Raw genomic sequence first — 47,311 nt, 5'->3', positions numbered from 1 at the left:
CGGGACGCGGGCGATACGCGACCGGGTCCGCCTCGATAGCCAGCCCCTAGCGGGCGCCGCCGGCGGACGCCTTGGCCAGCAGCTCGGCCTTGCGCAACTCCTCGGCTTCATCGCAGCCGGCGACGACCTCCTTCCGGTCTTCGACGAGCGTCCAGTCCGCGTCCATCGACGACTGCCTTTGCGCCGCCAGGTAATAGCGCCGGCAGGGCTCGATCTGGAGGATGAAGGACTTCAGCACCGTCTTCCTCGCGCTGCGGCTGGGCGCTGCTTCCAGCACCACGTGCCGAGGACCGGGAGACAGCTGCACCGGCTCGCTGGGGCCGTCGAAATGCATGCTGCCGTCCACCGCGACGATCCGGACGGGATAGAGGCTGGAGTCCGTCCGAGTCAAGGGCACGCCTTCGATGAAGGACAGCGGGCCCGATGCGCAACCTGCCAGCACCACCGCGGCTGCGGCGGCGATGCACCGCGCCAGAGTTGACCGGGAGCATTCATTGATGTCGAAGGGTGGGGGCATTTTGGTGGGGATGCTAACTAAGTTATCAGGCGTCATGATGGCGCATCGGGCGTGCTCGATGCCGGGAGTTTGCCCTGATGAATCTCGTCAGTGGATGTGGGTTATGGTCCCGGTGACGGTCCGTCAGCGGAGGTTTGGCTGGCCGATGTCTCCGTGTGCCTCACGCACAGCCTGGCTGCACGGGGGCTTTGCGATAGGGCTCAACGGTCGGCTGGGCCCGGGCGGCGCCTCGCGGCGGCCGCGCATCAAGCTGCAGTCGGTCCCGTCCGGCGCCGCACTGTCGTGAGGATGTATCGTTGCCAGCTCAACGGACCGAGCGCCCATGTCGAATCGCCTTGCCTCCTGCAGTTGCGGCCAGCTGATGGCCGCGGTCCGCGGCGAGCCGCTGCGCGTCTCCATCTGCCACTGCCTGGCGTGTCAGCGTCGCACCGGCAGCGTCTTTGGGGAGCAGGCGCGGTTTGCGCGAGAGCAGGTGGCCATCTCGGGCGTCTCGACCGAATACACCCGGGTGGGTGACGAAGGGTCCCGGATCAGCTTTCACTTCTGCCCCCGTTGCGGCGCGACGGTGTACTACGTGCCCGAGGGGCTGGAGGCCTTCGTGGCCATTCCCGTGGGCGCCTTCGCCGACCCCGGTTTCCCTGCGCCCGCGGTCTCCGTCTATGAGGACAGGAAGCACCGCTGGGTCATTCCGCCCGCGCAGGCCGAGCACATCCCTTGAGCGGACGGGACCGGTCCGCGGGGTCAGAGCACCCGCGGCAGGTCCCGCCTGACCGCCACGCGGTCGCCGAAGTCGAAGTGCCACCACTCGGTGGTGATGCTGTGGAAGCCGGCCTCGCGCATGGCCGCGCGCAGCCAGCCGCGCTCGACCAGGTGTTCGGGCTTGAGCGTGCCCAGTGCCAGGTGCTCGACTTCATGGTCGGGATGGGAGGCCAGCGTCATCTCGTCGAAGCCACTGCCCATGTCGACCTCGCGGTCCGTCGGGTCGAGCAGGGTCAGGTCCACGGCCATGCCGAAGCTGTGGATGGAGCCGCGCTCGGGGTGGGCCAGGTACATCGTCAGCGGCGTGCCCTGCAGCTCGTCCCACAAGCGCTGCTGGACGCGCTGGGGACGCAGCGCGTCAAGCACGAGCAGGCGATAGCCGGGACGGCGCTCATGCAGCCAGGCGGCGGCGCGCTCCAGTGCATCGGCGGCCTCGCGGCGCAGCCAGTCACAGGCGATGCCGTCATAGACGGCGTGGCCGACAAAGTTGTCGGCGCTCGCGTAGCGCAGGTCCACGGCAATGCCGTGCTGCAATGTGGCCAGGCGCCGGAAGTCCGGATGGCTGGCGATGTCTTCGATGCGCAGGCTGTTCAAGGCGGAGGTCACGGCAGGCGGGCCAGGTGCTCGTGGGCGGCGGCGGTGATGAATTTGACGAGGCGACGCGCGGCCTGGCCGAGCGGTGCGCTTGCTGCGCTGAGCAAGTAGAGCTGCACGGGCACGGCCGGCGACAGGGCGCGCACGCGGACTCGGGTGGGGTCAGCGCTGGCGGCAGTGAAGGGGTCCACCATGGTCATGCCGACGCCCGCCTCGACGAGAGCACGCGCGAGCTGGTAGGTCTGCACGCTGATGCGACTGGCTAGCGGCTGGCCCAGGGCTTCGCCAGCATGGTGGAGCAGGCCGGCCAGCGGGTCGTCGCTCTGTAGGCCGACGATCTCGGTGCGGATGTCGGCCAGGCCCAGGGGGCCTTCGCCCTTGGCCTCGGGGCTGTTCAGAGGGCACAGGGCCACCATGGTGCCGCCGGCAATGGCCTCGGCCTTGATGCCGGGGTGGCGCGGGTCCTGCAGCGACAGCGCCAAGTCGGCCTCGCCGAGCAGGAGCGCCGACACGATCTCGCGCGTGTGGTGCGTGGCCAGCGTGCAGTTGGCATTGGGGTAGGCCTTGCACCAGGGAGTCATCGCGGCGGGCACGATAGCCATCGCGAGGGCTGGCGTGGCAACGAGGCGCACCTGCTCGCTCTCGCCGCTCTTGAGGTTGGCCGCCAAGCGCCGGATGCCGACGAGGTCGCGGTTGAGCTTGTCGATCTCGACGAAGAGGCGCTGGGCTTCGGGCGTCGGATAGAGCTTGCCGCGCACGCGGTCGAAGAGGGCCATGCCGAGCTGCAATTCGCAGTGCTGCAGCACCTTTGTGACGGCCGGCTGCGAGATGTGCAGCAGCTGGGCGGCGCCGCTGATGGTGCCGGCCTGCATGATGGCGTGGAAGACCTCGATGTGTCTGAGTCGCATAGTGTCAGTGTTCAGGGCCGGGCGCCGGGCCGGCGGACTCGTTGGGCCGGGGGCTCACTTCCGGTACACCCCTTCGAAGTCCACCGAGCCGTTGGGCGCCATCTTGAAGCCCACCACGTCCTTGCGGATCGGGATGTAGACGGTGGAGTGCGCCATCGTGATCCACGGCCGCTCGCGCTTGAAGATCTCCTGGGCCTTCTCGTAGAGCGCGATGCGCTTGGCCTGGTCGGGCGTGGCGCGGGCTTCGTCGATCAGCTTCTCGAACGCGGCATTGCAGAACTTGATGCCGTTCTTGTTGGCCGCGCAACTCAGGTTCGGCGTCAGGAAGTCGTCGGCGTCGCCGGTCTCGCCGCTCCAGCCGCTCATGTAAACGTTGTGTTCGCCGTTGTTGGCGCGCTTGAGGTACTCGCCCCACTCGTAGGTCTTGATGTTGGCCTTGACGCCGATCTTGGCCCAGTCCTGCTGGATGAGCTGCGCCATCAATTGGCCGTTGGGGTTGGTGGGGCGCTGCACGGGCAGGGCCCAGAGGTCGATCTCCAGCCCCTTCGGGAAACCGGCCTTGGCCAGCAGGGCCTTGGCCTTGGCGGGGTCGAACTCGTTCTTCAGATTCCTGTTGTAGCCGGGCACGGAGGGCGGGAAGGCGCTGACGGCTTGCATCGCGTCGCCGCGCGGGAAGAGCGCCTTGAAGATGGCATTGCGGTCGATGGCGATGTCCAGCGCCTCGCGCACCTCGCGCTTGTCGGTGGGCGCCTTCTTCAGGTTGAAGCTCAGGTAGGAGATGTTGAGGGCCTGGATCTTCTCGATGCTGATGTTGGGGTTGTTGGCCAGCGACGCGAGGTCCACGTCGCGCAGCGCGGCCGTCACGTGGCACTCGCCGGCGGCGATCTTCTGCACCCGCACGTTGGGCTCGCGGCTGATGCTGAAGACGAGGTTGGTGGTGGGCTGCTTGCCGCCCCAGTAGTCCGGGTTGGCCGTCATGCGCAGCACGTCGTCCTTGGCGTAGCTTTTGAACTGGAAGGGCCCGGTTCCCACCGGCTGCACGTTGATCTGGCTGGCCTTGCCTGCCTTCAGCAACTGCGCCGCGTATTCAGCGGACTGGATGCCGGCCCAGGCGAAGGCGAAGTTGGCGACGAAGGTGACGTTGGGCTCCTTCAGGCGGAAGCGCACCGTGTGCTCGTCGAGCTTGTCGATACCGTCGATGAGCTTGGCCAGGCCCAGGTTCTGCGGGTAGATGAAGTTGGCCGGGAAGGCCTTGTTGAATGGATGGTTGGGGTCGATGAAGCGGCTGAACGTGAACACCACGTCGTCTGCGTTCAGGGTGCGCGTGGGCTTGAACCAAGCCGTGCTCTGGAACTTCACGCCGGTGCGCAGCCTGAAGGTGAAGCTCTTGGCGTCCGGTGAGATCTCGTAGCTGGTGGCCAGCTTGGGCTGCAGCTCCGTCGTCGGGCGCTTGAAGCCCAACAGGCCATCGAACATCTGCGCGCTGACGATGTTGGTGCTGGCGCTGTCCCACATGCCGGGATCGAAGCCCTCGGGGCTGGCATCGGCGCAGTAGACGAGCGGCTTGCCCTGAGCTTGGGCGGTCACAGTGCCCAGCAGGGAGAGGGTGGCGAACAGCAGCGGAGCGGCGAGCTTCATGGCGGTAGGCAGGGGAGATGGGCGATCGGTCATTGTTCGGAGCACCCGCGGCAGCGGCAAGCGAGGCCGAGATCATGAGGCATAACAAAAGCTCATGGGTGCGCGGGGCCGTAACAGTGTGCCCGCCTTCACAATCAGCACATGTGGAACGGCTTCCAACCGTTGACGGCGCAGCGCGATGGCGTCACGTTGTTTGCCCGCCAGGCAGGGGCGGCGGCCTTCGGCCGGCCGCCGCTGCTGCTGCTGCACGGTCACCCGCAAACCATGGCCATGTGGCACCGCGTGGCACCCGTGCTCGCACAGACCCGTCGTGTCGTGCTGATGGACCTGAGGGGTTACGGCGACAGCGACCGCCCGCCTGCCGGGGAAGACAGTGCCGCGTACGCCAAGCGCGAGATGGCGATGGATGCGGTCGCGCTGATGCGCTCGCTGGGCCATGAACGTTTCGCCGTGCTGGCCCATGACCGTGGCGCACGCGTCGCGCACCGGCTGGCGCTGGACCATCCTCGCGCCGTCACGCGACTCATGTTGCTGGACATTGCGCCCACACTGGCGATGTACGAGGGCACGACCGAGGCCTTCGCTCGCGCCTACTGGCACTGGTTCTTCCTGATCCAGCCGGCGCCGCTTCCCGAGCGCCTCATCGAGGCCGACCCCGTCGCCTACCTGCGTGACGGCATGGGTCGACGCGGCAGCGGGCTCTTCGATTCGCGTGCCTGGGCCGAGTACCAGCGCTGCATCGCCAGCCCGGGCAGCGCGGCGGCCATCTGCGCGGACTACCGCGCCGGTGCCGGCATCGACCTGGAGCACGACCGCGCGGACCGCGACGCGGGCCGTCGTGTCACCCAGCCGCTGCGCGTGCTGTGGGGCGCCAACGGAGTGGTCGGGCGCTGTTTCGAGCCGCTGAAGCTCTGGCAGGCCGTGGCCGTCGACGTGACGGGCCGCGCAGTGGACAGCGGGCACTACATCGCCGAGGAGGCGCCGGATGCGGTGCTGTCTGAGGCGGCGGACTTTTTCGACAAGGACGAGTGACGCAAAGTTCGCCGCAATCGCCTGCAATGGCATTGGCATTGGCCCCGAGGTCATGCCCGAGGGCATGCGCGTGCTGGTGCGGTGGCCGAGCGCTTCAGCCTGCCTTTGTGCTTCGACGAGTTCGACTTCGCACACTGTCGCAGCCACGAGCAGCGTGGCCAGATGATGCCGGCAACGAGAAGGATCGGTTTTGCGGGCCACGAAGCGATCGTCTTCGGTGCCGTCGGCTGGCCGGCCTCGGTGCCACGATGGCCATCGCGTCCGCGGCCAACCTGAACCCGGCGCGCCAATGGCCCAGCCTGTTGGAGCCCGTGCGCGGCCCGGCGCCGGGCATCGCTGGCAAGGGCATCGCCAACTTCATCGGGCCGACCTGGGCCGCGCGATGAAGCGGGACTTCCTGGACCACCACCGCCGAAGTCGCCCGACCTGGGCAGTTCGTCATGTGCCCAGCTGGGCGAGGCCATTGCCGAGGCTGCGAAAATGGTGGCATGAAGCCCATCGCCTACACCCGCGCCAAGGACCTGCCTGCCCTGCTGCAGCAACGCATTGCCGTGCTCGACGGCGCGATGGGAACCATGATCCAGCGCTACAAGCTGGGCGAGGCGGACTACCGCGGTGAGCGCTTCAAGGACCACGGCAAGGACTTGAAGGGGAACAACGAGCTGTTGCTCTTCACGCGGCCCGACGTCATCCGCGAGATCCACGAACAGTATCTCGCCGCTGGCGCCGACCTGATCGAGACCAACACCTTCGGCGCCACCTCGGTCGCGCAAGAGGACTACGACCTGCCCGAGCTGGCCTACGAGATGAACCTCGTCGCCGCGCGGATCGCCCGCGCCGCCTGCGACAAATACTCGACGCCCGGCAAGCCCCGCTACGTCGCCGGCGCCCTTGGCCCGACGCCGCGCACCGCGTCCATCAGCCCCGACGTCAACGACCCCGGCGCTCGCAACATCGACTTCGACGCGCTGCGCGCGGCCTACTACGAGCAGGCCAAAGGCTTGCTCGAAGGCGGCGCCGACGTCTTCCTCGTCGAGACCATCTTCGACACGCTGAATGCCAAGGCGGCCATCTTTGCGCTGGACGAACTGATGGAAGACACCGGCGAGCGCCTGCCCGTCATCATCTCGGGCACGGTGACCGATGCCTCCGGCCGCATTCTGTCGGGCCAGACTGTGACGGCCTTCTGGCACTCCGTGCGCCACGCGCGCCCCATCGCCATCGGTCTGAACTGCGCCTTGGGCGCCACGCTGATGCGGCCCTACATCGAGGAGTTGTCCAAGGTGGCGGGCGACGTGGCGGTGAGCTGCTATCCCAACGCCGGCCTTCCCAACCCGATGAGCGACACGGGCTTCGATGAGACGCCGGACGTCACGGCCCGCCTGGTCGGCGAGTTCGCGCAGGCCGGCTTCCTGAACATCGCAGGCGGCTGCTGCGGCACGACGCCCGACCACATCGCCGCCATCGCCAAGGCCGTGTCGGCCTACAAGCCGCGGGTCAGCGGCGAGAAGTTCTTCAGCCAGATGCTCGATGCAGCTTGAGTAGCATGCGTCCCGAGTCGGGGCCTCACCCGGCCCCAGGGGGAGCGCATGGATTGGCGTGGCGTGGTGGCGGACAGCGTCCGCGCACATGGTTTGAGGAGCGAGCAGCGTCTTGAGCTGCTGGCCCTGGCGGGCCTGGACCGGGAGCCTGCACCCTTGTTGGCGCGTCTGCCGCTGCTATTGGCGGGGCTTGCTGGCCTGCTCTGCGGCCTCGGCCTGATTTTTGCGATCGCAGCGAACTGGTCCGGGCTGTCGCGCACGATGCAGTTCGCCCTGCTGCAGGCCGCGATTGGCCTGGGCGCCCTGGGCATCATCGTCCGCCCCGGCTTGCGGCTGCCGCTGGGTGTGTGGTGCCTGTTGGCTACCGGCGGGCTGCTCGCCTTTTTCGGTCAGACCTACCAGACCGGCGCAGACACCTGGCAGCTCTTTGCGCTATGGGCCGTGCTGGCCCTGCCGCTGGCGCTGGGTCTGCGCTCGGATGCGCTATGGATGGGCTGGGCCCTGGTAGCCCTCACCGCCATCGCGTTGTGGGTGACGGCGCATGTCGGGCACCGCTGGCGTGCCGAGGCCGATGACGTCGTGGTTCACCTGATCGGCTGGCTCGCGGCGCTGGGCCTCGCGCTGGCACTGCATGGCCGGTGGGGCCGCCGCGCAGGCTGCGGCGTTTGGGCGCGGCGCACCGCAGCCAGCCTTTCGGCGGGGTTGGTCACCGCGACGGCGCTGGCTGCGCTGTTCGGCCAGGACCCGACGCTGCAGGCCCTGATGGCCCTGCTGGCTCTCGGCGTCGCAGCGTCAATGCTGGCCAGCCCCAAGGGCTTCGACCTCTTCAACCTGAGTGCAGTGGCGCTGGGCCTGAATGTCGTGCTGGTGGGCGGACTGGCCCGGTTGTTGTTCAGCGCGGCGTCAGGCGGTGACGCCATGGGTCGCTTCTTGCTGCTGGGGCTGGCCGCTGCCGGCATGCTGGCAGCCACGGTCAGCGGCGTGCTCAGGCTCGCTCGCGCGGCAGGGCGGCGCGAAGGCGGTGTCGCATGACGCGCGCCACCATCGAAGCCCTTTGGCGCGAGGCCCAGGCGCGCGGACTGCTGCCCGCCGATGCCAGCCCGCCCGTCGACGCCACCGCGGCGAGGCCCTGGCCGGTGGTACTGCTCACGGCGCTGGGCGCCTGGCTGGCGGCCGTGCCCCTGCTTGTGGCCGTGGCGCTGATGTTCGGGCCCCTGTTCAAGCATGGGGGAGCCTATCTGGCCGGCTCCGTGCTGTTGCTGACGTCCGTGGTGATGCTGCGCGCCAGCCTGCCGCTCTTCGTCGAGCAACTGGCCGTCCCCCTGTTGCTGGCGGGCGGCGCCAGCCTGGGCTTCGGGCTGTTCCGGAATCTGCACGAACCGGCGGCGCCCGCCGTGCTGGCGCTGCTCGCCTGGGGCGTCGGGCTGGCCGTACGCCCCCACTGGCTCAAGGCCTGCCTGGGGGCGGCTGCCGCCCTCTTCATGGCGATGGTGTTCTGGCCATGGGTCGACCCCTTCGGCGCCCCGGTTGGCACGACGGCGTACTGGCTGGGCTGGCATGTCTGCCTCGGCGCCTGGCTGCTCGTCGCCGTGCGGGAGTGGCGCATCGGCATGAATTCGGGGCTGGTGGCGCTGGCGGCTGGCTGGTTGCTCATGTGCCTGCTCGGCCTTGCCCTGATGGGGAACCTGGGCAGGGGGGTGGGTGGAGGACCGGAAGGCGGCATTGCCGGCAGCCATGCCGGGGCAAGCTGGCCCGGCTACGTGTCGTCGGGGCTGGCCCTGCTCGGTGCCGGCGGGCTGGGCCTGATCTGGCCGTCCCTGCGCCGGCCGGCCTACGGTGGCGTGGCCCTGGTGCTGGCCGGGCTCGCCGCCTTCATGCCGGCGCTCGGCGCGGCGCTGCTGGTTCTGGCGGGCTGCGCGGCGCAGGCGCGGTGGCGCCTGGCCGCCGCGGCAGTTCTGGCGGCCATCTGGATCGTCGGCAGCTTCTACTATCAGTTGGCCTGGCCCCTGGCCACCAAGGCCGCCCTGCTGGTGGGAGCCGGCGTGCTCCTGGGGCTGCTGATGTGGCCGCTGTGGCGCCACGGCCATGCGGCGGTGCCGGCCGGGGTCGCCGGGGGCAGGGGAGCGCGCCTCGGTGCCGCAGTCAGCCTGGCCGCGGTGCTGCTCGTGATCAACGCTGCCATCGCGCAAAAAGAGGCGCTGATTGCCGAGGGCCAGCCGGTCTTCATCCCGCTGGCGCCAGTGGACCCGCGCTCGCTGATGCAGGGCGACTTCATGCGGTTGAATTTCGCGCTGCCCGGCGAGGTGCCTTCGCAGGCCGGCGGGCTGCTGGCCGCGCGGCGACCTCACGTCGTCGCCAGCCTGGATGGCCGCCGCGTCGCGCGCCTTGTGCGGCTGCATGACGGATCTGCGCTGGCCCCCGGCGAGCTACTCATCGAGCTCTCGCCCCTGGGAGGCCGCTGGACCGTCGTGACCGATGCCTGGTTCTTCAGGGAGGGCGAGGCTGGTCGCTGGTCGGCGGCGCGGTTCGGCGAATTTCGGGTGAAGCCGGACGGCCAGGCCCTGCTCGTGGGCCTGCGTGGGGGGGCGCTGGAGAGACTCTGAGAATTCCTTGTTGACAAATGAATTCAAACGAATACATTCGTGTTCGTTGGAACTCATGAAGGCAGGTGCCCCATGGCGACACAGACCATCACGATGGAGCCGCTGTCGGCGCGCATTCCCAGCGACCTCTACCTGTGGCTGGCGCAGCTGCAGGTCGACGGCGCGACGACGAACAGCGACAAGTTGCGTGTGCTGCTGGGCCAGCTCAAGCGCCAGCACGACGGCGCCTTTGACTACGTGGCAGCCCACGCCTGGGCGCGCGAGCTGACGCACCGGCTGCGCGAGGCACTGGTGCGCATCGAGGGCAGCGAGGGCCGCCACTCCGAGGTGCTGGGCCAACTCGTCGAGCAGCTCACGACGCTGATGGCCCTGGTCATCAGTGCCGCGCCGGCCAACGCTGCCGACGCGGCCAGGCTGGAGGACGCCCTGGTGCGCCGTGCCGCGCTGCTCAGCGAGACCCTGCTGCGCCAGGCCACCACCGATGCCGCGCATGCATTCGATCCCGAGGTGGTGAAGCGCCACCTCAACCCCACCGTCGAGCTGGCCTCGACGCTCACCGCCGCGAAAGGAGCCTGATATGGCCGATTCCCTGAAGACCCGCGTGGGCCGCGTGATAGCCGGCAGCATGCACGCACTGCTCGACAAGATCGAGGACCGCAACCCACAGGCGGTCATGGAGCAGGCGATCCGCGAGGCCGAGGGCGTCATCGACGAGGTGCGCCACGAGCTGGGTGTCGTCAGCGCCAATCGGCATCTGGCCCAACAGCAGCACGCCAAGCTCAACCGCGGCCATGAAGAGCTTCGCGATCAGGTTTCGCAAGCCCTGGCCCAGCAACGCGAAGATCTGGCGCGCGCGGCCGTGTCGCGGCAGATCGACATCGAGGCCCAGATTCCCGTGTTGGAGACGACGCTGGCCGACCTGGCCCGCCAGGAGCAGGAGCTGCAGGGCTTCACCGCGGCGTTGCTGGCCAAGAAGCGCGAGATGCAGGAGGCGCTGGCCGAGTTCCGCAAGAGCCGCGCCGCGACCGAGTCCGCCGCGCAGCCGCTCGGGCAGGTGAACGTAGAGCAGCGACTGGGCCGCGTCACGGACGCTTTCGACAAGGTCTACCAGCGCCAGACGGGTCTGGACGGCACGCAGCGCGCCGGCAGCCTGAAGCAGGCAGCGCAGTTGCGTGAGCTGGACGACCTGGTGCGCGACCACAAGATTTCCGAACGCATGGCGCAGATCAAGGCAGGGCAGGCCTGACACTAACGTCCATTCCAAGGGAGGGCCGATGAACCTGTTTACTTCGCCCGAGACGCTGCCCTTCGGCGTCGCGGTCGCGCTGATCGTCGCCATTGCGTTGCTGGAAGGCCTGGGCATGCTGATCGCGCTCAGCCCAAGCAACCTCATCGACAGCTGGCTGCCGGAGCATGCGGCGGAGACGGGGCTGGACCGCGTGCTCGGTTGGCTGCACCTGGGCCGCGTGCCCGCGCTGGTGCTGCTGTTGCTGTTCCTGCTGGGCTATGCGCTGTTCGGCTACGCGCTGCAGAAGGTGGCATTCAACCTGTTCGGCAGCTTCATCCCGGCCTGGATCGCCGGGCTGCTGGCCGTGCCGCCCGGCCTGACCACCGTGCGGGGCCTGGGCAGCCTGATCGCGCACATCATCCCGCGCGACGAGAGCAGCGCCGTCAGCGAGCAGTCGCTGGTGGGGCGGGCGGGATCGGTCAGCGCCGGTACGGCGCGGCGCGGACTTGCCGCGCAGGCGCGGGTGCGTGACGCACATGGCCGCACGCACTATCTGATGGTCGAACCCGACCTGGACGAGGAAGTCTTCGAGGAGGGCGCGCAGATCCTGATCGTGCGCAAGCAGGGGGCGTTCTATCGCTGCATCGCCAACCCGCATCCCCATCTGATCTGACAACGAGGGAGCTAGAGAGCATGGAAAACGTCATTGAGATCGTCGGCATGGCCGGTATTGCCCTGGTCGGGCTGCTGACCATCGGATTCATCTTCGCCCGCCTGTACAAGCGCAGCACCAAGGAGACGGCCTTCGTGCGCACCGGCCTGGGCGGGCAGAAGGTCATCATGGACGGCGGTGCCATCGTGCTGCCGGTGTTCCACGAACGCGTGCTCGTCAACATGAACACGCTCAAGCTCGAGGTGCAGCGTCGCGAGCGCGAGAGCCTCATCACGCGCGATCGCATGCGCGTGGACGTGACGGCTGCCTTCTTCGTGCGCGTGAAGCAGACCGAAGAAGCCGTCAGCACTGCCGCGCAGACGCTGGGCGCCCGGACCATGAGCCCGAACGAGCTGAAGGCGCTGGTGGAAGACAAGTTCGTCGACAGCCTGCGTGCCACCGCGGCGACCATGACCATCCAGGAGCTGCAGGACAAGCGCCGCGACTTCGTGCAGGCGGTGCAGAACGCCGTGGCCGAGGACCTGGAGAAGAACGGCCTGGAGCTGGAGTCGGTTTCGCTGACGAGTCTTGACCAGACCGACAAGCAGTTCTTCAACCCCAACAATGCGTTTGACGCGGAAGGCCTGACTCGCCTGACCGAGCAGACCGAGGCGCGCCGCAAGCAGCGCAACGATGTCGAGCAGGACACCGAGGTGCAGGTGCGCACCAAGAACCTCGAAGCCTCCCGTCTGAAGCTGACCATTGAGAAGGACCAGGAGTTCGCCTCGCTGTCACAGCAGCGGGAAATCGAAACGGCGCGGGCCGAGCAGGTCGCGTTGATCGCCGCACAGCAGGCCGAGCGCGGCCGTGAAGCGGAGACGGTCAAGATCGAGGCGGAGCGCCAGGTGGGTCAGCGCCGCATCGAGGCCGAGCGCGAGATCAAGGCGGCCGAGATCGAGAAGAACCTCGTCATCCAGACGCGCGAGATCGAGCAGGAGCGCCAGACAGAGATGAAGCGCGCCGAGCAGCGCAAGCAGGTCGAGATCGCCCGCCAGGACACGCAGATCGCCATCGCGACCAAGTCGCGCGAGCAGTCCGAAGCCGATGCCGTCGCCAACCTGGCCCGTGCCGAAGCCGTCAAGGCCGAGGAAACCGTCAACACGGCGCGCCAAGTGGCGGTGGCCGAGCGCGAGAAGGCCATCCAGCTGATCGAGGCCAGCAAGGACGCCGAGCAGAGCGCCATCGCGGTGAAGGTGTCAGCCTCCGCCGAGAAGGACGCGGCCATCGACCGTGCCGAGGCGCTGACGATCGAGGCGAAGGCCAAGCAGGCCGCGGCGATCGCGGAAGCCGAAGGCCGCCGTGCGATCAACGAGGCACTGAACATGCTGTCGGCCGCGCAGATCGACCTGCAAGTGCGCACCCAGCTTCTGCAGCAACTGCCCACCATCCTGGCCGAGGCCGTGAAGCCGATGGAGAACATCGACTCCATCCGTATCGTTCAGGTGAACGGCATGCCGGGGCAGGGTGCAGGCGGTGGCGAGGGGGGCGGCGCTGCCGGCACCTTTCCCGAGCAGGTGATGAATTCGGCGTTGCAGTACCAGATCGCCAAGCCCATCGTCGACGCCGTCATGCAGGATGCCGGTCTTTCCAACAATGGCATCACCGGCATGGCACAGAACCTCGCCGCGATGCTCAAGCCGGTTGCGCCGGCGACGTCGGCGGAGTGAGGTTCAGGACGAGCGCGCTGGCGCGCTCGCGGCCGGCGTCGCGCTCCGGCGCGGGCCTTCGCTGTAGTCGGATGGTGGCTTCATCAGCGCCGGGTCGGGCTCGCCTCGCTTGATCTTCTCGAGCCGGTAGATCTGCTCGCCCTGACGCGGATCGGCGTCGCGGCTCATGACGGTCAGCATCAGGTCGGGGCTGCGCCAGACTTCGCGCGAGCTGACGATGGGCTTCTCGTTGCCGATCCGGCCGGCCTCTATGGTCCAGGTCGTGCGCTCGCCATTGACTTTGAGGCCGTCGATTTCCCGCGGCGGCAGTGCCGTCGTCGTGCCGCCCTCTCGCGGCAGCATCAGGCCCTGCAGCAGTGGCACGGGCGGCACCGGCGGCGTGGGTGCGGCGATAGGGGCCGGCGGCGCGGGCAGGGCCGGCAGCTCGCTGGCGCGAATGACGCGCAGCTCGCGGCGGCGCTCCACGACACCGGAGGCCGGCAACGCAGCCGGCGCCACCAACTCACGCTCGATGACGATGCCGGGTTCGCCCGCCTGCGCATGGCTGCGCAGGCGCTCGGCGTCCGCGCTGCGCGCCTGTTCGGCCACGCGGGCGCCCCATTCCTTCCAGCGCGCGGCTTGCTCCTTCATGCGCTCGCCCCAGTCTTGCATCGAGGCCTGCCAGGCCGCTTGCGTGGCCGCGTCGGTGCCCCGCGCCCAGTTCGCCGTGCCGCGCAGCCGCTGCATGCGTTTCTCGTCCGGGTACATGACCCAGCTTGTCTTGGCCACCGGGTCGTTCAGGTAGATGAGCCTGGGGCCGCCTTCGCGCTGCACCTCGCGGCGCGTGCGGCCCTCGCCGTCGCGGCAGAGCTGGCTCTGCTGCTTGCGCACGATGCGGTTGCCGTCGGCCAGTTGCTGCACGTTCTCGTGCACGGCCGTCGCGCAGTAGGGCGCACCGCGTACGACGCGCTCGCCCTCCAGCTCGCGGCTGGCAAAGATCAGGGCCTGGTCGCCCAGCGCGATGCGTACGGGCATGTCGGACAGTGCCAGCTGCACGTGGCGCGTGACATCCCGCTCGAGGTTGCGATCGGTGGCGCGGTCGGCTTCCAGCGGGCTGGCCGCGGCTGTCAGCGAGGCGCCGAGGGTGCACAGCGCCAGGCCGGTCAGGGGTTTCATCATGTCGTTCTCCGTCGTCAACTACTCAGTTCAGGATTCGCACGGCCAGCACCTGGCCGCCCGGCTCCAGCATCAGTTCGGCGTGTACCGTCTCGTCGGCGCGCGCAGCATCGAAGGGCAGGCCCAGCAGGGCCAGACGTTCGCGCGGCAGCTCCGCGGGTTGCAGCCAGACTGCGGCGCCACGGCCGACCGCCAGGGCCTGGCGCAGTTCGCCCTCCGGCACCAGCGGGATGAAGCCGCTGCCGGCGGGGGCGGCCTGGGCCGTCTGGGCGCCGGGCGGGTCCAGTAGCAGCATGGCGCTCAGCAATAGGGCGGCAGTGGCGCCAAGGGCACCACTGCCCCATGCCAATCGACGCAGCCAGCGCGGCTCATGCGCCTCGGCCGTTTCGGCGGTCAGGCGGCGGACGCGCAGCGTGCGCTGCTGGTCGGCCAGGCTGGCCAGCAGTGCGGCGTCCTGCCCGGCATCGGGCCGCAGCCGCGCGAACTCCGCGCGCGCCGGCCGCAGCCAGGCTGGGGTGTCGTCGTCGATCTTGCTCATGGTCGTTCTCCCACGCCGAGCAGGTCGGCCAGGCGCTGGCGGGCGCGATGCAGGCGGGTGCGCAGCACGTCGACTCCGACGCCGGCGATAGCGGCGGCATCCTCATAACTGCGCTCCTGCAGGTCCACCAGCACGATGGCCTCGCGCTGCGGCCAGCTGAGGCGGCGGATGGCGGCCCAGAGGCCGTCCTGCTGCTGGGCTTGGTTGAGTCGGGTGTCGCTGGCCGGTACTGCCTCGGCGGCCTCGGCGGCGTCATCGGTGTCGAGCGAGTCGTCCAGTGACACGTGGCGCCGCGCATCGCGCCATTGACTCAGCAGTTGATGTCGGGCCATGCCCGCAAGGTAGGCACCCAGCGAACCTCGGCCGGGCTGGTAGGCCTGCGGGCCGCGCAGGAGCTGCGCGAAGCTCTCCTGGACGGCGTCCAGCGCCGAGGCCTCGTCGCCGGCCAGCGCGAGGGCGTAGCGGTAGACCGAGCCGCTCTCGCGCCGGTAGACCAGCGCCAGCGCGTCGGCATCACCGTCCGCCAGGCGCGCCAGCAGCGCGGCCTCGTCGCCCGCAGCGCACGCGGTCGGGGCGACGAAGCCGAGGCGGCTCAGCCAGCTCATGGCGGAGTACATGGTGTGGGGGCCTGCAGGGCTTGCATGAACCTATTGAGCGCGAGCATGCATTGCCGTTACTCAGGACAAACCCGCCGTCACTTCTGGCATGGGGGTGACGCGGCATCATGCTCGTCTCCTCGCCCGGAACGTCCGCATGCTGAACCTGCAAGGCCTTGACCACCTCGTGCTGCGCGTCGTCGACCTCGACGCCATGCTGCGTTTTTATGTTGACACGCTGGGCTGCGCCGTCGAGCGTCGCCAGGAGGAGATCGGCCTGGTGCAGCTGCGCGCCGGCCGTTCGCTGATCGACCTCGTGCCGGTGGACGGCAAGCTGGGTCGCATGGGCGGTGCGGCGCCCGGGGTCGAGGGCCGCAATCTGGACCACTTCTGCCTGCGCGTTGAGCCTTTCGACGAGACTGCCATCCGTGCCCATCTCATGGCGCATGGCGTCGATGCCGGCAAGACCGAGAGTCGCTATGGCGCCGAAGGTGAGGGCGCGTCCATCTACGTGAACGACCCTGAAGGCAACGTCGTCGAGCTCAAGGGCCCGCCAGGTCCACTGCCGTGAAGCCGCTGGCCCGCGCCATCCTGTGGGGCGGCCTGCTGGCCGGCAGCGGCGACCTCGTCTTCGCGCTGAGCTATTACGGCATGCAGCTGCGCGTCTTCCAGACCGTGGCCGCCGGCCTGATCGGCAAGGAGGCGGCGTTCAGCGGCGGCGCGTCCACGTTTGCGCTGGGCGTGGTGCTGCATTACGGCATCGCGCTGGTCTGGGCCGGGCTGTTCTGCGGCGTGGCGATGCGCGTGCCCGTGCTGCTGCGCCGCGCAGTGGCCGCCGGCCTGGCCTATGGCTTCGTCGTCTACTTTGGCATGAACAACATCGTGCTGCCGCTTTCGGCCCTGCATACGCCGGCTTGGCCGCCCAGGCTGGACGCGGCAGCCATGGCCGCGCACTGCATCCTGTTTGGTTTCCCGATCGCGCTGGTGGCGCGGCGGTGCCTGCTGGGGGGGCCTGGGCACGGCTGACGGAGTCTTGCGGCAGGTCAAGGCGCCAGCGCGCCGCTAGGGGGAGCATGGCGCGTGACCCACCCCAGGAGCCTGGCATGAGCACCAACTTCCGTGCCCTTTCGAACGAAATCTCCGGCACGTTGTCGCAACTGCGCGCCGACATCCCCGACACCATGCGCGGCTTCGGCGCGCTGTCCCAGGCGGCGCTGCGCGAAGGCGCGCTCGACCGAAAGACCAAGGAGCTGATTGCCATGGCGATTGGCATTGCTGCGCGCTGCGACGCCTGCCTGGCCTTCCACGCCGAAGCACTGGTCAAGCTGGGCTGCAAGAGGGCCGAGTTCGAGGAGATGCTCGCCGTCAGCGTCTACATGGGTGGTGGGCCGTCGCTGATGTATGCCGCCCGCGCACTCGATGCCTTCGAGCAGTGCGGCGGCGACCACGTGCGCAGCGAGGGCGCAAAGGCGGCCTGACCGGGACGCCGGCCCCTGCAAAATGGCGGGCACGATGCCCGCCTTGCCCAATAAGCTGCCCAACACGGGCACCACCATCTTCTCCGTCATGTCGGCGCTGGCCGCCGAGCGCGGCGCGGTCAACCTCGGTCAGGGCTTCCCGGACTTCGGCGCTGACCCCGTTCTGCTGCAGGCCGTCAACGACGCCATGGCCGCCGGCCACAACCAGTACCCGCCGATGACCGGTGTGCCGGCGTTGCGCCAGGCCGTTGCGGCCAAGCTCAACGCGCTCTACGCCTCGGCCTATGACGCAGACCGTGACATCACGATCACGGCCGGCGGCACGCAAGGCCTATTCACGGCACTCCAATGCTGCGTCGGCGTGGGCGACGAGGTCATCATCATCGAGCCGGCCTACGACAGCTATGACCCAGCCATACGCTTGGCCGGGGCGGTGCCGGTGGGTGTGCCGATGACGGCTGACTACCGCATCGACTGGAATGCCGTGCGTGCCGCCATCACGCCGCGCGCGCGGGCCCTGGTGTTGAACACGCCCCACAACCCCAGTGGTCGCGTTGCGACGGCTGAGGACCTGCGCGAGCTGGAGCGGCTGGCCGAACAGCACGACCTCTTCGTCATCAGCGATGAGGTCTACGAGCACATGGTTTTTGACGGCGCAGCGCATGAGAGCGTGGCCCGCTTTCCCGGGCTGCGCGAGCGCAGCTTCCTCGTCAGCAGCTTCGGCAAGACCTTTCACGTGACGGGGTGGAAGGTTGGCTTCGTCGCCGCGCCCGCAGCCTTGAGCGCGGCCTTCCGGCGCCTGCACCAGTACACCGTGTTCACGGTGCACACGCCCACTCAACACGCGCTGGCGACCTACCTGGCCGACCCGGCACCCTGGGCCGGCCTGAGTGGCTTCTACCAGGCCAAGCGCGACGCTTTCCGCGCAGCGCTGGCCGGCACAGGGCTGGGGCTGCTGCCCTGTGAGGGCACCTACTTCCAGACGGTCGACTACAGCGCCGTGTCCGACCTGCCGGAGCTGGACTTCGCGAAGTGGCTGACCACCGAGATCGGCGTCGCGGCCATCCCGCTGTCGGTCTTCTACCAGCGGCCACAAGAGCGGCGATGCGTGAGGTTCTGCTTCGCGAAGCGGGACGAGACGCTGGCGGAGGCGGCCGAGCGCCTGCAACGCGGCTTGCGGCGCTGACGCACGTCGTGCCTTACTGGCACGGGCCGTGCTAGCTGAGGAGGAGGACACGGACGGTAGGCCCGCCGAGGGCGGCGCTGTCGTGACCCAGCCTACGGAGCCTCATGCTGCACCACTTGCATGCCTCGACCGATGCACCAAAGCGGGCGATGGCCGCCCCCAGGCAGAGCGCCGGCGAGTTGTTTGGCAAGACCATCAACCTGTCAGGCCGGCGCCGCTTCACGTCGCAGCGTGTCGTCCTCTATGCAGTGCTGGCCTCGCAGGGGCGAGAGGGTGCGCTGGACACGGCTCGCGATGCGCTGGCGACGTTCCGTGACGCGCATGGCAAGCTGCTCGAGGGTGAACTGTCACCCAGATCCCTGGGCGGCGAACTCGATCAGGCGTATTTCGGCGCTGACCAGGCGGATGCGCGTATCCGTGCCTTCATCGACCTGGCCGGTCGGGCGCTGGACGCCATCGCGGCCCAGACTCGCAATGCGCCGGAGCAGCTTGAAGCGCTGGTGGAAAGCGCCACGCCGCTGCTGGCCACACTGAACAAACTGACGCAGGTCTACGAAGACCTGGCGCGGCAGCACGCTGCCACCGCGAAGCAACAGCTGTCCGCGGTGATGGGAGACATCGCGATGATCGCCAAGCATGCGCGCATCGTGTCGTTCAACGCCCAGGTCGTCGCGGCACGGGCCGGCGTGTCGGGCCGCGAGTTCGCGGTCGTGTCGGGCGAGCTGACCCAGATCACGGGCCAGCTCGACGGCCTCGTGCGTGAGGCGGTGCGCAGCGCGGTGGTTTGAGGCTCAGGCCACGGGCCGCAGTGGGCAGCTCTCGCCAGTCTCCAGCGAGTCGGCCAGCCGGGTCGCCAGCAAGCCGCGCAGATCCTGCAGGGCCGCGATGCGTGCGTCGATGTCGGCCAGCTTGCGGGTCAGCGTCAGTCGCAACGCCTGGCCGGCGTCCTCGTCCCGAACCAGCGACGGCAGATCCGCCGAGATCTCGGCCAGTGTGAAGCCCAGTTGCTGCGCCATGCGAACGTAGCCCAGCCACTGCACGGCTTCTTCGGGGTAGTCCCGGTAGCCATTGTTGCTGCGGCGGGCCTGTAGCAGGCCGCGCTTCTCGTAGAAGCGCAGGCTGTCGCGGCTCAGGCCGGTCAGCGTGGATAGGGTGCCGATGCGCATGGGACGACGAAAAAGGAGCTTGACCTTTGAGTATGGTCCAGGGTTGAGGATGCCGGCACTTCAACCTCACCCATGTCGTGACCCACATGCTCGCCCTCAGCTCTCCCCGTTTCCTGCGCGTTGTCTGGTTCAGCGCGCTGTATGACTTGATCGTCACTGCGCCGTTCGCCACGCCGTGGACCTTCGAGTTCAACCGCCAGCAGCTCAGTGCGCTCAACCAGGCACTGGGCGGTCCGACGCTGTCGGACTTCGGCCCGGTGCAGACGCTGTTCGCGCTGTTGATGGCCAGCCTGGTGCTGGTGTGGTCTGTGTTGCGGCTGCGAGGGCCGACGGTGCAGTTTGGCCGGTATGACGCGGCCGGGCGGCTGCTGTTCAGTCTGTGGATGGCCTGGGCGTGGAGCCAGGGGGGCCTGCCGGTGCTGCTGCTTTTCCTGCTGCCCGAGCTGGCCTGGGCGGTGGTGCAGCTGTGGCCGGTAAGGGGGCGTTGAGCGTTCGGCATGGCGCAACCGAGCTTTCGGCTCGCCCCCGGGAACGCATCTGCCAGCAGACGCCGACCGCGCGCTGCCGGAAAATCGGCATTTCCCGCTCCCGAACCGCACAGGCCGCTGCCATGCCCACCTACCGCTCCAAGACCTCCACCGCCGGCCGCAACATGGCCGGCGCCCGCTCGCTGTGGCGCGCCACCGGCATGAAGGATGACGACTTCTCCAAGCCCATCATCGCCATCGCCAACTCGTTCACCCAGTTCGTGCCCGGCCATGTGCACCTGAAGGACCTGGGCCAGCTGGTGGCTCGCGAAATCGAGGCCGTGGGCGGCGTGGCCAAGGAGTTCAACACCATCGCCGTGGACGACGGCATCGCGATGGGACACGACGGCATGCTGTATTCGCTGCCCAGTCGCGACATCATTGCCGACTCGGTCGAGTACATGGTCAACGCCCACTGCGCCGACGCGCTGGTGTGCATCTCCAACTGCGACAAGATCACCCCCGGCATGCTGATGGCCGCGATGCGGCTCAACATCCCTGTGGTGTTCGTGTCCGGCGGCCCGATGGAGGCTGGCAAGGTGCGCCTGGCGGTGCCGGGCACGGCCAAGATCGAGATCAAGAAGCTCGATCTGATCGATGCGATGGTCATGGCCGCCGACAGCAAGGTCAGCGACGCCGACCTCGCCGAGGTGGAGCGCTCTGCCTGCCCCACCTGCGGCAGCTGCTCGGGCATGTTCACGGCCAATTCCATGAATTGCCTGACCGAGGCGCTGGGGCTCTCGCTGCCCGGCAACGGCACCGTCGTCGCGACGCATGCGGATCGCGAGCAGCTTTTCAAGCAGGCCGGCCGCACGGTCGTTGAGCTTTGCCGCCGCTACTACGAGCAAGACGACGTCAGCGTGCTGCCGCGCGCCATCGGCAAGAAGGCCTTCGAGAACGCCATGACGCTGGACATCGCGATGGGCGGCTCCACGAACACCATTCTGCACATCCTGGCGGCGGCACAGGAGGCAGGAATCGCCTTCGACATGACGGACATCGACCGCCTGTCGCGTGACGTGCCGCAGCTGTGCAAGGTCGCGCCCAATACCAACAAGTACCACATCGAGGATGTGCACCGCGCCGGCGGCATCATGGCCATCCTGGGTGAGCTGGACCGCGCCGGCAAGCTGCACACCGACGCGCCCACGGTGCATGCCAAGACAATGAAGGACGCGCTGGACCAGTGGGACATCGCCCGCTCGCCCAGCGACGCCGTCAAGACCTTCTATATGGCCGGCCCGGCCGGCATCCCGACGCAGGTGGCCTTCAGCCAGAACAGCCGCTGGCCCAGCCTGGACACCGACCGCGCCGAGGGCTGCATCCGCTCGTTCGAGCATGCCTTCAGCAAGGAAGGCGGCTTGGCCGTGCTGCGTGGCAATATCGCGCTGGACGGCTGCGTCGTGAAGACGGCCGGCGTGGACGACAGCCTGCTGGTCTTCGAAGGCCCGGCCCACGTGGTGGAGAGCCAGGACGAGGCGGTCGCGAACATCCTGGACGACAAGGTCAAGGCCGGCGACGTCGTGGTCGTTCGCTACGAAGGTCCCAAGGGCGGCCCCGGCATGCAGGAGATGCTCTACCCGACGAGCTACATCAAGTCCAAGGGCTTGGGCAAGGCCTGTGCGCTGCTGACCGATGGTCGGTTCTCGGGCGGCACGTCAGGCCTGTCCATCGGCCACTGCTCGCCCGAGGCTGCGGCGGGGGGCGCCATCGGCCTGGTGCGCAACGGCGATCGCATCCGCATCGACATCCCCAATCGCACCATCGACGTGCTGCTCAGTGATGAAGAGCTGGCGAAGCGCCGAGCCGAGCAGGACGCCAAGGGTTGGAAGCCGACCGAAGCGCGTCCGCGCAAGGTGTCTGCCGCCTTGAAGGCCTACGCGCTGCTGGCGACGTCGGCGGACAAGGGGGCGGTGCGGGATCTGGGTCAGCTCGAAGGCTGACACTCGCTCGACCAAGCCAGCATGGCGGGGCAGTGGCTCGACCATGCCCCCCGTTCGGGCGGCGGCGCCGGCAGGCCGCTCGACGGCGACGCCGGGCTGCAGCAGCGCCTGCCACAGGGGCCCTGGCGTTCAGCACCGCTTGATGAAGTACCCGGCGTCTTCTTGCCGCGCAGCCGTCAGGACTTGGCCGGGTCCACGCTCAGCATCGCCTGCAGCAGCACATTGCAGCCTGCTTCGATGTGCGCCGGCTTGGCGTCCTCGATCTCGTTGTGGCTGATGCCGTCCTTGCAGGGAATGAAGATCATGCCGGCCGGTGCGAGGCGGGCCATGTAGACGGCGTCGTGGCCGGCGCCGGATACCGCCGGCATGTTGCTGTAACCCAGTGCATCAGCGGCCTTCTGGACTGCGGCGATGCAGTCGGTGTGGAAGGGTTGGGCGGGGTAGGCGCTGACCGGCGTGATCTCGATCGGCAGGCCGCTCTCGGCGCTGAGCTTCGCGGCGACCGAACGGATGTCGGCGTCCATCGCCTCGCACAGCGCATCGGTCGCGTTGCGCAGGTCGATGCTGAACTTCACGCGACCCGGGATGACGTTGCGGCTGTTGGGGTGCACTTGCACCATGCCCACCGTGCCGCGGCCGTGCGGCGGGTGGCGATGGGCGCAGGCGACGACCTCCTGCATCAGCCGGGTGGCCACCTGGAGCGCGTCCTTGCGCAGCGCCATAGGCGTGGGGCCGGCGTGGGCTTCCATGCCCGTCACGACGCAGTCGTACCAACGGATGCCCAAAACGCCGGTGACGACGCCAATGGTCTTGTCGTGGTCCTCGAGCACCGGGCCCTGCTCGATGTGGGTTTCGAAATAGGCGCCGATCGGGTGGTCGCCCGGCACCTGGTCGCCGATGTAGCCGATGCGCTCCAGCTCGCCCCGGACCGTCTTGCCCTCGGTGTCGGTGGCTGCGTAGGCGTGTTCCAGCGTGAACGCCCTGGCAAACACGCCGGAGCCCATCATGACGGGCACGAAGCGCGACCCTTCCTCGTTGGTCCAGAACGCGACCTCGATGGGCGCCTCGGTCTCGATGCCGTGGTCGTTCAGCGTGCGTACCACCTCGATGCCGGCCAGCACGCCGTAGTTGCCGTCGAACTTGCCGCCGGTGGGCTGGGTGTCAATGTGGCTCCCGGTCATGATGGGCGGCAGGCTGTTGTCGCGCCCGGCCCGGCGCATGAAGCCGTTGCCGATCTGGTCGATGGTGACGGTCATGCCGGCCTCGCGCGCCCAACGTGTGACGAGGTCGCGCCCCTGCTTGTCGAGATCGGTTAATGTCAGTCGGCAGACGCCACCTTTGTCGGTGGCGCCGATCCGGGCCAGCTCCATCAGCGAATCCCACAGTCGTTGGCCGTTGATGCGCAGCGTCGTGAGATCGGGCTTGGTGGTGGGCATGTCCATGGTGATGTCCTCAGTCCGGCAGCTCGGTGCCGAAGCGCAACTGGTTGTGGTCGGGGTCGACGAGCAGGAACTCGCGCACGCCCCAGGGCATGTCTTCGATGGGCTTGGCCGGCTGCACGCCCTTGGCCACGAATGCGGCATAGGTGGCATCGGCATCCGGTACCCAGAAATAGACCGCGCCACCGGGTTGGCCATCGCCGGCGTGGCCGCTCAGGAAAATCGTCTGTCCCTCGCGCGTGAGCTGCACGAACAGCGGCAGCCCGGGTTCGAACTGATGTTCCCAGTCGATGGTGAATCCGAGCTGGCCGACATAGAACGCCAGGCTGCGCTCGGCCTGGGTCATGCGCAGCTGCGGGACGACGGTCTGCGTGTTCATCGCGCGACGGCGGTGGGCGCGAGGTCGGTGGCGCGCTTGGACGCGGCATCGAACTGCGGGCCAAAGGCGGGGCGCTTCAGGTAGCGTCCCCGACCTTGCTCGGCACGCAGGTCGCCATTGGCGAACACGACGCGGCCCTGGCTGATGGTGTGGCTGGGCACGCCGCGCACGGTGCGGCCCTCGAAGATGTTGAAGTCGTTCTTCGAGAACTGCGCCTTTGCGGAGAGTGTCTTGGTCCCGGCCGGGTCCCACAGCACGAGGTCCGCATCGGCGCCTTCCTTGATGACGCCCTTGCGCGGGTACATGTTGAAGAGCTTGGCCGCGTTGGCCGACGTGATGGCGACGAACTCGCTCGGCGTCAGGCGGCCGGAGTTGACGCCTGCGTCCCACAGCACGGCCATGCGTTCCTCGACGCCGCCGCAACCATTGGGGATCTTGGCGAAGTTGTCCTTGCCCGCAGCCTTCTGGCTGGCGCAGAAGGTGCAGTGGTCGGTGGCTGTCGTGTGCAGCTGGCCGCTCTGCAGGCCACGCCACAGGAACTCCTGGTGAATCTTGGGGCGGAAGGGCGGGCTCATCACGTAGGCCGCAGCGGTCGCGAAGTCCGGGTCTCGATAGACGCTGTCGTCGATGAGCAGGTGGCCGGCCAGCACCTCGCCAAAAACGCGCTGGCCGCGAGCGCGAGCCCGGGCTATGGCTTCGGCACTCTCGATGCACGACACATGCACGATGTAGATGGGCACGCCCAGCACGTCGGCGATCGCGATGGCGCGGTTGGCGGCCTCGCCCTCCACCATAGGCGGGCGGCTCAGCGGGTGGCCCTCGGGACCGGTGATGCCCATCTTGGCGACCTCGGCCTGCAGCAGGTAGACCAGCTCGCCATTCTCGGCGTGCACGGTGGGCATGGCGCCCAGCTCCAGCGCGCGCTTGAAGCTGTTCACCAGCGTCTCGTCGTCGCACATGATGGCGTTCTTGTACGCCATGAAATGCTTGAAGCTGTTCACGCCTTCCTCGCGCACGAGGGTGCCCATGTCGTCGCTGACGCTCTGATCCCACCAGGTCACGGCGACATGGAATGCGTAGTCCGCTGCGGCCTTCTCGGCCCAGCCACGCCAGGTGCGATACGCCTCCATCAGCGGCTGCTGCGGATTGGGAATGACAAAGTCGATGATGGACGTCGTGCCGCCGGCCAGCGCCGCGGCCGTGCCGGAGAAGAAGTCGTCCTGCGTGACCGTTCCCATGAAGGGCAGCTGCATGTGGGTATGCGGGTCGATGCCGCCGGGGATCAGGTAGCGGCCTGTGCCGTCCAGCGTCGCTGTGCCGGTCGGCGCCTCGGTGACTGCGCGCTCGCCGAGGGCGGCAATGCGGCCGTCCACGCACAACACGTCGGTGCGGGACTCGGCATCAGCATTGACGACGACGGCGCCACGGATCAGCAGGGACTGGGAACTCATGTTGCGCTCCTCGTGAGCGGTTGGGGTTGGACCTTGCCGGCCATCAGTACGCCGTAGACGATGGCCGCGAGCGCCAGGCCGGCGAACCAGGCATAGGTGTAGATCTCCTTGAACGCCGCGCCGACGCCGGGGAAGGCCGCCGGAAACGCGGCGTGCAGGAAGCCGGGGATGTTGGGCGCCACACCGACGGCGAAGGCGATCAGCGCCGCCATGTTCCAGCCGCCGCGGTAGCTGTAGCGGCCGCCTTCGCGGTAGAGATCGTCGACGACCAGTTCGGTCTTGCGCAACAGGTAATAGTCGACGATGAGGATGCCTGCCACCGGCCCCAGCAGCGCGGAGTAGCCGATCAGCCACGTGAAGATGTAGCCCTCCGTGGAGGCAAGGATCTTCCAGGGCATCATCGCGATGGCGATGCCGCAGGTGATGATGCCGCCCAGCTTGTAGCTGACCTTGCCCGGTGCGAGCGCCGAGAAGTCGTAGGCCGGGCCGACAAGGTTGGCCGCGAGATTGACGCTGACGGTGTCGATCAGCAGCACGATCAGCGCGATGAGCACGGCGGCGCCCGTCATGCGGGCGGCCAGGTCCACCGGATCCCACAGCGCCTTGCCGTAGATGACGACGGTGGCCGACGTGACGAACACCGCCAGTGCTGCGAGCAGGCCCATCGGCGCAGGCAGGCCGATGGCCTGGCCCACGAACTGGTCGCGCTGGCTCTTGGCGAAGCGCGTGAAGTCGGGGATGTTCAGAGCCAGCGTGGCCCAGAAGCCCACCATGGCAGTCAGCGAGGGCCAGAACACGGCCGAGAACTGGCCCGCCTTCTTGCCACCCTCGACGAACTGCGATGGCTGGTCCAGGATGGGGCCGAAGCCGCCGGCCTTCTCCCAGGCCCACCACAGCAGCACGAAGCAGATGACGATCTTGAGCGGTGCGGTGTAGGTCTCGAGCTTGCGGATGGCTTCGATGCCATGCACGACGAACCAGAACTGCAGGGCCCAGAAGGCGAGGAAGCAGGCGAACTGCGCCGCGTTGATGCCCAGGCCTGGCAGCGCGTCACCGGAGAGTGGGTGGCCGATCAGCACGCCGACCAGGGTGTAGATCATCTGCCCGCCGAACCAGGTCTGGATGCCGTACCAGCCGCAGGCCACCAGCGCCCGCAACAGCGCCGGCAGCCGCGCGCCCCGCGTGCCGAAGGAAGCCCGCGCCAGCACCGCATACGGGATGCCGTACTTGGCGCCCGCGTGTCCGATCAGCAGCATGGGCACCAGCACGATCAGGTTGCCCAGGAACACCGTGCCCACAGCCTGGCCCCAGCTCATGCCCGACTCGATGAGGCTGGCCGCCAGCGTGTAGGCCGGGATGCACATGACCATACCCACCCACAGCGCGGCGAAGTGATACCAGCGCCACGTTCGCTGAGCGGCCGTCGTGGGAACGAGATCGGGATTGCTCAGCGTGGGGTCGGTCATGGCACTTCCGTTCTAGTCAGGTGTTCTGCGGAAAAGCAAATTGCGGGCCCTTCGGGGTCGAGTCGGGCCAGCGCTGCATCACGGCCTTGTGCTTGGTGTAGAAGCGCACCGCCTCCGGGCCGTAGGCATGGTGGTCGCCGAACAGGCTGCGCTTCCAGCCGCCGAAGCTGTTGAAGGCCATGGGCACCGGCAGGGGGACGTTGACTCCCACCATGCCGACCTGGATGTGATGCACGAACTCGCGTGCAACATGGCCGTCGCGGGTGAAGATGGCCACGCCGTTGGCGTACTCGTTGGCCTCGATGAGGGCGATGGCGGCGGCCAGGTCCGGCACGCGAACGATGCACAGCACCGGGCCGAAGATTTCCTCCGTGTAGCAACTCATGTCGGCGCCAACACCGTCCAGGATGGTGCCGCCCACGAAGAAGCCGTCCTCGTGGCCCGCCACGCGGTAGCCGCGCCCGTCGACCACGGCCTTGGCACCCGCCGCCACGCCTTCGCCGATCAGCCGCTCCACGCGCTGCTGCGCGGCCCGCGTGATCAGCGGGCCCATCTCGGCGCCGGCCTGGTGGCCCTCGGCGATCCTCAGTGCCTTGACCCGCGGCTCCAGCGCGGCGACCAGCTTGTCGCCCACGTCGCCCACCGCGACGGCCACCGAGATCGCCATGCAGCGCTCGCCGGCCGAGCCATAGGCAGCACCCATCAGTGCGTCAACGGCGCCGTCCAGGTCGGCGTCCGGCATCACGACCATGTGGTTCTTGGCGCCGCCCAGCGCCTGCACGCGCTTACCGTGGGCGCTGCCCACCTTGTAGATGTGTTCGGCCACCGGCGTGGAGCCGACGAAGCTGACCGCCGCGATGCCGGGGTGGGCCAGGATGGCGTCGACGATGTCCTTGTCACCCTGGACGACGCTGAAGATGCCGTCCGGCAGGCCGGCCTCTTTCAGCCAGCGGGCCATCAGCAGCGAGGCCGACGGGTCGCGCTCGCTGGGCTTGAGGATGAAGGCGTTGCCGCAGCCGATGGCGATGGGGTACATCCACATCGGCACCATGGCCGGGAAGTTGAACGGCGTGATGCCGGCCACCACGCCCAGCGGTTGGCGCATGCTCCAAGCGTCCATGCCGCGGGCGATCTGCTCGGTGTATTCGCCCTTCAGCAGCTGCGGCATGGCGGTGGCGAACTCGACGACCTCGATGCCGCGCGCCACCTCGCCCAGCGCGTCGGGCAGCGTCTTGCCATGCTCTCGCACCAGGGCCTCGGCGAGTTCCTCGCGACGGTCCTGGAGCAGGGTGAGGAACTTGAACAGCACGCGGGCGCGGGCCAGCGGTGGTGTCTGCGCCCAGGACTTGACCGCCTGCGTGGCGGAGGCCACGGCGGCGTCCAGGTCGGCCGCGCTGCCCAACAGCAGCTGGCCTTGCACGCCGCCGGTGGCGGGGTTGTGGATGTCCTGGCGGCGCTCGCCCGTACCGCGGCTGACGCCGCCGTTGATCCAGTGACCGACTTCGTATTGACTCATCGCATGTCCTTCAAGCGCACGCAGGGCGCATGGGGTTGTTCGGATGCGTGGTCCAGTTGGCGTAGGTGCCGTCGATAACACGGCCGGTGCGCGCATCGGTCTCGCCCGGCTGGAGGGCACGCATCGTGATGGTGCCAGGGACGGGGCAGATCGACACGCACAAGTTGCATCCAACACACTCGGCTTCGTTGACGTGGAAGTGGCGCTTGCCATCCTTCGTGGCCCAGATGGCCTGGTGAGAGGTGTCTTCACAGACCACGTGGCAGCGGCCGCACTGGATGCAGCTGTCCTGGTCGATGACGGCCTTGTCGACGTGATTCAGGTTCAGCTGGTTCCAGTTCTTCACGGTGGGCACGGCCCGGCCCTGGAAGTCGGCCAGCGAGGTGTAGCCCTTCTCGTCCATGAAGCTGGACAGTCCTGAGCACATGTCCTGCACGATCTTGAAGCCGTAGACCATGGCGGCCGTGCAGACCTGTACCGTGCCGCAGCCCATGGCGATGAATTCGGCTGCGTCGCGCCAGGTGGTGATGCCGCCGATGCCGCTGATGGGCAGGCCTGCCGTGGCGGCGTCGCGGGCGATCTCCGCCACCATGTTCAGCGCGATGGGCTTGACGGCCTGGCCGCAATAGCCGCCGTGCGAGCCAAGCCCGTCGGTGGACGGGCTCATGACCATGCGGTCCAGGTCCACGCCCATCACCGAGTTGATGGTGTTGATCAGGCTGACGGCGTCCGCGCCGCCGGCCTTGGCGGCGCGCGCGGGGTAGCGAACGTCGGTGATGTTGGGCGTCAGCTTGACGATCACGGGCAGCCTTGTGTGCTGCTTGCACCACTCGGTGACCTGTTGGATGTATTCCGGCACCTGACCTACGGCCGATCCCATGCCCCGCTCGCTCATGCCATGCGGGCAGCCGAAGTTCAGCTCCACGCCGTCGGCACCGGTGTCGGCCACGCGGGCCAGGATGTTCTTCCAGCTCTCTTCGTTCACCGGCACCATCAACGAGACGACCATGGCCCGGTCGGGAAAGTCGCGCTTCACGCGCCGGATCTCGTCGAGGTTGACCGGCAGCGGACGGTCGGAAATCAATTCAATGTTGTTGAAGCCGATGACGCGCCGGTCTTGGCTCCACAGCGTGGCATAGCGCGGGCCGTTGACGTTGACGACCGGTGGGTCCTCGCCCAGTGTCTTCCAGACCACACCGCCCCAGCCTGCCTCGAAGGCGCGTCGCACGTTGACTTCCTTGTCGGTCGGCGGGGCCGAGGCGAGCCAGAAGGGGTTGGGGCTTTTGATGCCCAGGAAATCGGTGCTCAGGTCAGCCATGGGTGGCCTCCGTCGTGTCGGGGTGGCGGGCGTTGGCGAGGCCCAGGTGACGGTCGATGGCTTGCGCGGCGCGCTTGCCATGCTCGACGGCCTCCACGGTCAGGTCCTTGCCGCCGGCGCGGCAGTCACCACCTGCCCAGACGCGCGCCAGGCTGGTCTGGCCGTCGGCGTCGGTCTTGATGCGGCCCGACTTCAGCTCAAGGCCGGCACCGGCCGGTTCGGCCTCGTAAGTCTGGCCGATGGCGCGCAGCACCATGTCGGCCTCAATGACGAACTGCTCGCCGGTGTCCACCAACTTGCCACTTTCCAGCCGGGTCGCCGCGAAGCGCATGCCCTTGAGCACACCGCCTTCCGCGACGACGGCCAGCGGTCTTGCCCAGCAGCGGATGGTCACGCCATGCGTTTGCGCCCAGTGCTGCTCGTGGATGGAGGCGGATAGGCCGTCGATACCGCGTCGGTAAGCCATGGTGACTTGCTGGGCGCCCAGCAGCCGGCTCTGTACGGCCGCATCGACGGCCGTCATGCCGCCGCCAATGACGACGACCCTGCGGCCCACGGCGACGATTTCCGGCGCGCTCTGGCGCAGTTCGGCGATGAAGTCCACGGCGTCGCGCAGGCCCGGGAGCTGGGGCTCGGCGATGCCCAGGGCATTGACGCCAGCCAGCCCCAGACCGAGGAAGACCGCGTCGAACTCGGAGAGCAGGCCATCGAGCGTGATGTCCCGGCCGAGTCGACAGTTCAGCCTCGGCGTGATGCCGCCGATGCTCAGCAGCCAGTCGATCTCGCGCTGCGCAAAGCCGCCCGCGACCTTGTAGGTGGCCAGACCGTATTCATTCAGACCGCCCAACTTGGCTGCGGCATCGAACAGCACCACGTCGTGCCCGCGCCAAGCCAGCCCGTGCGCTGCGGCGAGGCCGGCTGGGCCGGCGCCCACCACTGCGACGCGCCGTCCCGTAGGCATACCGCGCGTGAACAGCGGCTTGCCGGGGCGGGCCAGGTGCCCCTCCACCGCATAGCGCTGCAGCATGCCGATTTCCACCGGCTTGCTCTCATGGGTGTTGCGCACGCAGGCTTGTTCGCACAGCACTTCGGTCGGGCAGACACGGGCGCACATGCCACCCAGTGGGTTGGCCGTCAGGATGGCCTCGGCCGCGCCGCGCACATTGTCCTGCGCGACGCGCTGGATGAAGCTGGGGACGTCAATGCCGGTGGGGCAGGCCGTCTGGCAAGGCGCGTCGTAGCAGTAGTAACAGCGCTCTGCCTCGATCAGCGCCTGGGCGCGGCTCAGCGGCGGATGGGCATCCGCAAAGTTGCGGGCATAGTCTTCAGGACCGAGCCGGCCTGATTTCAAATCTGCAAGGTCCACGGGAGTCTCCCTGGGGAAAACAGGCAAACATTACTACCCTGTAAAACTTGACCGAAGCGTAAAAACCCGCAGCTTCAGCTTGGTGCACACACCGTCAAAATGCAGCATATGACTGACATCGCCCCCGTGACGCGCACGCCGCGCGCCGCCACCCTGCGCAAGCAGGAGGCCATCCTTGCCGAGGCCGAGCGGCAATTCGCCCGGTTCGGCTTCGAGGGCGTCAGCCTGGACAGCATCGCTGCGGTGTTGGACCTCTCCCGCCAGAATCTGCTCTACCACTGGCCCAGCAAGGAAGACCTCTACCGTGCCGTGCTGGACAGCGTGATGGGCGAGTGGATGGCCAACATGAGCGCCATCGCCGAGGCCCATGAGCCGGAGGCGGCCATTCAGACCTACGTGGCGGTCAAGCTGCGATTCAGCCGCGACAGGGCCAGCGGCAACGCCGTGTTCACCCGCGAGATCATGGCCGGCGCGCCGCGCTATCACGACGTGCTGAAGAACCAGGTCATGCCGCTGCTGCATGCCGACGTCGAGCGCTTCGAGCGCTGGGCCAACGAGGGCCTGATCAGGCGCGTGGACTTCACGCACCTGATGTTCCTGATCTGGTCGTCCACCCAGGCCTATGCCGACCTCGGCGCGCAGTTCTCGCTCTACATGGACAAGCCGGCGCTCGACGATGAGGACTTCGAGGCCGCGCGCGAGCTGATCGTGGACCTGATCTGGCGGAGCCTGAAGGTCTAGCCTCGCTGCCTGAGCCGGTGCAGCGCGACGCCGCCGCACAGCAGCGTGAAGCCCAGCAGCACGGCCGCTGCCATCTCCGGCGCGATCCAGCGAAACTTGGCGACGCCGCCGGCCGCGAAGGCGAGCTGGTCCAGGTGGAAATGCGGCCAGAACACGGTCTGGAAATGCATGGACGCAGGCAACGGGAAGAACACACCCGACAGGTACAGCCCCGGCAGATAGGCCAGGTTGGCATAGGCTGGTGCGGCCGAGCCGCTGGCCAGTGCACCCATCATCAAGCCCAGCGCGCAGAACGGGATGCCGCCGGCGACCAGCACGGCGCTCATGGCCAACAGCTGCGCACCATCCAGTCGTGCCTGGCCGGTGACGGCGGCCAGTACGAGGATCGGCATGTAGGCGATGGCGCCGCAGGCCACACCCGCGACGATCTTGGCCACGAGCCAGGCGCCGGGCGGCGCGGGCTGGGCGCGCTTGAGTGTCAGCAGTCCCTGCTCGCGCTCCATCGCCAGATTCGGACAGGTGGCGAACAGTGCGGCCATCGTCACGGCCATCACCGAAAAGCCGCTGAACATGAAGCGGCCCGCGTCGGCGTCTTTCGCAACCGCCTCACCGGCCACCGCGAAGGCGAACAGCAAGTAGGTGCCGACCGGTAGCAGGAACATCGGCAGGGCGAAGGCCGGCGCGCGCAGCAGGCGCAGCAGTTCGAGACGGATTTCGAGGGCGTAGGTGTTCATGCGGCTTCCCGGGTCAGGGCGTTGAAGGCGTCGTTGAGGCCGGCCGGCTTCACTTCCAGCCGCGCGAGCTTGGGATCGGCGGCGAGCAGGCGGCGCACGATGGATTCGGCGTCGGTGGCGACGATGGCCAGGCGCGCGTCGTCGCCGGCCACGTCCACGACGCCCGGCCAGCACCGCACCTCGGCGGCGGGCAGGGCCGTCTCACAACGAATGTGGCGGCGCGACACCAGCGCGCGCATCTCATCCACGCTGCCCGTGGCGACCAGGCGGCCCTTGGCGAGCACGGCGATGCGGTCGGCGAGGGCCTCGGCCTCTTCGAGGTAGTGCGTCGTCAGCAGGATGGAGCAGCCCTCGCGCAGCAGCGCGCGGATGCTGGCCCACAGCGCCTCGCGGGCCTGGAGGTCGAGGCCGACGCTGGGCTCGTCGAGGAAGAGCACGCGTGGCCGGCCGCAGATGGCGATGGCGAACTGCACCTGCCGCTTCTGGCCGCCCGAGAGCTTGCCGTAGGGCCGCCCGGCCAGCGACTCGATGCCGGCGCGCGTCAGCGCTTCCTGCACCGTCATCGGCTGGGCGTAGTAGCTGGCCGACAGCGCGACCAGCTCATGCACGCGCAAGTCCTTTGGCAGCTCGACGTTTTGCATCATGACGCCCAGCCCGCGGCGGCGCTCGATGTCCTGCGGGGCCCCGCCCAGCAGGTGCACGAGGCCGGCGTCGGCCTCGTTCAGGCCCAACCACAGCGAGATGGCTGTGGACTTGCCGGCGCCATTGGGGCCGAGCAGGGCCAGCAGTTCGCCGCGCTTCAGGTCCAGGTCCACGTGGTCCAACGCCGCGAGCGCGCCATAGCGCTTGGACACGCCGCGCAGTTGCGCGACCACCTCGCCGTCGTCCGCCGGCGCCTCCGTCGACGCCGGTGCATGGCGCGGGTAGGCGCGGCCGTTCAGTACGCGGCCGATCAGCGTTGGGCGCACGAGGAAGTGATAGCCAAGCAGGAGCAGCAAGAGGGTGGTGGCGACGATGAAGGGGTACTTCAGGCCCCAGGGCAGCGGCCAGTCGCCCACCCAGACCTGCAGGCCGGCGACCAGCGGCAGGTGGGCGAGATAGATCCAGTAGGACGCATCGGCCAGGTAGCGGACGGCCGGACGGTGGCCTGACAGGAAGCGCAACGCCAGGCCGGTGATGGCCAAGCTCCAGGCCCAGGCGGACACGACGAAGGCCAGCGCGAAGACCAGCTTCGGTTGATCCGCCATGCCGAAGGGCGGCTGGGTCTTCAGGACGTAGAGGCAGAGCGTCGACGACGCGGTGGCCAGGACCAGATGCAACAGCCAGCGCCCGCGCAGTGCGGCAAGCGCTCCGGGCGCGCGCTGCGTCAGCCAGCCGAACCCGAACGCCATGCCATAGCCCACCGTCGCCGGCAGTTGCGGCACCAGGGACTGGTCCGGTGTCGGGATGCCGGCCAAGGGCAGCCATGAGGGCAGGGACAGAAGCACCCCCGCCAGCGGCAGGCCGAGCAGCAACGCGCCCGCCGGCCAGCGGATCGCACCGGTCGTGACCCGGTCCACGAGCCCGCGCAAGGCCTGGTGCTGATCCAGGCGCGCAACCGCGCCTCGCAGCAGCAGCGCGCCGGCATACAGCCAAAGCAGCTGGTACAGGAACCACAGGTGAACCAGCGGAAAGGCGCCGGCCGCCGCGGGCAGGTCCGACATCGCGGGCGGTGTGCCGTGGAACACCTTCTGCAGGCCGAGAAACCAGACGAAGGAAATTGCGGGGAAGAGCAGCATCCAGCCCACCACCAGCGGCAGGGCAATGCGCCGGGCGCGGTTGGCCCAGAAGCCCCGCGTGCCCAGCCGTTGATGCAGCAGGCGCGCGAAGAAGCCGGCGATGAAGAAGAACAGCGTCATGCGGAAGCTGTGCGCCACGAAGCCGGCGTCCGCGAGCCAGGGGCTGGGCGAGTTGTCGTTCATCGCCCACAGGCCAGGAGGCATGCCGGGAATGAAGGAGAGCGTCGCGTGAAAGGCCACGCCCAGCAGCAAGGCAAAGCTCCGCACTGCGTCGAGGGCATGCAGCCTCTCGCCGTTGGTATTGGGGGGCATGGGGATCCCTTCTAGAGGAAGTCGCGCCGCCGTGCGGCGACGAATAGGGGCAGAGCCAGGGCGAGCGCCAGCGCGCCCAGTTCGAGTGCGAGGGCCAGCCAGAACGTGGCGTTCCAGACGGGCTCGGCCTTCAGCATGTGGGCGCCCAGCTCAGGCACGCGGCCGACGCCCATCATGAACAGGGTCACGCCCATGTTGGTCAGGATGATGACGCCGACCATGCCAGCCTCTGACTGGACATGCAGCACCGCGCACAGCACCACGCTGAAGTTCAGCAGCATGTAGACGCACAGCAGCACGCCGTAGGGCAGCAGGCCGTCCGGGATGCCGTCCAGCGCGGCGACCAGACCCAGCGCGCCCGCGCTCAGGGCGATCCAGGGCAGCAGGAAGCACAGCAGCAGCCCGAGCAGCTTGGCGCGCACATAGTCGCCGGGCGTCAGCGGCAGGCTCATCACGAAAAGTTGGGCGCGCTCCTTGCGCTCGTTGGCGACGCCGAACAGCGCCAGCAGCACGCCTAGCGCGATGGTGGCCGTCAGCCAGACGAGGAAGCCGACATTGAAGCCCGCCTCGCCGCTGGCCGCGACGGGCAGGCCAGCCAACCCTGCGGCCGCCGCGGCGGCCATCAGGCCGCGGTACTGGTGAACCTCCTTGGCGACGAGGCGACGGGTGATGGCGTTCATGGGGTTCGGATCTCCCGGCTGTGCATGACCGTGGCGACGAAGATCTCTTCCAGGCTCATGCGCTGCACGGCCTCGACGGGAGCGTCGAGTTGGGCGAGCAGCGCGTCGCCGAAGCCGTCCACCGTCAGCGTCACGAGGCCGCCATCGCGTTCGCAGCTGACGATCTCGGGCAGGGTCCAGGCCGGCCGCTCCGCGGGCAGGCGCAGTTGCAGGCGGCGCCAGCGTTCGAGGAAGTCCTCCTTGTCGCTGGACGCGACAACGCGGCCGCGGTCGATGAAGGCGATGCGGTCGGAGATGCGCTCCACGTCGAGCGTGTTGTGCGATGAGAACAAGATGGCACGGCGCTCGTCGCGGAGCACGTCCATGAACTCGGCGAGCAGTTCGTGGCGGGCGACGGGGTCCAGCCCGGAGGTCGGCTCGTCCAGAACCAGCAGTCGCGGGCGGCGCGCCAACGCGAGCAGCAACAGGGCCTTGGCCTGTTCGCCGCTGGAGAGGCTCTTCACCGGCTGCTCGGCGCGCAGGCCGAAGCGTTTCAGCATCAGGGCTGCGTAGGCTGCATCCCAGCCCGGGTAGATGGACGCGACGAATCCCATATGCCACGCCAGCGTTGCGTGCTGAAACAGCCGCATGTCGTCGCTGACGAATCCGACGTCGGCCTTGGCCGCCGCCTGTTCGCGCGGCATCTCGTGGCCCAGCAGCCGGATCTCGCCGGCATCCGGCGCCAGCAGCCCCATCAGCAGCCGGATCGTCGTGCTCTTGCCCGCGCCGTTGGGGCCGACGAGACCCATGATCTGGCCCGGCTCAAGCGCCAGCGACACGTCACTCAGGGTGAAGAAGGGGAAGGACTTGCCGACGCCCTTCATCTCGAATGCTTTGCGGTCGTTCATGCTTCGGGTTCCTCGGAGGGCAGCGCCTGATGCAGCCGGCCCATCAACTCGCGCGCGCTCATGCCGAGCGTCGCAGCGATGCGGGCGGCGGCGGCGAGGTGCGCGTCCAGTTCTGCGCGTTGCGTGGCCTGGGCCAGGTCGCGCGCGTCAGCGATGAAGGAGCCCCGGCCCTGCCGCGTCACGATGACGCCCTCGGCTTCCAAGTCGAGATAGGCCCGCTTCACCGTGATGACGCTGACCTTCAGGTCCGCCGCCAATGCGCGGATGGAGGGCAACTCCCGGCCCGGCGGCCAGTCCCCCGTGGCCACGCGCTGACGGATCTGCTCGGTGATTTGCAGATACAGGGGCCGCGCATCGGCCTGGGCGATGATGAGACTACTGTGCATACTGTTTATACACAGAATACGCGATGCCGGGGCCCCGCGCAACCCAGGCCAAGAGGGCCTGCGTAGAATCCCGCCTTCATCCGAGGAGCGCTGCGAGGGTTGAAGCCCCCAGGCTCGGATCGTTCCCAACTGCGCTCATCGAACAGCCCCCCGCGTGGACCGACTTCGATGACCCTCTCGCCGCCCCCTCTCAAGCTCTCCGGACTGGAGCCCGTCGCCATCGACGCCGGCAGCCTGTTCGTCAACATCGGCGAACGGACGAACGTCACCGGCTCCAAGGCCTTCGCCCGCATGATCCTGGCGGGCCAGTTCGAGGATGCGCTGGCCGTCGCTCGCCAGCAGGTGGAAAACGGCGCCCAGGTCATCGACATCAACATGGACGAGGCCATGCTGGACAGCCAGGCGGCGATGGTGCGCTTCCTGAACCTGATCGCGGGCGAACCCGAGATCGCGCGTGTGCCCATCATGATCGACTCGTCCAAGTGGGCGGTGATCGAAGCCGGCCTGAAGTGCATCCAGGGCAAGGGCATCGTCAACTCCATCTCCCTGAAGGAAGGCGAAGCGGAGTTCAAGCGCCAGGCGAAGCTCGTCAAGCGCTACGGCGCCGCGGCCGTCGTGATGGCCTTCGATGAGCAGGGCCAGGCCGACACGTTCGCCCGCAAGATCGAGATCTGCGAGCGAGCCTACCGCTTCCTCGTCGACGAGGTGGACTTCCCGCCCGAGGACATCATCTTCGATCCCAACATCTTCGCAATCGCGACGGGCATCGAAGAGCACGACAACTACGCGGTGGACTTCATCGAGGCGACGCGCTGGATCAAGCAGCACCTGCCCGGCGCCAAGGTGTCGGGCGGCGTGTCAAACGTGTCGTTCAGCTTTCGCGGCAACGAGCCAGTGCGCGAGGCCATCCACACGGTATTCCTGTACCACGCCATCCAGGCGGGCATGGACATGGGCATCGTCAACGCCGGCATGGTGGGCGTCTATGACGACCTCGATGCCGAACTGCGCGAACGCGTGGAGGACGTGGTGCTGAATCGCCGTCCCGACGCCGGCGAGCGCCTCATAGAGATCGCCGATCGCGCCAAGAGCGCAGGCAAGGACGACTCGGCGCGCCTGGCCTGGAGGGCGGGAGACGTCAACGAGCGGCTGTCGCATGCGCTGGTGCATGGCATCACGGACTTCATCGTCGACGACACCGAGGAGGCCTGGCAGGCGATCTCCGCCAAGGGCGGCCGGCCATTGCATGTCATCGAAGGCCCGCTGATGGCCGGCATGAATGTCGTTGGTGACCTGTTCGGGCAGGGCAAGATGTTCCTGCCTCAGGTGGTCAAGAGTGCCCGCGTGATGAAGAGCGCGGTGGCCCACCTTGTGCCCTACATCGAAGAGGAAAAGCGCCGACTCGAAGCCGCCGGCGGCGACGTGAAGAGCAAGGGCAAGATCGTCATGGCCACGGTTAAGGGCGATGTGCACGACATCGGCAAGAACATCGTCACGGTGGTCCTGCAGTGCAACAACTACGAGGTCGTCAACATGGGCGTCATGGTGCCGGCCCAGGACATCCTGAAGAAGGCCAAGGACGAGGGCGCGGACATCATCGGCCTGTCTGGCCTTATCACCCCCAGCCTCGAGGAAATGCAGCACGTCGCGGCCGAGATGCAGCGCGACGACTACTTCGCGTCGCGCCATATGCCTCTGCTGATCGGGGGCGCGACGACCAGCCGCGTGCACACGGCGGTCAAGATCTCGCCGCACTACGAAGGCCCGGTGGTCTACGTGCCCGATGCCTCGCGCGCCGTGGGGGTGTGTTCGGAGCTGCTCAGCGACGAGCGCGCGGCGGCCTATATCGCCGAATTGAAGGCCGACATCGAGAAGACCCGAGCGCTGCATGCGGGCAAGAAGCAGACGCCGCTGGTCACGCTGGAACAGGCGCGCGCTAACAAGGCGGCGCTGGACATGACCCGCCTCGCACCGGCGCCGAAGTTCACTGGTCGCCGGGTGCTGAAGAATCTCGACCTCGCAGAGCTGGCTCGCTATATCGACTGGGGCCCCTTTTTCCAGACCTGGGACCTCGCCGGACCCTATCCGGCCATCCTCGACGACGAGATCGTCGGGACCGAGGCGCGCAAGGTGTTCGCCGACGCGCAGGCCATGCTGAAGAAGATCATCGACGGCCGCTGGCTCCAGGCTCATGCCGTCTTCGGCCTTTACCCGGCCGCGCGCGTCAATGAGGACGACATCGAGATCCAAAGCGAGCCGCCGATGACCTGGCACGGCTTGCGCATGCAGAGCGAGCGCCCGGTGGTGGACGGCGTCAAGCGGCCCAACCGCTGCCTGTCCGATTTCGTGGCCGGACAGGGCGATCACGTGGGCCTGTTCGCCGTGACGGCCGGCCTGGGCGTGGATGGGAAGGAAGCCGAATTCCTCACCACCCACGACGACTACTCCGCCATCATGCTCAAGGCCCTGGCTGACCGCCTTGCCGAGGCAGCTGCTGAATGGCTGCACGAGCGCGTTCGTCGCGATTTCTGGGGGTATTCGCCCGATGAGGCCCTGAGCAACGACGAACTGATCCGCGAGAAGTACCTGGGCATCCGCCCAGCGCCCGGCTATCCCGCCTGCCCGGACCATCTCGCCAAGCGCGACCTCTTCCGCGTGCTCGCGCCGGAGGAAATCGGCATGGGCCTGACCGACAGCATGGCCATGACGCCGGCCGCCAGCGTCAGCGGCTTCTATCTGGCGCATCCCGACGCGGCCTACTTCAACGTGGGGCGCATCGGAGACGACCAGTTGGCCGACTGGGCGGCTCGCTGTGGCCTGACCGAGGCCGACGCGCGTCGCGCGCTCGCACCCCTGCTCGGTTGAGGTTCGCGCCGGCCGGGCCGGCGCAGCATCTGCTTACCTTGCCGACCCAGTGCCGCGGCCTCGTCCTACGCAGGCGGTGTCGGCGCCTGGGCATGCTCGGGGTCATCTCAAAAAATTGACGGAGGCCCCATGTCGACCCCCACACTTCCTGCCAAGTCCTCCCAGATCGTCGCCGCCGTGGCTGTCGTGCTGGCGCTGCTGGGCGCAGCCTACGCGGTGGGGCGTTCCCAGGGGCAAGAGCCCGTGGTCGAGGCACCGCCTCAGGCCGCACAGAGGCTGGCCAGCGCCGAGGCAGCGCGCGAAGCCGTGCGAGACGCCAGGCCCGCCCCCGTCGTCGAAAGCCAGTCGCAGCCGGCCCTGTGCCGCAACTGCGGCCGGGTGACCGATGTGCATACGGAGACACGTCGCGGCAAGAGCAGCGGCGTGGGCGCTGTGGGCGGGGCCGTGGTGGGCGGCCTGCTGGGCAACATGGTGGGCGGCGGCAACGGCCGCAAGCTGGCGACTGTGGGCGGCGCCGTGGCCGGCGGCTATGCCGGCAACGAGATCGAGAAGAACCAGAAGACCTACACCGTCTGGGTCGTGCAGGTGAAGGAAGGCGATGGCCGCACGCGCCGCTTCGAGCGCAGTGCCGACCCCGGCCTGCGCGTCGGCGACGAGGTCCGCCTGACGGAGAACGGCTTCGTGCGGAGCTGAGTCGTTGCCTGGCCGGTTGCCTGGGCGACGCCGGCCAGTGGCATAGCTTTGGCCCCTGGGGGCGGTGAGATGGCGTCGCTGCCGGCCCGGTCGGCCGCCGTGCGCGCCGACCGGCGAGGCTTCAAGGCCGAGCGCCCCAGCAGGCCGTCGTGGCCGACTCCAGCCCGGCGCCAGCGGCGACTTGCCACACCTTCCGCAGCGCACACCTTGGTGCGTGGGCGACTCCTGGCGCGCGGGCGCTGCTTTCCTCGCCGCGCCGACAAGGGGCGTTGTCTCGCGGGGCGCCCGGTTCAGCGCTCGCGTGTCGGGCCACCTGCACCTTGAACGGCACGCCGGTTGGTCCAGGAAGGCGCCGCTGAGCTGAGCATGTGTGGTTGGCCACAGTTCGAGGCTTGCGACCTGCAAGGTGAATCAACCACTTAGCGACATTCTTTGATCGGTTCGTTGGAGGGGCAGTTCAAGGTTAACAAGTCTTGGCCCTGAGCCGCTCAGAGTTAACGGGGTCTACCAAATGCGGTCGGCCGGAGAGGCCTGCCAGGGCTAAGAAACTCGGTTTTCAGTCCGCAATCACCCGGACACGAAAACCTGTGTGCAGATGTATCCTGCAGGGTATTCGGAGAGCTGCTCGTGTCGAGCGACGCGCATTAACCGCAGCCGCCGGGGAGGGTTGAGCCGTGTCCTATGCGTCGGCGGCATTGCCGTTTAGGACCCGCTGCGTGGTGGGTCGCGACGATAACTTGGTGGTCTCCGATACCGGCGACTATCTGTTCCTGTCCGGCCACGAACTGGCGACGCTCGAAGCTGATCCGGACGCCCTCGATTTGGACTTGCGCGCCCGGTTGCGCTCCAAGTTCATGCTGGCCGACAAAGGCGCCCAGCCTGGCTTAGATCGCCTTCGGCGATCTCGAATTGCTGCGCGGCAAGAGGTGGCGACCCAAGGGCCGGCGCTTCACATCATTGTTCCCACGTTGCAGTGCGCGCATTCCTGCAAGTACTGCCAGGTTTCTCGCTCACTTGAGGCAACCCGTTTCACCATGAGCGCCGAAGCGCTCGATGCTTCCTGCGACACGGTTTTGCAGAGCTCGGCGAATCGGCTGACGGTCGAGTTTCAGGGCGGCGATCCGCTGCTTCGATTTGATCTGATCGAACATGCCGTGGAAAGAATCTCTGCGTCGCGTGAGCTCAACGGCCGCAAGGTCCGTTTCGTCGTTGCGTCGACATTGCACCAGCTGACCGACGGCATGTGCGATTTCATGGCGCGCCACGACATGGTGCTGTCCACCAGCATCGACGGGCCCGCAGAGTTGCATAACCGCAATCGGCCAATACCGACGCGGGACTCATACGAAAGAACCTTGGCCGGCATTGAGCTGGCCCGGCGCCGGCTTGGGCACGACAAAGTGTCGGCATTGATGACGACGACCCGCGAGTCGCTGGAGCATCCGGAAGGCATCGTCGACGAATACGTGAAGCTCGGCTTCTCGGAGATTTTTCTTCGTCCCCTGAGTGCCTACGGCTTCGCGAAGCGGAATCAACGGCACCTTGGCTACAGCCTCGACGACTTCCAACGGTTCTATGTCCGGGCGCTCGAGCGCGTGATGGAATGGAACTCGCACGGCGTCGCGTTGCGCGAGGTCTACGCGTCGATCATCCTCAACAAGCTCCTTTCGCCGTTTGATGCCGGCTACGTCGATCTCCAGAGCCCCTGCGCGTCGGGGCGCGGTGTGCTGGTCTACAACTACGACGGCTTCGTGTACCCCAGCGATGAGGCGCGGATGGTCCTTGAGTCGGGCGACGCCAGCTGGCGCATGGGCCGCATCGGCGAGCCGCTGAATGCGCTACTGCAGTCTGACGCGGCGCGGGTGATCGCGTCCACCGGCGACCCAGGCCGTGCCGAGGGCTGCAAGGACTGCGTTTATCGTCCGTTTTGTGCACCCAACCCTATCGACGCCAAGGCGCAGCACGGGAGGCCCGACGTATCGCCTGCGCTGACTGAGCACTGTCAGCGGCACCTGTGGCTGTTCGATCACTTTGTCTCCCGCGTGGATGCAGCGGGGCCGGCGCAGCTCGCTATCTTCCATCGCTGGGCTGGAACCGCGGGAGCGACAGCATGAGGTCCGTTCAGTGCGAGCTTTCGTCGGAGCTGACCTCTGGTGTGCGAAGGGTGGTGAGCGCTGAAGAGTTGGCCGGCGAATGGACGCCCGAAATCAACTTCCTGGTTCTCGCTAACTCGCCAGAGGATCTAGCCCTGGCGGAGCGCCTTGTGGCCGGCGACCTGAAGAACGTCGCCTGGGCTGCAAGCGCGGATCTCATGACGGGCGATGTGGTGAAAGTCGATGCGGCGCGCAGCAAGGTCGTTGTCCTTCACCGCGAGACGGATCAGCATCACTCGCTGTTCGTGACGAACAGGTGCAACAGCCTCTGCCTTATGTGCTCGCAGCCGCCGACGCCGAACGCTGATCCGTGGTTGCTAAAGGAGGCCCTGGATACGCTGCGCCACATGCGTGCGTCCCCGAGGCGGCTTGGCGTCACGGGTGGCGAGCCCACGTTGCTCGGTGCCGACCTTGTCAATCTGCTTCGATCAGCGCGCGCGCTGCATCCAGCGACCGGTATCGAAGTGCTTACGAACGGGCGCCGTTTGGCCGACCCGGGGCTCGTGTCCCAGCTGTTTGGGCCAGCTGTCGAGAACGTCAGCTGGTTGGTCCCGCTCTACGGCCATGCCAGCTATCTGCACGACTTCGTCGTCCAGGCGCCGGGCGCGTTCGACCAGACCATCGGTGGCATGCTGACGTTGCAGGAGCACGGCCAACCGATCCAGCTCCGCATCGTGCTGATCGAGCCGGTGTTGCGTCAGCTCGGAGAACTCGCGCACTTCATCGCGCTGAACCTGCCTTTCGTGCGCGAAGTGGCCTTGATGGCCAGCGAGCCTATCGGCTTCGCCCTTGCAAATCGTGAGGTCTGCGACGTGGATTTGCGCGACTGGCAGGAGACGCTCGTTGCAACAATCGCCGCGCTGAGGCGCCATGGTGTGCCCGTGATATTGATGAACACGCCACTCTGCGCGCTTCCAGACGAGCTGCGTAGCTTCGCGCATCGCAGCATCTCCGATTGGAAGAACGTGTTTGCTGCCGAGTGTGAGGGCTGCTGCGCGAAAGATCAGTGCGCCGGGCTCTTTGCGTGGCATGAGCGCGGCTGGAAGCCGACTCGAATCCAACCGATCCAGGAGATCGTCTGATGAGCAAATTCATCCGCAACCTGGCGCTGTTTGTCGCGGGCCTGCCGCTAATCTCGCCGCGCGCCTCAGAGGGCGCCGTGGCGGGACCGACTGCGGGGTCAGGACCCCAACCCAGCATTGTTCCGTTGCGTCCGCTGAACTTCGAACGCGAGAATCTATTTGCCGGACATCGCTCGCATTCAAGCCACAGGTCGCATTCGAGCCACTCGTCGCACTATTCCGGTTCCAGCGGCTCTTCTGCCGCGCCGGCACCGACGCCGCCGGCGTCAAGTCCGACGTTGAACCTGTATCCGGAACCCGCGCCGGCGCCGCTGCCGGGCCGAGTCCCCGGGTCACCGCCGCCGGCACCGATTCGCTTGCTCAATGAGCCCAATACACCCAGCTCAAGGCTGACTCCATCGGCGGCTGGTCACGCCGGGCAGGCTGGGTCGAGCCTCGGCGGAGCTTCCCGCTACAGCGGCGTGGCTGATGCTCCACCGAGCCTGAGCTTGGATGAAAAGCGCAAGCTGCAGGTGATGCGGGTGCAAATAGCGCTCACTAGACTCGGCCTTTATAGCAACCAGGTTGATGGCATCCTGAACGGGGAGACCCAGGAGGCGCTCAAGCACTTTCAGCAATTGAAGGGGCTTCCTCGATCGGGGACTATGACAACGCCAACGCTAAACGCGCTAGGCGTGCCAGCGGCGAACTAGTCGGCTTATGTGCCTAACGAATCTTGGCGTGACATCTAGCGACGCTCGACCGTCTGGCTTTTGCGAACGCAGCGGCAGTTCAGGTCGCTTATTTACCTATACCCGGGGAGCTACGAGTGCCACTGCCGCAAGTTGATCGTGAAGCGGTCTTAAAGGCGATTTCGGAGTTCGACGAGACCTTGCGAGAAAGCCCAGATTTCCTGAATTGGGAGCAGAGCAGGGCCCAACGATGGTTCTTGGAACATGAGAGCCGCCTCTACCCTCCGAAGAAGATCATTGCCATGGCTACGGGTGCGCCTGTTTCTAGCTTCTCAGGAGGCCTAGAGACCAATCAGTACTTGGAGCAAAGAGGGTTTCAGGTCAGGCGACTGAGAGACATGAGCCTTAGAGACCTGTTCAATCGGGTACTTGAGCGCTATCTGACGCTTCGAACCACTCAGGCGTTTGGCAGAAACGAGGAGGCGCGAGAGCTCTTTGGTGAAGCCAGGACCCTGCTGCAAGGTTGGATCAACAGCGCTGGCCTCACCAACCTTCAGGTCGTTGCTTCTTACGGCAAAGGCAATTGGGCTCAAGTGCCTTGGATCGCCGTTCTCGATCGAAGGGAAACCACAACTACGCAGAACGGCACTTACGTTGTCTACCTCTTTCACGAAGCTGGCAACGGCGTCTATCTGAAACTGGCCCAGGGTGTCACGGTTCTCGAGCGTGAACATGGAGCTGATGCGTTTCGGATGCTCCAGGCTTCCGCAGTTGAGATCGGCGAGCAATGCCGACCTTTGCTGCAAGAGGGATGGGACTTCTCTGGCAAGACTGACCTGGGATCGGGCGGCCGCCTTGCTCGGCTGTACGAGGCCTCGACAGCGGCATCCAAGTTCTACGCAAAGGATGCAGTTCCCTCCGATGGGGAGCTTGAGAAAGACCTAATCGAGCTGCTGAAGGCCTATCAGGCGTATGTCGATGAACGAGTCAAACGTGATGGGGCCACCGTAGACGAACGCCCATTAGCTCTGATCGGGACTTGGCGCTCCATCGATGAAGAGCTGCCTCGCGTTCGAGCGGCCATCCAAGATCGAGGTGGGTGGGCCTCATGGTGGAGCTTTCCGATTAAGGACGAGGCGCTGGCGCGACTCAAGACGCCCTTCTATTTGTACGCTCACCAAGGTGGCCGACGCATCGCAGCCAAGTTACGCGTTGACGCCATGCAGACGAGCCGAGGCAACAACGGCATTGAGTCACCTTGGCCCGAGGCAACGGACCCGGAACTTCGCTCCAAGGTTCGTACTGGCAACAGGCAGTCAGAAGTCTTCAAGACGTGGTTTCGCATCGGCACCGTCGAACGCCTGATTCCTGCCCTGGACGTGGACGAGTTGGAGATCGCGGTTGGGCTGTCGACCCCAGAAAGCTTGCTGAACCAGAACACCTTCGGGTACGTAGTCGATGAGGGTGGCACCGAACTGACAGCCCAAAAGGTAGCCGAGGCTCCGTTGATAAAGAAGCGTGACGAGGACATTGAGGTACTTGTCGAGAGGACTGGGCTGCCCCGTGCATTCTTGGAGGAGGTCGTCGACGTACTGTTGGGCTCGGCAAATCCCCAGATCATCTTGGCAGGCCCTCCAGGAACGAGCAAGACATGGCTCGCGCGCGAGTTGTCCAACTTCGTCGCGGCACGCTGCGCAGAGCGAGTTCGGCTGGTTCAGTTCCATCCAAACTACAGCTACGAGTCGTTTATCGAGGGCATCCGGCCCGTCACCAAAGGTGGTGCAGTCCATTTCGAGCTCACGCCAGGCGTGGTGGTGAAGGTCGTGCAGGAGATGCGTCACCAGCACCTTGCCGACGTCCCAGGTGTTGACTACGTTGTCGTGATGGACGAGCTGAACAGGGCGAACCTGCCTCGAGTTCTCGGTGAGCTTATGTACGCCTTCGAGTACCGCGACCAGACAGTGCAGCTGCAGTATTCAGGTGACTTCGTCCTGCCCAAGAATCTGCGCTTTGTAGGCACGATGAACACGGCGGATCGCAACATCCGGAGCATCGACATCGCGCTGCGAAGACGCTTCGCGGTCTTCGAGCTCCACCCGGACTACGAGCTGTTAAAGCGCTTTCACGCTCAGTCAGGAAACCCTTTCGGTCGGCAACTGGCGATGGGGCTGGAGCGCCTCAATCGGATGTTGATTGAAGTGCTGGATCGGCATCACACGATTGGACACGCCTTCTTCATGCGTCCGGGCTTTGATCGCGATGCACTGGCACTGGTCTGGGCGCGTCAAATCCATCCGCTGATTGAAGAGTTCCTCTTCGATCAGCCCGAGCGTCTCGTCGAATTTGAGATCGATCGAATCTGGATGCCGGTTGCCTGATGCGCGAAGAGCAGCTCTGCGAGTCCACTTCAGCGCTGCTTGCACTGGAGCCGGAGCAGGCTTTTTCCTTGAGTCGACTGGGTGCCCAGCTCGCCTCGCGTAGAGCTTGGTGGGGTGCATCGCGCGGCGAGGACGACCGCGACGAGCGATCGGTCATTCGCGTGGAGGCTGCTGCCGATGGGCGGTTTCGCGTCACCGTGCACAACATGATTGGCGCCATTGCACTCGATGGCGTCAACATCCGGATCCTGCCCAAGATCCCGCTGTGTCACTTCCTGCACATCGTCCTAGGAGCCGGCATCCAGCCGCGGGCGGGCGGGGTGGCCCAACTTGAACCGGATGAGTCGTTGGCGGAGCTGGTGGCTCGGTGGTTTATCGCCGATGCGGAGGTACTGGTGCGCCGTGGCCTCCGTTCGGAGTACGCCGAGAGAAGCGAGGAGCTGACCGCTGTACGCGGGCAGGTCCAGCTGCTGGAAACAGCGATGCTTATTCAGCAGGGGCGCCCCGTGGCGGTTTGCAGGTTCGACGAACTTGCACCTGACTCGCCCTTGAATCGGCTAGTCAAAGCGGCGGCCCGAGAGATCGCGATGAGCGCGCAGTTCTCTGCGCACATTCGGCACCGGGCTCGGTTGATCCGTCGTCGTATGGACGGTGTAGGTGACGAAACACCGAGCGACTTTCAGGTCGCAATCGATTGTCTGGCCCGGCACTATGCGACGGTTGTGCCGCTGGCTAAGTTGGTCTTGCTCGGCTTGGGCATAGGAATCCAATTTGGCGATACCGCGGGAAGGACTTTCTTGCTCAGGACGCCGGAGCTAATCGAGGGCGGTATACGGAGAATGATCGCCGGGGCGTTGCCCGGGGTGCAGGTTGAAGCCGGGAGGCTGATGCTCGGTAGAACGGGCCTGTCGCTGAATCCCGACCTTGTCTTCGATCGCGGTAGAGCTGTCGGCGACGTCAAGTACAAGCTCCTGTCGAGGAGTTGGAATCGAGCTGACCTGTATCAAGCACTGGCATTCGCAACTGCGTACCGAACGCGACACGCCTTGACGGTTGGCTTTCATAACCTGGACGTGCCTCGGCCATCTGAGCTGGTCGTTGGCGATGTCGCTTGTCGCGTTGTTGCATGGGACGCGAGGAATGAAGTCCAGCCTAAAGCCGCGCAGGCCGAATTCGAGCGCGACCTGCGGCGCTGGCGTTCAGAACGATTCGGCGCCGATGACGCAAC

Annotated in this window: 45 protein-coding genes and 1 riboswitch; of the genes, 25 read left to right on the top strand and 20 right to left on the bottom strand. The window is 67.1% G+C overall.

Features of this window, described 5'->3' with window-relative positions; translation table 11 throughout:
- Positions 1 to 46: 46 nt before the first annotated feature.
- A complete protein-coding gene (locus VGF12_RS10755; RefSeq protein ID WP_331176032.1) occupies positions 47 to 517 on the bottom strand; it encodes a hypothetical protein in 471 nt (156 codons plus the stop codon).
- Positions 518 to 839: 322 nt separating this feature from the next.
- On the opposite strand from VGF12_RS10755, the gene VGF12_RS10750 reads away from it, so the two are divergent.
- Positions 840 to 1,235 (top strand): GFA family protein, encoded by a 396-nt coding sequence (locus VGF12_RS10750; protein WP_331176031.1) that lies wholly within the window; start codon positions 840 to 842, stop codon positions 1,233 to 1,235.
- Between the two features lie 23 nt (positions 1,236 to 1,258).
- Here the strand turns inward: VGF12_RS10750 and VGF12_RS10745 are convergent, their stop codons facing one another.
- Genes VGF12_RS10745 through VGF12_RS10735 form a run of 3 tightly spaced genes read right to left on the bottom strand, consistent with a single transcriptional unit; the run spans position 1,259 to position 4,416 of the window.
- Entirely contained in the window at positions 1,259 to 1,882 is a 624-nt protein-coding gene (locus tag VGF12_RS10745; RefSeq protein ID WP_331176030.1) for a M15 family metallopeptidase, read from the bottom strand.
- The gene (locus VGF12_RS10740; RefSeq protein WP_331176029.1) at positions 1,879 to 2,778 is read right to left on the bottom strand and encodes a LysR family transcriptional regulator; all 900 of its coding nucleotides are present in this window, start codon (positions 2,776 to 2,778) and stop codon (positions 1,879 to 1,881) included. The genes VGF12_RS10745 and VGF12_RS10740 overlap by 4 nt, the downstream gene beginning before the upstream one ends.
- A gap of 54 nt (positions 2,779 to 2,832) precedes the next feature.
- Positions 2,833 to 4,416 carry an ABC transporter substrate-binding protein gene (locus VGF12_RS10735; protein ID WP_331176028.1) on the bottom strand — a complete coding sequence of 528 codons (1,584 nt, stop codon included), beginning with the start codon at positions 4,414 to 4,416 and terminating at the stop codon, positions 2,833 to 2,835.
- A 141-nt stretch (positions 4,417 to 4,557) separates the two neighbouring features.
- On the opposite strand from VGF12_RS10735, the gene VGF12_RS10730 reads away from it, so the two are divergent.
- From VGF12_RS10730 to VGF12_RS10690, 9 genes are all read left to right on the top strand, one after another.
- Positions 4,558 to 5,448, top strand: coding sequence for an alpha/beta hydrolase (locus VGF12_RS10730; protein WP_331176027.1), 891 nt, complete (start codon positions 4,558 to 4,560; stop codon positions 5,446 to 5,448).
- A gap of 248 nt (positions 5,449 to 5,696) precedes the next feature.
- Complete coding sequence (locus tag VGF12_RS10725; protein ID WP_331176026.1) at positions 5,697 to 5,834, top strand: hypothetical protein; 138 nt, start codon at positions 5,697 to 5,699, stop codon at positions 5,832 to 5,834.
- A gap of 102 nt (positions 5,835 to 5,936) precedes the next feature.
- A complete protein-coding gene (locus tag VGF12_RS10720) occupies positions 5,937 to 6,989 on the top strand; it encodes a homocysteine S-methyltransferase family protein (protein ID WP_331176025.1) in 1,053 nt (350 codons plus the stop codon).
- 48 nt (positions 6,990 to 7,037) lie between these two features.
- On the top strand, positions 7,038 to 8,021 hold the full coding sequence (locus VGF12_RS10715; protein WP_331176024.1) for a DUF2157 domain-containing protein: 984 nt from the start codon (positions 7,038 to 7,040) through the stop codon (positions 8,019 to 8,021).
- A complete protein-coding gene (locus VGF12_RS10710) occupies positions 8,018 to 9,592 on the top strand; it encodes a GDYXXLXY domain-containing protein (RefSeq protein ID WP_331176023.1) in 1,575 nt (524 codons plus the stop codon). The genes VGF12_RS10715 and VGF12_RS10710 overlap by 4 nt, the downstream gene beginning before the upstream one ends.
- Before the next feature lie 72 nt (positions 9,593 to 9,664).
- The gene (locus tag VGF12_RS10705; RefSeq protein WP_331176022.1) at positions 9,665 to 10,168 is read left to right on the top strand and encodes a hypothetical protein; all 504 of its coding nucleotides are present in this window, start codon (positions 9,665 to 9,667) and stop codon (positions 10,166 to 10,168) included.
- Position 10,169: 1 nt separating this feature from the next.
- Positions 10,170 to 10,838, top strand: a complete 669-nt coding sequence (locus tag VGF12_RS10700) for a PspA/IM30 family protein (protein WP_331176021.1) — start codon at positions 10,170 to 10,172, stop codon at positions 10,836 to 10,838.
- Positions 10,839 to 10,866: 28 nt separating this feature from the next.
- Entirely contained in the window at positions 10,867 to 11,493 is a 627-nt protein-coding gene (locus tag VGF12_RS10695; RefSeq protein WP_331176020.1) for a YqiJ family protein, read from the top strand.
- 20 nt (positions 11,494 to 11,513) lie between these two features.
- Entirely contained in the window at positions 11,514 to 13,199 is a 1,686-nt protein-coding gene (locus VGF12_RS10690) for a flotillin family protein (RefSeq protein WP_331176019.1), read from the top strand.
- 3 nt (positions 13,200 to 13,202) lie between these two features.
- Here VGF12_RS10690 and VGF12_RS10685 read toward each other — a convergent pair whose 3' ends face one another.
- The 3 genes from VGF12_RS10685 to VGF12_RS10675 are packed head-to-tail and all read right to left on the bottom strand — an operon-like array spanning position 13,203 to position 15,509.
- Positions 13,203 to 14,357 (bottom strand): hypothetical protein, encoded by a 1,155-nt coding sequence (locus VGF12_RS10685; protein WP_331176018.1) that lies wholly within the window; start codon positions 14,355 to 14,357, stop codon positions 13,203 to 13,205.
- A 22-nt stretch (positions 14,358 to 14,379) separates the two neighbouring features.
- Positions 14,380 to 14,892 (bottom strand): hypothetical protein, encoded by a 513-nt coding sequence (locus tag VGF12_RS10680; RefSeq protein WP_331176017.1) that lies wholly within the window; start codon positions 14,890 to 14,892, stop codon positions 14,380 to 14,382.
- Entirely contained in the window at positions 14,889 to 15,509 is a 621-nt protein-coding gene (locus VGF12_RS10675; RefSeq protein ID WP_331176016.1) for an RNA polymerase sigma factor, read from the bottom strand. The genes VGF12_RS10680 and VGF12_RS10675 overlap by 4 nt, the downstream gene beginning before the upstream one ends.
- Positions 15,510 to 15,645: 136 nt before the next feature.
- Between VGF12_RS10675 and VGF12_RS10670 the strand changes: the two genes are divergently transcribed.
- From VGF12_RS10670 to VGF12_RS10650, 5 genes are all read left to right on the top strand, one after another.
- The gene (locus tag VGF12_RS10670; RefSeq protein ID WP_331176015.1) at positions 15,646 to 16,059 is read left to right on the top strand and encodes a VOC family protein; all 414 of its coding nucleotides are present in this window, start codon (positions 15,646 to 15,648) and stop codon (positions 16,057 to 16,059) included.
- Positions 16,056 to 16,514: a hypothetical protein gene (locus tag VGF12_RS10665; protein ID WP_331176014.1), complete on the top strand. Its 459-nt coding sequence runs from the start codon at positions 16,056 to 16,058 to the stop codon at positions 16,512 to 16,514. Before VGF12_RS10670 ends, VGF12_RS10665 begins: the two co-directional genes overlap by 4 nt.
- A 77-nt stretch (positions 16,515 to 16,591) precedes the next feature.
- Positions 16,592 to 16,966, top strand: coding sequence for a carboxymuconolactone decarboxylase family protein (locus VGF12_RS10660; protein WP_331176013.1), 375 nt, complete (start codon positions 16,592 to 16,594; stop codon positions 16,964 to 16,966).
- A 22-nt stretch (positions 16,967 to 16,988) separates the two neighbouring features.
- Positions 16,989 to 18,152 (top strand): methionine aminotransferase, encoded by a 1,164-nt coding sequence (locus VGF12_RS10655; RefSeq protein WP_414710060.1) that lies wholly within the window; start codon positions 16,989 to 16,991, stop codon positions 18,150 to 18,152.
- A 104-nt stretch (positions 18,153 to 18,256) separates the two neighbouring features.
- On the top strand, positions 18,257 to 18,940 hold the full coding sequence (locus VGF12_RS10650) for a type IV pili methyl-accepting chemotaxis transducer N-terminal domain-containing protein (protein WP_331176011.1): 684 nt from the start codon (positions 18,257 to 18,259) through the stop codon (positions 18,938 to 18,940).
- 3 nt (positions 18,941 to 18,943) lie between these two features.
- On the opposite strand, the gene VGF12_RS10645 is transcribed toward VGF12_RS10650, so the two are convergent.
- Positions 18,944 to 19,318 carry a MerR family transcriptional regulator gene (locus VGF12_RS10645; protein ID WP_331176010.1) on the bottom strand — a complete coding sequence of 125 codons (375 nt, stop codon included), beginning with the start codon at positions 19,316 to 19,318 and terminating at the stop codon, positions 18,944 to 18,946.
- 86 nt (positions 19,319 to 19,404) lie between these two features.
- Here VGF12_RS10645 and VGF12_RS10640 point away from each other — a divergent pair, with 86 nt between their 5' ends.
- Both VGF12_RS10640 and ilvD read left to right on the top strand, forming a co-directional pair.
- Positions 19,405 to 19,806, top strand: a complete 402-nt coding sequence (locus VGF12_RS10640; protein WP_331176033.1) for a hypothetical protein — start codon at positions 19,405 to 19,407, stop codon at positions 19,804 to 19,806.
- Between the two features lie 122 nt (positions 19,807 to 19,928).
- Positions 19,929 to 21,788 (top strand): dihydroxy-acid dehydratase, encoded by a 1,860-nt coding sequence (ilvD, locus tag VGF12_RS10635; RefSeq protein ID WP_331176009.1) that lies wholly within the window; start codon positions 19,929 to 19,931, stop codon positions 21,786 to 21,788.
- 176 nt (positions 21,789 to 21,964) lie between these two features.
- Here ilvD and VGF12_RS10630 read toward each other — a convergent pair whose 3' ends face one another.
- From VGF12_RS10630 to VGF12_RS10600, 7 genes are read right to left on the bottom strand one after another with little or no spacing between them, the layout of a single operon-like run.
- Positions 21,965 to 23,230, bottom strand: coding sequence for a Zn-dependent hydrolase (locus VGF12_RS10630; RefSeq protein WP_331176008.1), 1,266 nt, complete (start codon positions 23,228 to 23,230; stop codon positions 21,965 to 21,967).
- Between the two features lie 10 nt (positions 23,231 to 23,240).
- Positions 23,241 to 23,606, bottom strand: coding sequence for a VOC family protein (locus tag VGF12_RS10625; protein WP_331176007.1), 366 nt, complete (start codon positions 23,604 to 23,606; stop codon positions 23,241 to 23,243).
- Positions 23,603 to 25,057, bottom strand: a complete 1,455-nt coding sequence (gene hydA, locus VGF12_RS10620) for a dihydropyrimidinase (protein ID WP_331176006.1) — start codon at positions 25,055 to 25,057, stop codon at positions 23,603 to 23,605. Before hydA ends, VGF12_RS10625 begins: the two co-directional genes overlap by 4 nt.
- A complete protein-coding gene (locus tag VGF12_RS10615) occupies positions 25,054 to 26,523 on the bottom strand; it encodes an NCS1 family nucleobase:cation symporter-1 (RefSeq protein WP_331176005.1) in 1,470 nt (489 codons plus the stop codon). The genes hydA and VGF12_RS10615 overlap by 4 nt, the downstream gene beginning before the upstream one ends.
- Positions 26,524 to 26,539: 16 nt before the next feature.
- A complete protein-coding gene (locus tag VGF12_RS10610; RefSeq protein ID WP_331176004.1) occupies positions 26,540 to 28,039 on the bottom strand; it encodes a CoA-acylating methylmalonate-semialdehyde dehydrogenase in 1,500 nt (499 codons plus the stop codon).
- Between the two features lie 10 nt (positions 28,040 to 28,049).
- On the bottom strand, positions 28,050 to 29,357 hold the full coding sequence (preA, locus tag VGF12_RS10605) for an NAD-dependent dihydropyrimidine dehydrogenase subunit PreA (protein WP_331176003.1): 1,308 nt from the start codon (positions 29,355 to 29,357) through the stop codon (positions 28,050 to 28,052).
- A complete protein-coding gene (locus tag VGF12_RS10600; protein ID WP_331176002.1) occupies positions 29,350 to 30,723 on the bottom strand; it encodes an NAD(P)-dependent oxidoreductase in 1,374 nt (457 codons plus the stop codon). Before VGF12_RS10600 ends, preA begins: the two co-directional genes overlap by 8 nt.
- 108 nt (positions 30,724 to 30,831) lie before the next feature.
- Here VGF12_RS10600 and VGF12_RS10595 point away from each other — a divergent pair, with 108 nt between their 5' ends.
- Complete coding sequence (locus VGF12_RS10595) at positions 30,832 to 31,464, top strand: TetR family transcriptional regulator C-terminal domain-containing protein (protein ID WP_331176001.1); 633 nt, start codon at positions 30,832 to 30,834, stop codon at positions 31,462 to 31,464.
- Here the strand turns inward: VGF12_RS10595 and VGF12_RS10590 are convergent.
- From VGF12_RS10590 to VGF12_RS10570, 5 genes are read right to left on the bottom strand one after another with little or no spacing between them, the layout of a single operon-like run.
- On the bottom strand, positions 31,461 to 32,198 hold the full coding sequence (locus VGF12_RS10590) for an ABC transporter permease (RefSeq protein WP_331176000.1): 738 nt from the start codon (positions 32,196 to 32,198) through the stop codon (positions 31,461 to 31,463). The two genes, VGF12_RS10595 and VGF12_RS10590, sit on opposite strands and share 4 nt — an antisense overlap.
- Positions 32,195 to 34,288: an ATP-binding cassette domain-containing protein gene (locus VGF12_RS10585; protein ID WP_331175999.1), complete on the bottom strand. Its 2,094-nt coding sequence runs from the start codon at positions 34,286 to 34,288 to the stop codon at positions 32,195 to 32,197. The genes VGF12_RS10590 and VGF12_RS10585 overlap by 4 nt, the downstream gene beginning before the upstream one ends.
- 11 nt (positions 34,289 to 34,299) lie before the next feature.
- Complete coding sequence (locus tag VGF12_RS10580) at positions 34,300 to 34,968, bottom strand: ABC-2 transporter permease (RefSeq protein ID WP_331175998.1); 669 nt, start codon at positions 34,966 to 34,968, stop codon at positions 34,300 to 34,302.
- On the bottom strand, positions 34,965 to 35,855 hold the full coding sequence (locus VGF12_RS10575; protein WP_331175997.1) for an ABC transporter ATP-binding protein: 891 nt from the start codon (positions 35,853 to 35,855) through the stop codon (positions 34,965 to 34,967). The genes VGF12_RS10580 and VGF12_RS10575 overlap by 4 nt, the downstream gene beginning before the upstream one ends.
- Positions 35,852 to 36,241 (bottom strand): GntR family transcriptional regulator, encoded by a 390-nt coding sequence (locus VGF12_RS10570; protein ID WP_331175996.1) that lies wholly within the window; start codon positions 36,239 to 36,241, stop codon positions 35,852 to 35,854. Before VGF12_RS10570 ends, VGF12_RS10575 begins: the two co-directional genes overlap by 4 nt.
- Positions 36,242 to 36,317: 76 nt before the next feature.
- Positions 36,318 to 36,385, top strand: a riboswitch (S-adenosyl-L-homocysteine riboswitch).
- 24 nt (positions 36,386 to 36,409) lie between these two features.
- Here VGF12_RS10570 and metH point away from each other — a divergent pair.
- The 7 genes from metH to VGF12_RS10535 all read left to right on the top strand — a co-directional run.
- Entirely contained in the window at positions 36,410 to 39,106 is a 2,697-nt protein-coding gene (gene metH, locus VGF12_RS10565; RefSeq protein ID WP_331175995.1) for a methionine synthase, read from the top strand.
- Positions 39,107 to 39,235: 129 nt separating this feature from the next.
- Positions 39,236 to 39,799: a glycine zipper 2TM domain-containing protein gene (locus VGF12_RS10560; protein ID WP_331175994.1), complete on the top strand. Its 564-nt coding sequence runs from the start codon at positions 39,236 to 39,238 to the stop codon at positions 39,797 to 39,799.
- Positions 39,800 to 40,473: 674 nt separating this feature from the next.
- A complete protein-coding gene (hxsB, locus tag VGF12_RS10555; RefSeq protein WP_331175993.1) occupies positions 40,474 to 41,913 on the top strand; it encodes a His-Xaa-Ser system radical SAM maturase HxsB in 1,440 nt (479 codons plus the stop codon).
- Positions 41,910 to 43,034 carry a His-Xaa-Ser system radical SAM maturase HxsC gene (hxsC, locus tag VGF12_RS10550; RefSeq protein ID WP_331175992.1) on the top strand — a complete coding sequence of 375 codons (1,125 nt, stop codon included), beginning with the start codon at positions 41,910 to 41,912 and terminating at the stop codon, positions 43,032 to 43,034. The genes hxsB and hxsC overlap by 4 nt, the downstream gene beginning before the upstream one ends.
- Positions 43,034 to 43,726: a His-Xaa-Ser repeat protein HxsA gene (gene hxsA, locus VGF12_RS10545; RefSeq protein WP_331175991.1), complete on the top strand. Its 693-nt coding sequence runs from the start codon at positions 43,034 to 43,036 to the stop codon at positions 43,724 to 43,726. The genes hxsC and hxsA overlap by 1 nt, the downstream gene beginning before the upstream one ends.
- Positions 43,727 to 43,842: 116 nt before the next feature.
- The gene (locus tag VGF12_RS10540) at positions 43,843 to 46,083 is read left to right on the top strand and encodes an MrcB family domain-containing protein (RefSeq protein ID WP_331175990.1); all 2,241 of its coding nucleotides are present in this window, start codon (positions 43,843 to 43,845) and stop codon (positions 46,081 to 46,083) included.
- A partial coding sequence (locus VGF12_RS10535) for an McrC family protein (protein WP_331175989.1) occupies positions 46,083 to 47,311 on the top strand: 1,229 nt, incomplete at its 3' end. The genes VGF12_RS10540 and VGF12_RS10535, both read left to right, overlap by 1 nt.

Source organism: Roseateles sp. (assembly GCF_036404855.1).
GTDB lineage: Bacteria > Pseudomonadota > Gammaproteobacteria > Burkholderiales > Burkholderiaceae_C > Pelomonas.
The sequence above is the reverse complement of the archived record's forward strand: the minus strand, read 5'-3'. Positions and strand labels throughout refer to the sequence as shown.

Excerpts from the sequence above, each read along its gene's own strand:
- VGF12_RS10750 (WP_331176031.1), top strand. The coding sequence starts at position 840 with ATGTCGAATCGCCTTGCCTCCTGCAGTTGCGGCCAGCTGATGGCCGCG.
- VGF12_RS10630 (WP_331176008.1), bottom strand. The coding sequence starts at position 23,230 with ATGGACATGCCCACCACCAAGCCCGATCTCACGACGCTGCGCATCAAC.
- VGF12_RS10685 (WP_331176018.1), bottom strand. The coding sequence starts at position 14,357 with ATGATGAAACCCCTGACCGGCCTGGCGCTGTGCACCCTCGGCGCCTCG.
- VGF12_RS10660 (WP_331176013.1), top strand. The coding sequence starts at position 16,592 with ATGAGCACCAACTTCCGTGCCCTTTCGAACGAAATCTCCGGCACGTTG.
- metH (WP_331175995.1), top strand. The coding sequence starts at position 36,410 with ATGACCCTCTCGCCGCCCCCTCTCAAGCTCTCCGGACTGGAGCCCGTC.
- VGF12_RS10675 (WP_331176016.1), bottom strand. The coding sequence starts at position 15,509 with ATGTACTCCGCCATGAGCTGGCTGAGCCGCCTCGGCTTCGTCGCCCCG.
- VGF12_RS10640 (WP_331176033.1), top strand. The coding sequence starts at position 19,405 with ATGCTCGCCCTCAGCTCTCCCCGTTTCCTGCGCGTTGTCTGGTTCAGC.
- VGF12_RS10680 (WP_331176017.1), bottom strand. The coding sequence starts at position 14,892 with ATGAGCAAGATCGACGACGACACCCCAGCCTGGCTGCGGCCGGCGCGC.
- VGF12_RS10655 (WP_414710060.1), top strand. The coding sequence starts at position 16,989 with ATGGCGGGCACGATGCCCGCCTTGCCCAATAAGCTGCCCAACACGGGC.
- VGF12_RS10585 (WP_331175999.1), bottom strand. The coding sequence starts at position 34,288 with ATGCCCCCCAATACCAACGGCGAGAGGCTGCATGCCCTCGACGCAGTG.
- VGF12_RS10560 (WP_331175994.1), top strand. The coding sequence starts at position 39,236 with ATGTCGACCCCCACACTTCCTGCCAAGTCCTCCCAGATCGTCGCCGCC.
- VGF12_RS10580 (WP_331175998.1), bottom strand. The coding sequence starts at position 34,968 with ATGAACGCCATCACCCGTCGCCTCGTCGCCAAGGAGGTTCACCAGTAC.
- VGF12_RS10625 (WP_331176007.1), bottom strand. The coding sequence starts at position 23,606 with ATGAACACGCAGACCGTCGTCCCGCAGCTGCGCATGACCCAGGCCGAG.
- hydA (WP_331176006.1), bottom strand. The coding sequence starts at position 25,057 with ATGAGTTCCCAGTCCCTGCTGATCCGTGGCGCCGTCGTCGTCAATGCT.
- VGF12_RS10690 (WP_331176019.1), top strand. The coding sequence starts at position 11,514 with ATGGAAAACGTCATTGAGATCGTCGGCATGGCCGGTATTGCCCTGGTC.
- VGF12_RS10695 (WP_331176020.1), top strand. The coding sequence starts at position 10,867 with ATGAACCTGTTTACTTCGCCCGAGACGCTGCCCTTCGGCGTCGCGGTC.
- VGF12_RS10575 (WP_331175997.1), bottom strand. The coding sequence starts at position 35,855 with ATGAACGACCGCAAAGCATTCGAGATGAAGGGCGTCGGCAAGTCCTTC.
- VGF12_RS10590 (WP_331176000.1), bottom strand. The coding sequence starts at position 32,198 with ATGAACACCTACGCCCTCGAAATCCGTCTCGAACTGCTGCGCCTGCTG.
- VGF12_RS10610 (WP_331176004.1), bottom strand. The coding sequence starts at position 28,039 with ATGAGTCAATACGAAGTCGGTCACTGGATCAACGGCGGCGTCAGCCGC.
- VGF12_RS10710 (WP_331176023.1), top strand. The coding sequence starts at position 8,018 with ATGACGCGCGCCACCATCGAAGCCCTTTGGCGCGAGGCCCAGGCGCGC.
- VGF12_RS10570 (WP_331175996.1), bottom strand. The coding sequence starts at position 36,241 with ATGCACAGTAGTCTCATCATCGCCCAGGCCGATGCGCGGCCCCTGTAT.
- VGF12_RS10740 (WP_331176029.1), bottom strand. The coding sequence starts at position 2,778 with ATGCGACTCAGACACATCGAGGTCTTCCACGCCATCATGCAGGCCGGC.
- VGF12_RS10615 (WP_331176005.1), bottom strand. The coding sequence starts at position 26,523 with ATGACCGACCCCACGCTGAGCAATCCCGATCTCGTTCCCACGACGGCC.
- VGF12_RS10725 (WP_331176026.1), top strand. The coding sequence starts at position 5,697 with ATGGCCATCGCGTCCGCGGCCAACCTGAACCCGGCGCGCCAATGGCCC.
- VGF12_RS10720 (WP_331176025.1), top strand. The coding sequence starts at position 5,937 with ATGAAGCCCATCGCCTACACCCGCGCCAAGGACCTGCCTGCCCTGCTG.
- hxsA (WP_331175991.1), top strand. The coding sequence starts at position 43,034 with ATGAGCAAATTCATCCGCAACCTGGCGCTGTTTGTCGCGGGCCTGCCG.
- VGF12_RS10595 (WP_331176001.1), top strand. The coding sequence starts at position 30,832 with ATGACTGACATCGCCCCCGTGACGCGCACGCCGCGCGCCGCCACCCTG.
- VGF12_RS10730 (WP_331176027.1), top strand. The coding sequence starts at position 4,558 with ATGTGGAACGGCTTCCAACCGTTGACGGCGCAGCGCGATGGCGTCACG.
- VGF12_RS10700 (WP_331176021.1), top strand. The coding sequence starts at position 10,170 with ATGGCCGATTCCCTGAAGACCCGCGTGGGCCGCGTGATAGCCGGCAGC.
- ilvD (WP_331176009.1), top strand. The coding sequence starts at position 19,929 with ATGCCCACCTACCGCTCCAAGACCTCCACCGCCGGCCGCAACATGGCC.
- VGF12_RS10705 (WP_331176022.1), top strand. The coding sequence starts at position 9,665 with ATGGCGACACAGACCATCACGATGGAGCCGCTGTCGGCGCGCATTCCC.
- hxsC (WP_331175992.1), top strand. The coding sequence starts at position 41,910 with ATGAGGTCCGTTCAGTGCGAGCTTTCGTCGGAGCTGACCTCTGGTGTG.
- VGF12_RS10755 (WP_331176032.1), bottom strand. The coding sequence starts at position 517 with ATGCCCCCACCCTTCGACATCAATGAATGCTCCCGGTCAACTCTGGCG.
- VGF12_RS10670 (WP_331176015.1), top strand. The coding sequence starts at position 15,646 with ATGCTGAACCTGCAAGGCCTTGACCACCTCGTGCTGCGCGTCGTCGAC.
- preA (WP_331176003.1), bottom strand. The coding sequence starts at position 29,357 with ATGGCTGACCTGAGCACCGATTTCCTGGGCATCAAAAGCCCCAACCCC.
- VGF12_RS10650 (WP_331176011.1), top strand. The coding sequence starts at position 18,257 with ATGCTGCACCACTTGCATGCCTCGACCGATGCACCAAAGCGGGCGATG.
- VGF12_RS10715 (WP_331176024.1), top strand. The coding sequence starts at position 7,038 with ATGGATTGGCGTGGCGTGGTGGCGGACAGCGTCCGCGCACATGGTTTG.
- VGF12_RS10735 (WP_331176028.1), bottom strand. The coding sequence starts at position 4,416 with ATGAAGCTCGCCGCTCCGCTGCTGTTCGCCACCCTCTCCCTGCTGGGC.
- VGF12_RS10645 (WP_331176010.1), bottom strand. The coding sequence starts at position 19,318 with ATGCGCATCGGCACCCTATCCACGCTGACCGGCCTGAGCCGCGACAGC.